This window comes from Paenibacillus sp. JSM ZJ436, from assembly GCF_044383795.1.
GTDB classification, from domain to species: Bacteria; Bacillota; Bacilli; order Paenibacillales; family Paenibacillaceae; genus Paenibacillus_AQ; species Paenibacillus_AQ algicola.
On sequence record NZ_JBISEO010000003.1, the window covers coordinates 345607 to 403277 of the forward strand.

The 57671-nt window shown below is 52.3% G+C and carries 58 protein-coding genes (2 of these 58 only partly in view); 40 read left to right on the forward strand and 18 right to left on the reverse strand.

The genetic code is table 11. The annotated features are described in order from the left end of the window. A protein-coding gene (mtnA, locus tag ACH6EH_RS05725) for an S-methyl-5-thioribose-1-phosphate isomerase (protein WP_397331490.1) crosses the window boundary here: on the reverse strand, positions 1 to 215 show its 5' portion. 874 nt of this gene lie to the left of the window's left edge; 215 of the gene's 1089 nt are visible here — the first part of the coding sequence; the start codon lies at positions 213 to 215; the stop codon falls past the left edge of the window. Continuing rightward, a complete protein-coding gene (mtnK, locus tag ACH6EH_RS05730) occupies positions 212 to 1432 on the reverse strand; it encodes an S-methyl-5-thioribose kinase (protein WP_138226460.1) in 1221 nt (406 codons plus the stop codon). The genes mtnA and mtnK overlap by 4 nt, the downstream gene beginning before the upstream one ends. Before the next feature lie 291 nt (positions 1433 to 1723). Here mtnK and ACH6EH_RS05735 point away from each other — a divergent pair, with 291 nt between their 5' ends. From ACH6EH_RS05735 to ACH6EH_RS05765, 7 genes are all read left to right on the forward strand, one after another. Then, positions 1724 to 2200, forward strand: coding sequence for a Dps family protein (locus tag ACH6EH_RS05735; RefSeq protein WP_138226459.1), 477 nt, complete (start codon positions 1724 to 1726; stop codon positions 2198 to 2200). A gap of 363 nt (positions 2201 to 2563) precedes the next feature. Further along, a complete protein-coding gene (sufC, locus tag ACH6EH_RS05740) occupies positions 2564 to 3346 on the forward strand; it encodes a Fe-S cluster assembly ATPase SufC (RefSeq protein ID WP_138226458.1) in 783 nt (260 codons plus the stop codon). 23 nt (positions 3347 to 3369) lie between these two features. Next, positions 3370 to 4674 carry a Fe-S cluster assembly protein SufD gene (gene sufD, locus ACH6EH_RS05745; protein ID WP_397331491.1) on the forward strand — a complete coding sequence of 435 codons (1305 nt, stop codon included), beginning with the start codon at positions 3370 to 3372 and terminating at the stop codon, positions 4672 to 4674. Next, positions 4671 to 5891, forward strand: coding sequence for a cysteine desulfurase (locus ACH6EH_RS05750; RefSeq protein WP_138226456.1), 1221 nt, complete (start codon positions 4671 to 4673; stop codon positions 5889 to 5891). The genes sufD and ACH6EH_RS05750 overlap by 4 nt, the downstream gene beginning before the upstream one ends. Beyond that, the gene (sufU, locus tag ACH6EH_RS05755; RefSeq protein WP_397331492.1) at positions 5881 to 6312 is read left to right on the forward strand and encodes a Fe-S cluster assembly sulfur transfer protein SufU; all 432 of its coding nucleotides are present in this window, start codon (positions 5881 to 5883) and stop codon (positions 6310 to 6312) included. Before ACH6EH_RS05750 ends, sufU begins: the two co-directional genes overlap by 11 nt. Positions 6313 to 6334: 22 nt before the next feature. After that, positions 6335 to 7732 carry a Fe-S cluster assembly protein SufB gene (sufB, locus tag ACH6EH_RS05760; RefSeq protein WP_138226454.1) on the forward strand — a complete coding sequence of 466 codons (1398 nt, stop codon included), beginning with the start codon at positions 6335 to 6337 and terminating at the stop codon, positions 7730 to 7732. Between the two features lie 276 nt (positions 7733 to 8008). Then, entirely contained in the window at positions 8009 to 8647 is a 639-nt protein-coding gene (locus tag ACH6EH_RS05765; protein ID WP_397331493.1) for an SMI1/KNR4 family protein, read from the forward strand. Positions 8648 to 9045: 398 nt separating this feature from the next. Here the strand turns inward: ACH6EH_RS05765 and ACH6EH_RS05770 are convergent, their stop codons facing one another. Both ACH6EH_RS05770 and ACH6EH_RS05775 read right to left on the reverse strand, forming a co-directional pair. After that, positions 9046 to 10092 (reverse strand): HD-GYP domain-containing protein, encoded by a 1047-nt coding sequence (locus tag ACH6EH_RS05770; RefSeq protein WP_397331494.1) that lies wholly within the window; start codon positions 10090 to 10092, stop codon positions 9046 to 9048. Positions 10093 to 10182: 90 nt separating this feature from the next. Then, on the reverse strand, positions 10183 to 10929 hold the full coding sequence (locus ACH6EH_RS05775) for a molybdenum cofactor biosynthesis protein MoaE (RefSeq protein ID WP_397331495.1): 747 nt from the start codon (positions 10927 to 10929) through the stop codon (positions 10183 to 10185). Between the two features lie 109 nt (positions 10930 to 11038). Here ACH6EH_RS05775 and ACH6EH_RS05780 point away from each other — a divergent pair, with 109 nt between their 5' ends. From ACH6EH_RS05780 to ACH6EH_RS05815, 8 genes are all read left to right on the forward strand, one after another. Next, positions 11039 to 12472 (forward strand): bifunctional metallophosphatase/5'-nucleotidase, encoded by a 1434-nt coding sequence (locus tag ACH6EH_RS05780; RefSeq protein ID WP_397331496.1) that lies wholly within the window; start codon positions 11039 to 11041, stop codon positions 12470 to 12472. A gap of 69 nt (positions 12473 to 12541) precedes the next feature. Beyond that, the gene (locus tag ACH6EH_RS05785; protein ID WP_397331497.1) at positions 12542 to 13369 is read left to right on the forward strand and encodes an undecaprenyl-diphosphate phosphatase; all 828 of its coding nucleotides are present in this window, start codon (positions 12542 to 12544) and stop codon (positions 13367 to 13369) included. Positions 13370 to 13419: 50 nt separating this feature from the next. Next, a complete protein-coding gene (locus ACH6EH_RS05790) occupies positions 13420 to 14511 on the forward strand; it encodes an HD-GYP domain-containing protein (RefSeq protein WP_397331498.1) in 1092 nt (363 codons plus the stop codon). A gap of 28 nt (positions 14512 to 14539) precedes the next feature. Beyond that, positions 14540 to 16768: an MMPL family transporter gene (locus ACH6EH_RS05795; protein WP_397331500.1), complete on the forward strand. Its 2229-nt coding sequence runs from the start codon at positions 14540 to 14542 to the stop codon at positions 16766 to 16768. 61 nt (positions 16769 to 16829) lie between these two features. Continuing rightward, entirely contained in the window at positions 16830 to 17969 is a 1140-nt protein-coding gene (yfkAB, locus tag ACH6EH_RS05800) for a radical SAM/CxCxxxxC motif protein YfkAB (RefSeq protein ID WP_397331501.1), read from the forward strand. Between the two features lie 169 nt (positions 17970 to 18138). Beyond that, positions 18139 to 18360, forward strand: a complete 222-nt coding sequence (locus tag ACH6EH_RS05805) for a spore coat associated protein CotJA (RefSeq protein ID WP_397331503.1) — start codon at positions 18139 to 18141, stop codon at positions 18358 to 18360. Positions 18361 to 18363: 3 nt separating this feature from the next. Continuing rightward, positions 18364 to 18690, forward strand: coding sequence for a spore coat protein CotJB (locus ACH6EH_RS05810; RefSeq protein WP_138226445.1), 327 nt, complete (start codon positions 18364 to 18366; stop codon positions 18688 to 18690). A gap of 53 nt (positions 18691 to 18743) precedes the next feature. Next, positions 18744 to 19313: a manganese catalase family protein gene (locus tag ACH6EH_RS05815; RefSeq protein ID WP_138226444.1), complete on the forward strand. Its 570-nt coding sequence runs from the start codon at positions 18744 to 18746 to the stop codon at positions 19311 to 19313. A 74-nt stretch (positions 19314 to 19387) separates the two neighbouring features. Here ACH6EH_RS05815 and ACH6EH_RS05820 read toward each other — a convergent pair whose 3' ends face one another. The 5 genes from ACH6EH_RS05820 to ACH6EH_RS05840 are packed head-to-tail and all read right to left on the reverse strand — an operon-like array spanning position 19388 to position 23509. Continuing rightward, positions 19388 to 19912 (reverse strand): DUF421 domain-containing protein, encoded by a 525-nt coding sequence (locus ACH6EH_RS05820; protein ID WP_397331504.1) that lies wholly within the window; start codon positions 19910 to 19912, stop codon positions 19388 to 19390. 59 nt (positions 19913 to 19971) lie between these two features. Then, on the reverse strand, positions 19972 to 21258 hold the full coding sequence (locus tag ACH6EH_RS05825) for a hypothetical protein (protein WP_397331505.1): 1287 nt from the start codon (positions 21256 to 21258) through the stop codon (positions 19972 to 19974). 49 nt (positions 21259 to 21307) lie between these two features. Further along, on the reverse strand, positions 21308 to 21589 hold the full coding sequence (locus tag ACH6EH_RS05830) for an EamA family transporter (RefSeq protein ID WP_483875079.1): 282 nt from the start codon (positions 21587 to 21589) through the stop codon (positions 21308 to 21310). Between the two features lie 34 nt (positions 21590 to 21623). Beyond that, complete coding sequence (locus ACH6EH_RS05835) at positions 21624 to 22580, reverse strand: HAD-IB family hydrolase (protein WP_397331506.1); 957 nt, start codon at positions 22578 to 22580, stop codon at positions 21624 to 21626. Continuing rightward, the gene (locus ACH6EH_RS05840) at positions 22577 to 23509 is read right to left on the reverse strand and encodes a decaprenyl-phosphate phosphoribosyltransferase (protein WP_397331507.1); all 933 of its coding nucleotides are present in this window, start codon (positions 23507 to 23509) and stop codon (positions 22577 to 22579) included. The genes ACH6EH_RS05835 and ACH6EH_RS05840 overlap by 4 nt, the downstream gene beginning before the upstream one ends. A 242-nt stretch (positions 23510 to 23751) precedes the next feature. Here ACH6EH_RS05840 and ACH6EH_RS05845 point away from each other — a divergent pair, with 242 nt between their 5' ends. Then, positions 23752 to 24468 carry an HAD family hydrolase gene (locus ACH6EH_RS05845; RefSeq protein WP_397331553.1) on the forward strand — a complete coding sequence of 239 codons (717 nt, stop codon included), beginning with the start codon at positions 23752 to 23754 and terminating at the stop codon, positions 24466 to 24468. A 69-nt stretch (positions 24469 to 24537) separates the two neighbouring features. On the opposite strand, the gene ACH6EH_RS05850 is transcribed toward ACH6EH_RS05845, so the two are convergent. Genes ACH6EH_RS05850 through ACH6EH_RS05875 form a run of 6 tightly spaced genes read right to left on the reverse strand, consistent with a single transcriptional unit; the run spans position 24538 to position 31188 of the window. After that, positions 24538 to 25653, reverse strand: a complete 1116-nt coding sequence (locus ACH6EH_RS05850; protein ID WP_397331508.1) for a YheC/YheD family endospore coat-associated protein — start codon at positions 25651 to 25653, stop codon at positions 24538 to 24540. Beyond that, complete coding sequence (locus ACH6EH_RS05855) at positions 25635 to 26165, reverse strand: GNAT family N-acetyltransferase (protein ID WP_397331509.1); 531 nt, start codon at positions 26163 to 26165, stop codon at positions 25635 to 25637. The genes ACH6EH_RS05850 and ACH6EH_RS05855 overlap by 19 nt, the downstream gene beginning before the upstream one ends. A 29-nt stretch (positions 26166 to 26194) precedes the next feature. Continuing rightward, positions 26195 to 27304, reverse strand: coding sequence for a YheC/YheD family endospore coat-associated protein (locus ACH6EH_RS05860; protein ID WP_397331510.1), 1110 nt, complete (start codon positions 27302 to 27304; stop codon positions 26195 to 26197). Continuing rightward, the gene (locus tag ACH6EH_RS05865; protein ID WP_138226437.1) at positions 27301 to 28674 is read right to left on the reverse strand and encodes a YheC/YheD family endospore coat-associated protein; all 1374 of its coding nucleotides are present in this window, start codon (positions 28672 to 28674) and stop codon (positions 27301 to 27303) included. Before ACH6EH_RS05865 ends, ACH6EH_RS05860 begins: the two co-directional genes overlap by 4 nt. Then, the gene (locus ACH6EH_RS05870; protein WP_397331511.1) at positions 28671 to 29801 is read right to left on the reverse strand and encodes a YheC/YheD family endospore coat-associated protein; all 1131 of its coding nucleotides are present in this window, start codon (positions 29799 to 29801) and stop codon (positions 28671 to 28673) included. The genes ACH6EH_RS05865 and ACH6EH_RS05870 overlap by 4 nt, the downstream gene beginning before the upstream one ends. A 13-nt stretch (positions 29802 to 29814) precedes the next feature. Next, positions 29815 to 31188, reverse strand: a complete 1374-nt coding sequence (locus tag ACH6EH_RS05875; RefSeq protein ID WP_208202630.1) for a YheC/YheD family endospore coat-associated protein — start codon at positions 31186 to 31188, stop codon at positions 29815 to 29817. 142 nt (positions 31189 to 31330) lie between these two features. Here ACH6EH_RS05875 and ACH6EH_RS05880 point away from each other — a divergent pair, with 142 nt between their 5' ends. The 4 genes from ACH6EH_RS05880 to ACH6EH_RS05895 all read left to right on the forward strand — a co-directional run bounded on the left by ACH6EH_RS05880 (position 31331) and on the right by ACH6EH_RS05895 (position 34922). After that, positions 31331 to 32500 (forward strand): DUF445 domain-containing protein, encoded by a 1170-nt coding sequence (locus ACH6EH_RS05880; RefSeq protein WP_397331512.1) that lies wholly within the window; start codon positions 31331 to 31333, stop codon positions 32498 to 32500. Between the two features lie 54 nt (positions 32501 to 32554). Then, positions 32555 to 32905, forward strand: a complete 351-nt coding sequence (locus ACH6EH_RS05885; RefSeq protein WP_138226435.1) for a YlbF/YmcA family competence regulator — start codon at positions 32555 to 32557, stop codon at positions 32903 to 32905. A gap of 187 nt (positions 32906 to 33092) precedes the next feature. Then, the gene (locus tag ACH6EH_RS05890; protein ID WP_138226434.1) at positions 33093 to 33389 is read left to right on the forward strand and encodes a hypothetical protein; all 297 of its coding nucleotides are present in this window, start codon (positions 33093 to 33095) and stop codon (positions 33387 to 33389) included. Positions 33390 to 33587: 198 nt separating this feature from the next. Next, positions 33588 to 34922: a DRTGG domain-containing protein gene (locus ACH6EH_RS05895; protein WP_397331513.1), complete on the forward strand. Its 1335-nt coding sequence runs from the start codon at positions 33588 to 33590 to the stop codon at positions 34920 to 34922. Between the two features lie 23 nt (positions 34923 to 34945). Here ACH6EH_RS05895 and ACH6EH_RS05900 read toward each other — a convergent pair whose 3' ends face one another. The 3 genes from ACH6EH_RS05900 to ACH6EH_RS05910 form a co-directional block, all read right to left on the reverse strand. Next, positions 34946 to 35251: a YtpI family protein gene (locus tag ACH6EH_RS05900; protein ID WP_138226432.1), complete on the reverse strand. Its 306-nt coding sequence runs from the start codon at positions 35249 to 35251 to the stop codon at positions 34946 to 34948. 76 nt (positions 35252 to 35327) lie between these two features. Next, positions 35328 to 35828 (reverse strand): sporulation membrane protein YtrI, encoded by a 501-nt coding sequence (locus ACH6EH_RS05905; protein ID WP_138226431.1) that lies wholly within the window; start codon positions 35826 to 35828, stop codon positions 35328 to 35330. Positions 35829 to 35838: 10 nt separating this feature from the next. Continuing rightward, positions 35839 to 36165, reverse strand: coding sequence for a YtrH family sporulation protein (locus ACH6EH_RS05910; protein WP_397331514.1), 327 nt, complete (start codon positions 36163 to 36165; stop codon positions 35839 to 35841). A 188-nt stretch (positions 36166 to 36353) separates the two neighbouring features. Here ACH6EH_RS05910 and ACH6EH_RS05915 point away from each other — a divergent pair, with 188 nt between their 5' ends. The 20 genes from ACH6EH_RS05915 to pnpS form a co-directional block, all read left to right on the forward strand. Next, on the forward strand, positions 36354 to 39965 hold the full coding sequence (locus ACH6EH_RS05915; RefSeq protein WP_397331515.1) for a DNA polymerase III subunit alpha: 3612 nt from the start codon (positions 36354 to 36356) through the stop codon (positions 39963 to 39965). 150 nt (positions 39966 to 40115) lie between these two features. Next, positions 40116 to 40610 (forward strand): phosphatidylglycerophosphatase A family protein, encoded by a 495-nt coding sequence (locus ACH6EH_RS05920; RefSeq protein WP_397331516.1) that lies wholly within the window; start codon positions 40116 to 40118, stop codon positions 40608 to 40610. A gap of 162 nt (positions 40611 to 40772) precedes the next feature. After that, entirely contained in the window at positions 40773 to 40961 is a 189-nt protein-coding gene (locus ACH6EH_RS05925) for a glutamate decarboxylase (RefSeq protein WP_138226427.1), read from the forward strand. Positions 40962 to 41053: 92 nt separating this feature from the next. Beyond that, positions 41054 to 41947 carry an acetyl-CoA carboxylase, carboxyltransferase subunit beta gene (accD, locus tag ACH6EH_RS05930; RefSeq protein WP_397331517.1) on the forward strand — a complete coding sequence of 298 codons (894 nt, stop codon included), beginning with the start codon at positions 41054 to 41056 and terminating at the stop codon, positions 41945 to 41947. Continuing rightward, positions 41947 to 42942, forward strand: a complete 996-nt coding sequence (locus tag ACH6EH_RS05935; protein WP_397331518.1) for an acetyl-CoA carboxylase carboxyltransferase subunit alpha — start codon at positions 41947 to 41949, stop codon at positions 42940 to 42942. The genes accD and ACH6EH_RS05935 overlap by 1 nt, the downstream gene beginning before the upstream one ends. A 107-nt stretch (positions 42943 to 43049) precedes the next feature. Continuing rightward, positions 43050 to 44477: a pyruvate kinase gene (pyk, locus tag ACH6EH_RS05940; RefSeq protein WP_138226424.1), complete on the forward strand. Its 1428-nt coding sequence runs from the start codon at positions 43050 to 43052 to the stop codon at positions 44475 to 44477. A 95-nt stretch (positions 44478 to 44572) separates the two neighbouring features. Then, positions 44573 to 45070, forward strand: a complete 498-nt coding sequence (locus tag ACH6EH_RS05945) for an acyl-CoA thioesterase (protein WP_397331519.1) — start codon at positions 44573 to 44575, stop codon at positions 45068 to 45070. A gap of 17 nt (positions 45071 to 45087) precedes the next feature. Continuing rightward, positions 45088 to 45480: an FxsA family protein gene (locus ACH6EH_RS05950; RefSeq protein ID WP_397331520.1), complete on the forward strand. Its 393-nt coding sequence runs from the start codon at positions 45088 to 45090 to the stop codon at positions 45478 to 45480. A gap of 146 nt (positions 45481 to 45626) precedes the next feature. Continuing rightward, on the forward strand, positions 45627 to 46556 hold the full coding sequence (locus ACH6EH_RS05955; RefSeq protein WP_397331521.1) for a phosphate ABC transporter substrate-binding protein: 930 nt from the start codon (positions 45627 to 45629) through the stop codon (positions 46554 to 46556). Positions 46557 to 46636: 80 nt separating this feature from the next. Then, entirely contained in the window at positions 46637 to 47560 is a 924-nt protein-coding gene (pstC, locus tag ACH6EH_RS05960) for a phosphate ABC transporter permease subunit PstC (protein WP_397331522.1), read from the forward strand. Beyond that, positions 47557 to 48459 carry a phosphate ABC transporter permease PstA gene (gene pstA, locus ACH6EH_RS05965; RefSeq protein WP_397331523.1) on the forward strand — a complete coding sequence of 301 codons (903 nt, stop codon included), beginning with the start codon at positions 47557 to 47559 and terminating at the stop codon, positions 48457 to 48459. The genes pstC and pstA overlap by 4 nt, the downstream gene beginning before the upstream one ends. Before the next feature lie 15 nt (positions 48460 to 48474). Then, positions 48475 to 49230, forward strand: a complete 756-nt coding sequence (gene pstB / locus ACH6EH_RS05970; protein WP_397331524.1) for a phosphate ABC transporter ATP-binding protein PstB — start codon at positions 48475 to 48477, stop codon at positions 49228 to 49230. Between the two features lie 277 nt (positions 49231 to 49507). Further along, on the forward strand, positions 49508 to 50620 hold the full coding sequence (gene citZ / locus ACH6EH_RS05975; RefSeq protein ID WP_397331525.1) for a citrate synthase: 1113 nt from the start codon (positions 49508 to 49510) through the stop codon (positions 50618 to 50620). 142 nt (positions 50621 to 50762) lie between these two features. Further along, positions 50763 to 52055: an NADP-dependent isocitrate dehydrogenase gene (icd, locus tag ACH6EH_RS05980; RefSeq protein ID WP_397331526.1), complete on the forward strand. Its 1293-nt coding sequence runs from the start codon at positions 50763 to 50765 to the stop codon at positions 52053 to 52055. A gap of 40 nt (positions 52056 to 52095) precedes the next feature. Next, positions 52096 to 53040, forward strand: coding sequence for a malate dehydrogenase (gene mdh / locus ACH6EH_RS05985; protein WP_397331527.1), 945 nt, complete (start codon positions 52096 to 52098; stop codon positions 53038 to 53040). Positions 53041 to 53197: 157 nt separating this feature from the next. Next, the gene (locus ACH6EH_RS05990; protein WP_397331528.1) at positions 53198 to 53623 is read left to right on the forward strand and encodes a hypothetical protein; all 426 of its coding nucleotides are present in this window, start codon (positions 53198 to 53200) and stop codon (positions 53621 to 53623) included. A gap of 226 nt (positions 53624 to 53849) precedes the next feature. Continuing rightward, positions 53850 to 54719, forward strand: coding sequence for an SDR family oxidoreductase (locus ACH6EH_RS05995; RefSeq protein WP_397331529.1), 870 nt, complete (start codon positions 53850 to 53852; stop codon positions 54717 to 54719). A 208-nt stretch (positions 54720 to 54927) separates the two neighbouring features. Then, positions 54928 to 56472 (forward strand): fumarate hydratase, encoded by a 1545-nt coding sequence (locus ACH6EH_RS06000; RefSeq protein WP_397331530.1) that lies wholly within the window; start codon positions 54928 to 54930, stop codon positions 56470 to 56472. A gap of 145 nt (positions 56473 to 56617) precedes the next feature. Beyond that, positions 56618 to 57604 (forward strand): bile acid:sodium symporter family protein, encoded by a 987-nt coding sequence (locus ACH6EH_RS06005; RefSeq protein ID WP_208202410.1) that lies wholly within the window; start codon positions 56618 to 56620, stop codon positions 57602 to 57604. After that, on the forward strand, positions 57588 to 57671 hold the start of the coding sequence (gene pnpS, locus ACH6EH_RS06010) for a two-component system histidine kinase PnpS (protein ID WP_397331531.1). Its footprint extends 1701 nt past the window's final position; the window shows 84 of its 1785 coding nt (coding positions 1-84); its start codon is at positions 57588 to 57590; its stop codon lies off the right edge, out of view. Before ACH6EH_RS06005 ends, pnpS begins: the two co-directional genes overlap by 17 nt.

Here is a 57671-nt window from a genome sequence, read left to right on the forward strand (position 1 = left end):
ACAACACCATACGCGGCCGCGATGCCAATCGCCGGAGCGCCGCGTACCTTCATGGAGTGAATGCCTTCCCAGACCTCCTCCGCTGTATATAATTTCAGAAATACAATTTCCTCAGGCAAAAGGCGCTGGTCCAGCATCAGCAGGTGATCGCCGCCCCATGACAGGGAGCTTAGCGGTGATGATGCATTGAAGTCTTGATCTGTGCCTGTACTCATATGGACACCTCAATCTCGTTAATGGCTTGGGTAATGACTTCCATAAAATGCTCTATGCTTGATACGCTGCGGTTGTGGCGGACCAAAGCCTTGCCTATAGCCAGGGCCTTACGCTGTGCAGCTTCGCGCAATGCATCATCTGGGATACCGTCAATGTCGGCAACATGAGACAAGCCAACAATGCGGCGAATCATCTTGCAGCCCGCAAAGCCGGCCGTGTCTTTAAGAATTTGTGAAATATAATGATCCTGATAGCCCGGCGTACGTGCCATCTCATCCTGCAGGTCTCTGTTCCACAATGCCCGGAATCGGGATTCGAACTCGTTCCAGACGGCAGGGACCATGTCCAAGAGACGCTGCTCACGCTGGGCCAGCTCCTCCGTCTTGCTCCAGCCCGGCTGGGCAGCATAATTGAGCAGCAGGTTGGCCAGCACAGCACCGATATCAAACCCCATAGGTCCGTAGTAAGCGAATTCCGGATCAATGACCATCGTAGATTCAGGGGTTACGAAAATACTTCCCGTATGCAAATCGCCATGCAGCAGCGCCTGTGAACGGGTCAGGAACTTGTCCCGCAGCAGCGCAACCTCAAAATGAAGCGGAAGGTCGCTGCGAAGCGCAGCGGCTTCATCAGCGATAGCCTCAGCATAATTGTTGTTTGGAGAATCCCGGTACGGGTCCTCGAAGATCAGGTCCTCGGTAATTTTGCACAGATCCGGGTTCACAAATTGGCCGGCAAGCACCTTCTTCTCCTGCTGATTCATTCCAAGATCGGAGGTGTAGAACAGTGTGTTCGCAATAAATTCTCCGATGTGTTCCGCGAAGTTGGGATAGACCCCGCCTTCAATCAGGCCTTTTCTCATAATCGTGTAGCTGCTTAGATCCTCCATGACGGTATAGGCCATTTCGTCACAGTAAGCATATACCTCCGGAACGAGGCTTGGGCAATATTGATGCTGAATCTGCAGTGCCTGACGCTCAATGCGGGCACGGTCGAGAGACAGCGGCCATGATTCCCCGACAACCTTTGCATAAGGAACCGCTTGTTTGATAATGATACTTTTGTCAGATGAAGTATCTGTAACGTGGAACACAAGATTTAAATTTCCGTCTCCGATTTCACGGCAGGACAGGTCGGCACCTTCTGAGAAATGCCCCGGGATGGTTCGGGCCAGCTCGATGGCCTCTTGGACAGAAAGCGGATGATATGTGGACATGATGCCACCTCCATATATATTGAAAGGATTAAACCAACCATCTTAGTAGGTAAAGCAAGTATACCTTTAAATGATCACTTTTTGTACCCTTTTTTGTCACCGGGCAAAAAGGTCTGCAGTCGTGATTCGCACAGCGGCACGTAGGGTAAACTAGGACTAGACCCCGGAAGCGGGGGAGCCGTGAGGTAAAGTTATGTCAGGCCAGAGTGCAGCCAGGCTTGAGCCATAACTGCTGCATTAAGGTATGCAATCATGTGAGATACTATATTTTTGTAAAGGAAGGGATTAACCATGGGTAAAGCACAATCCAGTAAATCAACTCCAAAAACACAAAATAAAGGCGTAGAGCAAATGCTCAACCAGCAGGTAGCAAACCTGAATGTTCTGTATGTGAAGATTCACAACTATCACTGGTATGTGACAGGGGAGCAATTCTTCTCCCTCCACGTAAAATTTGAGGAGCTATATAATGAAGTAACCTTAAAAATGGACGAGATTGCGGAGCGCCTGCTCGCGATCAAGGGCCGTCCGCTGGCGACCATGAGAGAATATCTGGATGCCGCCACCGTGCAGGAAGCATCCGGTAATGAGGATACACGCGGTATGGTACAGCAGCTGGTTGAAGATATGGCTACGCTGTGTGAAGAATTCCAGGAAGGAATTGAAATGGCCGAAGAGGCAGAGGATGCGCCGACCGCAGATATGCTGACCGGATTCAAGGCCGACTTCGAGAAGCATATGTGGATGCTCCGCTCTTTCTTGGGCTAAGTCCACTCAGGCTGAAAGGATCTGATAGGAAATGCCGTTCTGTACCGCTTTCGGTGAAGCCGACGATGCAGGATGCTGCAGCAGAACCAACAGCCAATAAATGCAAATTTATGATCAACAGGCTTGGCCGGAAATCTACGGCCAAGCCTGTTTTGCTAAAGCCTGAGAGGGCGGGATCGGTCTTCTTTCCCAGGAGGCTTGGTTGAAAAGAGTGACGATTTATTATAAAATGGCTTGAGAATCAGTGAGAATCAGTTTAGAATAATTATAAACAAGTAAAGATTCTTAGTTTTCCGATGGTATCAGGAGAATGCTCCTGTGATCATAGGTTTCACTATAACATATAGTCGGAGGGAATATCTTATGTCCACGAAGTTCGTCATCGAAGGCTTGAAAGCTACAATTGAAGGTAAGGAAATTCTGAAAGGAATTAATCTTGAAATGAACGGCGGCGAGGTACACGCCATTATGGGTCCGAACGGAACAGGTAAAAGTACACTGGCATCCGCATTGATGGGTCACCCGAAATATGAAGTAACCGACGGAAGCGTAACTCTCAATGGTGAGGATCTGCTGGATATGGAAGTGGATGAGCGCGCTTTGGCAGGCTTGTTCCTGGCTATGCAGTACCCGAGTGAGATTGCGGGCGTTACGAATTCGGACTTTCTGCGCAGTGCCATTAATGCACGCCGCGGTGAAGGCAACGAGATTTCATTGATCAAGTTCATTCGTCAAATGGAAGGCAAGATGAAGGAGCTTGAAATGAATCCTGAATTCGCCCACCGTTACCTGAACGAAGGCTTCTCCGGCGGTGAGAAGAAGCGGAACGAAATTTTGCAAATGATGCTGCTGGATCCGAAGATTGTTGTTCTGGACGAAATTGACTCCGGTCTTGACATTGACGCTCTGCGGATCGTAGCGAACGGTGTGAACGCGATGAAATCAGAAGAGCGCGGCTTCCTTATTATTACCCACTATCAGCGCCTGTTGAATTACATCACTCCGGATTATGTGCACGTGATGATGCAGGGCCGTATTGTGAAGTCCGGCGGACCTGAGCTTGCACAGCGTCTGGAAGCAGAAGGCTATGACTGGATCAAGGAAGAACTGGGTATTACCGATGAAACTGTAGGTCAAGAAGCGTAATTGACGAGAGGAGAGAAGATCATATGACTACACAAACAACTCTTCCGGTCAACGTTGAGGCCTTAAAGGCTGTGTCTCAAAGCAAGCAGGAGCCGGCATGGGTAACAGAAGGCCGCCTGTCCGCGCTGGAGCTGGCCGGCAGCCTGCCGTTGCCAAAGCTGGAGAAGCAGCGCATTGACCGTTGGAATATTCAAGCGTATGGAGAGTATAAGCCTGCTCAGGAGCTGACATCCTTGGATGAGCTTCCGGAGCATGCTGCCAAGCTGGTGGAGGGCTCCCGGGAGGGAGGACTTATTATCCAGCGCAACAGCGGCACCGTGTACACCAAGCTGTCGGATGAGCTGAGGTCGCAAGGCGTAATTTTTACGGATTTGGAAACCGCGTGCTCCGAGCATGAGGAACTGGTGAAGCCTTACCTGCACCAGGCCATCAAGGCTGATGAGCATGCGATGGCTGCACTTCATGCGGCAACCTGGAACGGCGGAGTGTTCCTTTACGTTCCGAAGAATGTAGAGGTTGAGCTTCCATTGCAGGCCGTACTGCTGACCGATGACGCGGGTGCCCTGTTTGCTCCTCACATTCTGATTGTTGCTGAAGCCAACAGCCGGGTGACTTACGTCGATAACTATGTAGACAGCGGACTTGAAGGCCATGTGACGCACAATGGCGCTGTAGAAATCTTCGTGAAGAACGGCGCTAAGGTTCGTTTTGCATCCGTGCATCAGCTGTCGACAGACATCACAGACGTTACTTATCGCCGTGCAGTGGTAGATAATGACGCATCTATGGAGTGGATTGTCGGCGAAATGAATGACGGCGATACCGCCAGCGACACGATGAGCATTCTTAAGGGCTCGGGATCACTGTCTGATGCGAAGGTCATCGCGGTGGGCTCCGGCTCGCAGAAGATCAACTACACCACACAAGCCCGTCACTTTGGCAAAAGCTCGGCGAGCCAGATGATTACCCGTGCTGTGATGCGTGAAGAAGCACAGGCCATTATCAACGGCATTACCAAGATCGAGAAGGGTGCGACGAAGGCGGACGGCCAGCAGACAGAGCGCGTACTGATGCTGAGCCCGAAATCCCGCGGGGATGCGAACCCGATTCTGCTGATCGATGAGGACGATGTAACTGCAGGCCATGCGGCTTCCGTAGGACAGGTGAATGCAGAGCAGATTTACTACCTGATGTCCCGCGGTATTTCCAGAACCATGGCGGAGTCCCTTATCATCTACGGGTTCCTGGCACCGGTAGTCAGCGAGATTCCTCTGGAAGGTCTGCGTGATCAGCTTCAGAGTCTCGTTGAAAGGAAGCTGGGACAATGAACGCGTCCATCCGCGAGCAGTTCCCCATTTTGAATCAGGAGATCAACGGACATCCGCTGGTTTATCTGGACAGTGCGGCGACTTCGCAGAAGCCCCGCGCTGTGATTGATGCGGTCAAGCATTACTATGAATGGGAAAACGCCAACGTGCACCGCGGCGTACACACGCTCGGAAGCCGTGCTACGGACGCCTATGAAGGCGCCCGGGAGAAGCTCGCCCGTTTCATTAATGCGAAGAGCACCGAGGAGATTATTTTTACAAGAGGGACGACGACAGCGATCAATCTGGTTGCTTCATCATATGCCCGCTCGGTGTGCGGTCCGGGGGACGAAATTGTTCTGACGGAAATGGAACATCACAGTAATCTGATTCCGTGGCAGCAGGCAGCGATTGCTGTGGGTGCCACGCTGAAATATATCCCGCTGCAGCCGGATGGCACCATTACACTGGAAGATGTGGAGAAGACGGTGACCCCTAACACAAAGGTAGTCGCTATCGGCTACGTCTCCAATGTGATGGGTGTGGTGCATCCGGTGAAGGAAATTGCAGAAATTGCTCACCGCAACGGAGCTGTGATCTCGGTTGACGGAGCGCAGAGCACCCCTCATATGAAGATTGACGTTCAGGATCTGGACTGTGACTTCTATGCCCTGTCAGGCCACAAGATGTGTGCGCCTACAGGCATTGGTGCCCTGTATGGCAAGAAGGCGCTGCTGGAGCAAATGGAGCCGATTGAGTTCGGCGGGGAAATGATCAACGATGTCGGTCTGTATGAGTCCAACTGGAAGGACCTCCCTTGGAAATTTGAAGGGGGAACCCCGATCATTGCCGGCGCTGTCGGTCTAGGGGCCGCCATTGATTTTCTGCAGGACGTTGGCATGGATGAGATTGAACGCCATGAGAGCAGGCTTGCGGCTTATGCGATGAACCGGCTGGCAGAGCTTGACGGCTTTAAGCTGTACGGCCCTGCCGTCCGCGAGGTGGGACTCATCACCTTCAATCTGGGGGATGTCCATCCGCATGATGTGGCTACGGTGCTGGACGCTCAGGGCGTTGCAATCCGCGCAGGCCATCATTGCTGTCAGCCGCTGATGCGCTGGCTTAAGGTATCTTCTACTGCACGAGCGAGCTTTTATCTGTATAATACAGAAGAGGACGTCGACCGGTTGATCAGCGCCTTAATCCAGACAAAGGAGTATTTTGGCGATGCAACTTGATGATTTGTATAGACGTGTCATAATGGACCACTATAAGAATCCCCGTAACCAAGGAATGTTTGAAGACGGCCATGTTACGATTAGTCTGAACAATCCGACCTGCGGCGACCGAATCTCTCTTCAGCTGAAGGTGGAGGACGGTGTAGTCCAGGATGCGAAGTACACGGGAGAGGGCTGCTCCATCAGCATCTCCTCGGCATCCATGATGACTGAAGCTGTCAAGGGAAAGAGTGTTCAGGAGGCTGAGGAGCTGGCTGGCAGATTTTCGTCCCTCATGAAGGGGGAAACGGTGGAATTCGACGAGTATGAGGATATCGAGGCCCTATCCGGTGTCAATAAGTTCCCTGCCCGCATCAAATGTGCAACCCTGGCCTGGAACGCACTTCGTAAAGGTATTGAAGGCAAGGAAGAAAAGTCCTAAACATGATAGGGAGGTAACACAAATGGCAAAAAAAGCTCCTGAAATGGAAGAATATAAATATGGTTTCCGCGACGAGCATAAAGCTATTTTTCAAACCGGTAAAGGCTTGACGCGTGAAATTGTTACTGAAATTTCCAAGATCAAGAATGAACCTCAGTGGATGCTGGATTTCCGCTTGAAATCTCTGGAGCAGTTCGAGAAGATGGACACTCCGAAATGGGGCGGAGATCTAGAGGATCTGGATTTCAATGATATTCAGTACTATGTAAGACCTTCAGAGAAGCAAGGCAAGACCTGGGAAGAGGTTCCTGCTGAAATCAAGGAAACCTTTGATAAGCTTGGAATTCCGGAAGCAGAGCAGAAGTTCCTTGCGGGCGTATCTGCACAGTATGAATCCGAGGTTGTGTATCATAACATGCAGAAGGACCTGGAAGACCAAGGCGTTATCTTCACAGATACCGACACGGCGCTGAGAGAGCATCCTGAAATTTTCAAGGAATACTTCTCTACAGTGGTTCCTCCTTCGGACAACAAGTTTGCGGCACTGAACAGTGCTGTATGGTCCGGCGGAAGCTTCATCTACGTTCCTAAAGGCGTGAAGTGTGAAATTCCGCTGCAGGCATATTTCCGCATTAACTCCGAGAACATGGGGCAGTTCGAACGGACGCTCATCATTGCAGATGAAGACAGCTTCGTGCACTATGTCGAGGGCTGTACGGCTCCAATCTACAGCACGAATTCCCTGCACAGCGCAGTCGTTGAAATTATTTGTAAAAAGAACGCTCGCGTTCGCTACACTACCATCCAGAACTGGGCACCGAACATTTATAATCTGGTGACCAAGCGCGCGGTGGCAGAAGAAAATGCAACCATGGAATGGGTGGATGGCAACATCGGCTCCAAGCTGACGATGAAATACCCTGCCGTTGTTCTGAAGGGCCGCGGCGCTAAAGGGATGGTTCTGTCCATCGCTGTAGCGGGTAAAGGCCAGCACCAGGATGCCGGCGCGAAGATGATCCATCTGGCTCCGGATACGACGTCCACAATTGTATCCAAGTCCATCAGTAAGCATGGCGGTAAAGTAACCTACCGCGGTCTCGCTTCCTTCGGACGTAATGCTGAAGGCGCCAAGGCGAACATCAAATGCGATACTCTTATTCTGGATAACGAATCCACATCGGATACAATTCCTTATAATGAGATCAAGAACGATAACGTGACGCTGGAGCATGAAGCGACCGTTTCCAAGGTATCTGAGGATCAGCTGTTTTATCTGATGAGCCGCGGCTTGAGTGAAGCGGAAGCGACACAGATGATCGTTATGGGCTTCATCGAGCCGTTCACGAAAGAGCTGCCGATGGAGTATGCGGTGGAGATGAACCGACTGATCAAGTTCGAAATGGAAGGTTCAATCGGTTAAGCCTTATTCACTAAGGATTCCATACTCCTAAATGTAGGTTTGTCCGTTATTTGTCCGTTTACTTTACGTATTGTTCATATAGAGTGAGCGCATGATCTTCAATTTTATCTGTAACATGTAAATACGTGTCCGCTGTGACTTTCACGCTTGCGTGCCCAAGTCGCTCGGACACGTATTTTATATTTGCACCATCTTTAAGCAAATGAACCACATTCGTTCTGAGTCATCTGCCGTCATGTTGGTGAAACACTATATTATTTTCGGCAGCCTTGTAGTTTGCATAACGCAGAATTACTTCTTTTTGATTCAAACGATGTTTTTGGTGGATTAATTATTGATTGGGGTGTAAAGGGATTGGAGAATGCAAACATTGAAAAACTAATCGCATCATTAAAAAAAGAGCAAGCAAATTCTAAAAAGGGTACCCTAAAGCTTTTAATTCCAGGTGATAACGAACCATGGGCTGTTTGTGTTTGGAATCAGGGTACAAACGAAAGTTATCTTTTGGGCATTCAAGAAGAACATGGTTGGTATTTTCCTGATGACTATCAAAGTTTTCTGCGCGTATCAGATGGATGTTTAATGTTTACACATCCTCATTATGGCGGAGGGATTGATTTACTTAATCTACAGAGAATTATAAATATCCATGATGAAATGGAACAAATCCCTTCTCACTGGTACCCTATAGCTTGGACTGATTATATAGCAGGTGCGATATGTATTGATTCTGAGAGGTGTAGAAACAATATCTTCCCCTATATTTTTTTTCTTGATGCGATGAAAGAAATCAGCGAAGCTATTCCAATTCATTGTGATTTTAAAACTTGGTTCGGAAGATTAATTCTATGTCAGGGATCTGAGTTTTGGTTGTGGGAATATCACGACAAAATTAATTTTAGAAATGAAAATTAAAATAATAATGATTCATCAATAGTCGCCCAATAAATGGGAGACTTTTTGTCGTACACCTGCCACCTACATATGAGAGGTGAATTTCATGACGCTAAAATAATCAAGTTCGAAATGGAAGGTTCCATCGGTTAAAGCTTATTCACATGTTAATACGTGTCTGATGCGACTGATCACGCTTGCGTGTCCCAGTTGCATCAGACACGTTTTTTTTATCTCATACCACACAGACATCGCTATATTCATACATCCCATTGATTTTAGCCTCTCCTAATCTGTCTTTAAGGGTTCTTTAAGATTTCGGCGTTATAATAAAGCTACCTCTAACATATAAGGAACCCCCTTTGATCCAGGATCAAAGGGGGTTCGTGCGTATAGGGGAGGCTTCGCCCCTACACGAGTCATAGTTTAATATCTTTAATGGCATCCTCGGAGCTCTTGGACAGATCGATAAATCCAGCCGAGGTTTGGACCAGTGGTCGGAAATAATCAGACGGATTGGTCATGACAATCGTGCCCGATTGGCCTGATGCCAAGGTGACCTTCTTGCCGATGAAATTCGGCAGCATATGCTTGATGAATGCGTGAACCGGCTTGCCGTTCAGCTGTCCAAAGCTCATCCGATACAGCTCCTGCAGCACGTGCAGCAGTTGGCGCTTGGATTGATACACACGGGTACTGGACATGGCGCTGTATACGTCTGCTACAGCCGCGATGTGAGAATACGGATGGATCTGATGAGACTGGAGCGCCTGCGGATAGCCCCGGCCATCATCTCGTTCATGATGCTGCAGGGCAACCAGGGCTGTCAGCTCATCATCCATGGATTCACGGATAATTTCGTAGCCGTATGTAGTATGACGTTTGACCTCATCGAATTCCTCAGCAGTGAGCTTTCCAGGCTTGTTCAGAATCTCCTTAGGAATGCGGCACTTCCCGACATCGTGCAGGTAACCGGCTTTGCCAATCTCGTACGCTTCGTCTTTGGAATAGCCCATCCAGGTTGATAAATAGTAGGAGAGCACGCCCACCTGCATCGAATGCCGGGTCGTATAATCATCCTCTTGATTCAGCATCAGCAGCAGAGAGACCACGTCCTTCTGCTTCATCAAGGAATCAACCACCGGCTGAAATGCATCATCGACGACATCTTCGTCAAATTTACCGTGCTTCAGGGCATTCATAAAAATAGAAGAAATGGCTTCGATTGCTTGATCGAATTGAGGCTTGATCCGGTATAGGCTATCCGGCATCTCTTCCGGAGTGCTGGCGTGCAAATGAAGCTCCCGAGCTTGAATTTCAATGTAATCAATACTATGCTGCAGCAGTTTGGAAATTTCCTCAAGCTGAAGGACCGTACCCTGTTGCATAACATGAACGCCATGTGGATTGAACGCATCCTTTGTTATTGTATCACCGGGCTGCAGGTCGGTAACATGTATTCTCAAAGCGCCGCACCTTCTTACTGTTAAGATATGGATATGTAAAACCTAAGTAATATCTTAGCAAGAAAATATTGGATTATCAATGCCGAAACGCTAGTTTTTGTCGAATGTTGCAGCCCATGGACCGGTTTGAACGCCTTTCCACTCCGAGCCGTCCTCCCAGATCTCTTTCTTCCAGATGGGAACGGTCCGTTTCAGCTCTTCAATGGCATAGCGGCTGGCATCATAGCAAGAATCCCGGTGGGGGGCTGAAACGGCGATGACCACACTGATCTCCCCGACATCAACCGTGCCAATTCGGTGGGAGATGGCGCAGCGGGCTCCCGGCCACTGTTCTTGAATCTGTTGGACAATCTTCTGCATTTCGGCAAGTGCCATCGGCACATAGGCTTCATACTCCAGCGTCACGGTCTTCATCTCTCCGGTCATTTCGCGGGTGGTCCCGACAAAAGACAGGGAGGCACCATGATTCCTGTGCTGTACTTTAGCCAAGGTCTCATCAGGCTGAAGAGTCTGGCCGCTGATCATGCAAAGTCCATCTGCAGACACTGTCGGTGTAGCTTGAGCCCCAGAATCGCCGCCCAGCCCGTCACCTCCGGAAACCGGAGGAATAAGTGCAACCTCATCGCCCGGCAGAATCAGGTGCTCATCGCCTGCATACTCCTGGTTTACCGCGGTCAGGGAAACGGAGATCAAGGAAGCCGCTTTCGGATAGCTTTTCATAAGCTGTTCTTTCAGTGCCTTGGTGGCGAGAGGCAGCTGGTCTTGCGGGAAGTGGACCGAGGATTGGCCAATGGATTCGGCCAGCCCGGCAAATAGCAATATTTGAATGGTATCCATAGAATTTCACCTCGAATTGTTATGGGCTTCAATATACCATAATCCCGCCTAAAATGTTATGCTTAAAAGACCGGAAAGTGTAACGAAACAGACAAGGGAGGGCCGCGGATTGGGTGAGATGTCAGCTGAGAAATTGATCATATTGCATACGAATGATATTCACAGCCATTTTGAGAGAATGAGCGGGAACGCGGCCGTTATTTCCCGGGAAAGAAAAGCTGCCGGATCCCGGTCAGCGGTACTGGTGCTTGATATCGGTGATCATATGGACCGGGCTGCCATAGAGACGGAAGGCACGATGGGCCAGGCCAATGTAGATGTTCTGAATCTGACCGGCTATGATGCCATTACGATCGGGAACAATGAAGGCCTGACGGTCCCCCTTGAAGCGCTGGAGGCGGCCTATGCAGGACTGCATTGTCCGGTCGTATGCTGCAACATTAAGGAGGCTGTCACCGGCCGGCCGCCAGCGTGGATGAGGGAGCAGGTTATATTGGAACGTGCCGGAATCTCCATCGGGATTACAGCGGCAACAGCGGCTTATGACAGCTTTTACAAGCTGCTGGGCTGGATTGCGGAGGATCCGGAGGAAGCGTTGAAGCATCAGGTACAGCTGCTGCGCAGCCAGGTGGATGTGGTGATCGTCATGTCGCATTTAGGCATTACAGCCGATTCCTTGCTGGCCGAGAAGATTTCTGGCATTGATCTCATCCTGGGAGGACATACCCATCATTTGCTGGAGCAGCCGCTTGTCATTGCGGATACCGTCGTTTGCGGCGCAGGAAAGTTCGGAGATTATGTCGGCAAGGTTGTATTCAGCCGAGGTCAGGACAGTTGCCTTCAATTTGACCATGGAGAAGTCATTGCCGTTCCGGACCGGGAGCTGCATGCGGAGGTCGAGGGCGCCATCCTGCAGCATCGGGACTCCGCCGCCGTGAAATTGAGCGAGGCTGCGGCAGTTACCGATCAAGCTCTTCCATTGGATTATGGGGCGGAGTCTCCCTTTGCCAATCTCCTGGCTCAGGCTGTAGCTCATTACACCAACACGGAGCTGGCTATTGTAAATGCCGGGCAGCTGCTGGGCCCTCTGCCAGAGGGAGAAATTACGACCGGGATGCTTCATGCCCTTTGTCCTTCGCCGATCAACCCATGCGTGGTCACGTTGAAGGGACAGCATATTCTGGAGGCGCTGGAGCAGAGTCTGCTGCCAGAGTTTCAGGAGCGGGGGATTAAGGGCTACGGCTTCCGAGGCAATGTACTCGGCGTGCTTGCACTGTCAGGCATGGTGGTCACCTGTGATATGAGGCGTCCGGCCGGATCGCGTATTACGGAGGCTTCTGTACAAGGAGAGCCGCTGGAGCGGGAGAAGGAGTACCGGGTAGGCACGCTCGATATGTTCACCTTCAAGGTGGGCTATGAGTCGCTATCCCACGGTAAGCAGATTGAATACCTGTTGCCCGAATTTCTAAGAGACCTGCTGCGCCTGGAGCTATCCCGTCCCGGTGCCCTTGAAGAAAGCTTCTATTCCCGCTGGATCACATGACATTCGACTAACCTGCTTGGGCCAAGCATACATATGTATGGACAACGCCACTAAGCAGGAGGGATAATCATGGATATACTGGCAGCAATCATTCTGGGCATTGTGGAAGGACTCACGGAGTTCATCCCGGTGTCGTCTACAGGACATATGATTTTAACCGCGAAAATGATGGGCTACGATGACCAGACCCCGCTCATGAAAACGTTCGAGGTCGTGATTCAGCTGGGAGCGATCCTGGCTATGGCAATTGTATATTGGCAGCGAATACTGAGCCTGCTCGGATTTATCGACAGCAAGCCGTTGGGCAAGCAGGATACAAAGGCCTCACGGCTGACGCTTATGCATGTGCTGCTCGGAATCGCCCCGGCACTGCTGGTCGCTTATGTGGCCAAGGATCATATCAAGAGTCTGTTCAGCGCAGATATTGTACTGTTCTCCTTGGTAGCCGGGGGCATATTCATGATCCTCGCGGAGCGGTTTAACCGCAGCAAAGCGGTGATTACGGCCCAGGAGCTGGACGAAATTACGCTGAAGCAGGCCTTTCTGATCGGTCTGTATCAGGTAATTTCCGTGATGTGGCCCGGCTTCTCAAGATCCGGAGCCACCATTTCAGGAGGGATGCTTAGCGGAGTCAGCTACAAGGCGTCAGCGGATTTCTCCTTTCTGATCGCCATCCCGATCATGTGCGCGGCAGCCGGCTATGAGCTGCTGGATTCCTACCGCTATTTTACAGCAGATGTTATGGGCGTATTTGCGGCTGGCTTCATCGTATCTTTTGTCGTGGCCTATTTGGTCATCCTGGCATTTATGAAATATATTCAACGAGTCAGACTTACTCATTTCGCCATCTATCGGTTCATTCTGGCCGCACTGTTCTGGATGTTTATCATGCAGTGAGAGGCCGCATTATATTGACATTCAACATACATAGCAGAGGAAGTGGCCTGTTGCGTCTGGTACCTGTACATTTGCTGCAGCCGGGTATGGTGCTCGGCAAAAAAATATATAACGCAGACGGCTTGATTCTGCTCTCGGATGGCGTGAAGCTGACCAGCAGCCTGATTAACCGGCTGACGGATCTGAAGCTTGGCTACGTCTACATTGAAGACGCTGTGACGGAGGATATTGTCATTCCCCAGCTGATTAGCGAGGAATCACGCCTTTCGGCGGTCCGCTCAATCCAGGCCAGCTTTAAGAATTTGGAGAACCAAAGCTCTTTGAAAGGAAGCTTCCTGCATCTGGGTAAAACCTTTTCAGGCGTCGTTGATTCTGTCCTGGACGAGGTGTCCTCCATGGAGGTGTCCATGGTGCTGCTGACGGATATCAATGCATCGGATTACAATCTGTACCAGCATTCCCTGAACGTCTGTCTGTACACGATGGTGCTGGGCTTATCCTATGGATATAGCCGGAATCAGCTGTACATGCTGAGCCTGGGCGCGCTGCTCCATGATATCGGGAAAACAAGGGTGCCAGCATCCATTGTTCAGAAGCCGGGCAGACTGACCGATGCTGAATTTGCCGAGATGCGAAAGCATACCGAGATCGGTTACGACATTTTGAAAAATGAGCCTAACATTCCGCTGCTATCCGCACACTGCGCTTTTCAGCATCATGAACGCCTGGATGGATCGGGATATCCGCGAGGTATTCAGGGCCAGGATATTCACGAATTTGCAAAATGGATTGCCATTACCGATTCCTATGATGCCATGACCACCCAGCGGGTGTATCAGCCAGCCAAGCTCCCGCACGAGGCCGTAGAGCTGATGTACACCGGAAGTGGGACGCTGTATGAGCAGAGCTTTCTCGCGATTTTCCGCGACCGGGTCGCAATCTATCCGCCAGGCATCACCGTTATGCTGTCTACCGGAGAGAGCGGCGTTGTATCCAGGATTCATGCGCGGATTCCGCATCGTCCGGTCGTGAGAGTGCTGAACAATCCCAAGGGAGAGCCGCTGCGCACCCCCTATGAGATGGATCTGTCACAGTGTCTGTCTGTAATGATCTGCGGCATTGGAGAGGCAGTGTACGCTTAATATTCCAACAAGATGAGGAGGAACTGTAGTGGAACGGAATGGCCCGCAGTCACGAATGCACAGGTGGGGGCGGGGGATGTACCGCTTTCGCCGGGCCGTTGCTGCTGCCTGGTTCATATTGTTTCTTCTGATGCTTCCCTTTGCGTTTCGGCTGCCTTCCCTGCTGCAGCAGAACGGCTTTACCCCGCATAACAGCCCGGCTCTGCAAAGTGCGGAGATCCTGGAGAAACAGCTTGGCATCTCTTCAACCACCCTGGACATCGTCATTGCCGGCAAACCGGGAGATAATTTAACGACCACTGCGGCAAAAAACGCCATGATGTCAGCGCTGGACCCCATGCTCTCCAAGCCATATGTACAAGCTGCCTCTTTTCAGATAGCTACGCGCAAGCCGGGACAGGAGCATATCCAGTCTGTCACGGTCCAGCTGAGGGACAAGCCTGAGGATGTGCTGCGGTACTTTGATGAAATCCGCGGGGCTCTGCCGGCGATACCTGGATATGAGCTGTATATTTCGGGCAATACCGCTGTGCTGGCTGATATGAATGAAGCTGTCAAAAAGGACATCGTGACAGCCGAGCTGATCGGTATTCCGCTGGCGCTGCTTATTCTGAGGCTCGCTTTCGGCTCGTTCGCTGCAGCGGCGCTTCCGGTCATTGTCGGAGTCTGTAGTGTCGCTGTGACGATGGGCCTGTTATACGGTGCAGCATTATGGAATCACAGCCTCAGCAACTTCCTGCCCAATGCCGTCACGATGCTGGGCCTAGCGGTCGGCATGGATTACGCGCTGTTTCTCGTAAGCCGGTTCCGGGAGGAGCTGGATCGAGGTGATCCCGAAGCAGCTGTAGCCGCGGCTTGTCATTCATCAGGGAGAGCGGTGATCTATTCCGGGGCGGCGGTGTGCATCGGCTTTGTGGCTATGGCCTTCATCGACCTGCCAATCTTCACTTCGTTCAGCCTGGGCGGAATTGCAGTCGTCATCATCTCGGTGGCGGCGGCCAATACGCTGCTGCCTTCCCTGCTCGGCATGACGGGCACCCGGCTTCGCCGTCGCCCGGCTATTTCGCCTGCTCCGCAGCAGACGGTATGGCACCGTCTGTCTGCCTTTGTCATGTCCAGGCCTGGTACGGTTGCCGTCCTTGCGACATTGCTGCTCCTGCTCGCCATGCTGCCGCTGTCGCGCATGCAGGCAGGTATACCTTCGGCTGAAGTGCTGCCGCCCAGCTACGAATCCAGGACCGGCGATGACCTGCTGAAGCAGGCTTTTGATGAGCGGGAGCTGTATCCGATCGTTGCAGCCGTGAAGCTTCCGGCATCGTATCAGGAGATAGAGAGCATTGAAGCCTTGAAATCCTATAGTGATGAAATTCGGGCCCTGCCTGATGTGCAGAGGGTGGAAACCTATCTCAGCCTTGCACCCCGGGGCCGTGCGGAAGAGATCGCTGTCTTTTTGCAGAGTGAAGACTTCAATCAAGAGCTTCAGGGCTACCGGGTAGCGTCCGGGCAATGGGCTGCTGTAGCGATCGTGCCCCGGTATGGAGATGTACAGGAGCAGACGGTGGAGCTGATCGAAAGGCTCCGGAGCTTGACGCCGGAGGCATTAACCGTGTATATTACCGGGATTCCTCCGTATAAGCTGGATATTATGCAGGCCATTCAAGATGGAATTCCCTATGTCCTGCTCTTTGTGTTTGCTGCCACGTATGCCGTGCTGATGATTGCCTTTCGATCCCTGCTGCTGCCGCTGAAGGCGGTCCTGATGAACGTGCTCAGCCTGGGCGCCGGTCTTGGCATCGTGGTCCAGGTTGTTCAGGAAGGCACGGGGGCGAGCCTGCTCGGGATCAGCTCCACGGGCTCGGTGTTTATCCTGCTGCCGATCCTCATTTTCTGTGTCGTGTTCGGCATTTCGATGGATTACGAAGTCATTCTGCTGTCCAGAATCAAGGAAAGATACGAGGCAACAGGAGACAATGAGAGGAGCACGATGGAAGGACTATTCTCAACCGGAGGCCTGATTACGAGTGCGGCGCTCATTCTGGCAGCAGTGGCAGGTGCTTTTGTGTTTACTGATAATGAGATGATGAAGGCGATCGGTCTTGGCTTGACCGTGTGCATTCTGCTAGATGCAAGCATTATCCGGATGCTGCTCGTCCCAGCTTTTATGAAGCTCATGGGCCGGGCGAACTGGTGGGCACCCCGGTGGCTGCTCCCCAAGGCTTCGCGGAAACGCGGAAATCCCGCCAGAACCTCTGATTGAGGGAAGCTTGTGTTATAATGGAGCGTCTGATTAGAAATAAAAGATATAAAGGTGGAAAATCATGAATAACCGTTTGATAGAAGGGCCGTCCGTACGGACACCGCTATCCCCGGATTTTGATCCCTGGGACCCGATTGTTTCTTTGCGGAAACACGGACGGCACGTCCTCACCAGTGTGGAGATGACCGTAACCCATTTATGTAATATGCGCTGCGAGCATTGTGCGGTAGGTGATATGCTCGTGATGAAGGAAGCCCCGATGCTTCCCTTGGATATGATGCTGAAGCGCCTGGACGAGGTGGAGCATTTGGAGACGATCAGCCTGACGGGCGGTGAGCCTGCTTTTTCCGGAAAAACGGTGGATGATGTTCTCCTCCCCTTGCTTCGATATGCGCACGAGCGCGGCATTCGTACTCAGATCAACTCGAACCTGACTCTCGACATTAGCCGATATGAGAAAATGCTCCCATACCTTGATGTTATGCATATCTCCTTCAATTATTTGAATGGTGATGATTTCTATGAGGTGGGATTTGCGAACAGTGCCCATCCGGTACCGCGGGAAGCGGCCTACCGAATGTATGAAACGATGATTTCCAATGCACAGGAGCTTAGTAAGGCCGGGATGATGATCTCGGCAGAGTCCATGATCAACTACCGGACGCATCAGAAGCTGGATCAGATCCACCGTCAGATTGCGGAGATGGGATGTGTCCGCCATGAGGTGCATCCGATGTACGCCTCCAATTTCGCAGCTTCACTGCCCGTATTGTCGCTCGACGATATGAAATCAGCCATTCACCGGCTGCTGGATGCAAGAGATCACAACATCTGGATGCTCTTTGGTACGCTGCCGTTCTTCTCTTGCAGTCAGGACGAGAGTGACTGGAAGCTGATCCGCCGCCTGGCGGCCGAGGACAATGTCACGGTGCGTAACGATCCTGACGGGCGCAACCGGGTTAATGTGAACCTGTTTACCGGCGATGTGTATGTGACGGATTTTTCAGACATCCCGGCCTTCGGAAATATGAAGCAGGATCGACTGGACGATATATTCACAGCCTGGAGCACCGGGCATCCGCTGAACCAGAGTGTTAACTGCCATTGTGATGCAGTCAGCTGCTGCGGTCCAAACCTGCTGGTGGCGGATATGTATTACAAGGGTGTAGACTTTAAATCCCGAACAGCGGTAATGCTCTAGTCTGGCTTAGCCGGCAATACATCGATCATTTGTACCCAGTGCCTCGCTGCTGCATGGATGTGCCATGCTGCGGCGGGGTTATTTTATTTAGTTTTAGTTTACGGGCCTTCCTCATATGTTAAGTATCAATGATGACTCCCCTTAACATTAGCTCAAGGAGGAATGAGCCGTGCACAAGAATCGAGAAGAGCGGCAATATATCACCTACCGCAGCCCGTTTGATCCTTGCCCTCCGCTGCCGTGCCGCACTTATGTCGTACCGGTTAATCAGTACGTGGTGTTTCAGCCCGCAGATCTGCCTCAGTTTAGTCCAGCCGAAGCGCTGAAGCATGGCACACTATGGCCCTCGTTATACAGTCCCTACGAATCCCGCCAGCGGAAAGGAGAATAGGACATGACGGACGCAAGCTCGCGCGGGGATGTTCCCCTAAAGCAAGCCCAGACACAAGCAGGGCCCCAGACGCAGCCGGGTGACGCTTGTTATTACGAGATGCTGGAGCAGCTTCAGGCAGTCGATTTCGTGCTGCTGGAGCTTAATCTGTATCTGGATACCCACCCTGGAGATCTAAAAAGCATTGAGCAGTACAATAAAATGGCGCAGGAGCGCATGATTTTGGCTCGAAGGTTTGAGGAGCTGTACGGTCCGCTCACCCATTACGGGCACTCTTTTTCCAGATATCCGTTTCAATGGCCACAAGCGCCCTGGCCCTGGCAGGTTTAGGCGGTACCGCTGTGTGTGAACCAGGTCCCTCATGACAAGGAGGTATTCATTCCATGTGGATTTATGAGAAGAAGCTTCAGTATCCGGTCAGAGTCAGCAAGTGTGACCCCATGATGGCCAAATTTCTGATTGAACAGTATGGAGGGGCAGATGGGGAACTGGCGGCAGCCCTGCGCTATTTGAATCAACGGTATACGATTCCTGATCGCGTCATAGGTGTGCTCAATGATATTGGTACAGAGGAGTTTGCTCATCTTGAGATGATTGCCACTATGGTTTACAAGCTGACCAAGGACGCCACGGTAGAGCAGATGAAGGCTGCCGGACTCGGCGCACATTATGCGGGCCACGACAAGGCGCTTTATTATGAAAATGCAGCAGGTGTACCCTGGACGGCAAGCTATATCAATGCAAAAGGAGATCCCATCGCGGATTTGTATGAGGATATTGCAGCCGAGGAGAAGGCTCGCGCCACTTACCAATGGCTCATTGACATGACCGACGATGTGGATCTTCAGGATGGACTGAAATTTTTGAGAGAACGAGAGGTGATTCACGCCATCCGCTTTCGGGAAGCCGTGGAGATCATCAAGGAGGACCGGGCAACGCGCAAAATTTTTTGAGTCCATATATCCACAGCCCCGCCCAGCTCCGGCATGACTGCACCGGAGCTGGGCTTATGGCTGTATCAAGCACTTTATTCAGAGAAGGAATGGCCCGGCTTGGCCTCCTCCAGGATAGAATTATCCTCGGCTTCGGCGTTTTGGAGCACCGAGAGCTTTCCGTTCGGCTCCAGCACGACCGCATACACCTCATTCATGTTGGTTACGCCCTCCGAGCGTACAGACTGATAGATGTCGTGCTCGTCGATACGGTTTTTTTTCATGATTCGGTTGACATACTGTCCCTGGTAATACACCAGCTCCGGGGAGGATTGCAGCACCCTGCGAAACCTGCGGCTTCTTGAAGCGCACCAGGCGAGCAAATACTGCATCCCGATCAACACGAGAAAAGCGGTAAGCCCTTCTGCGAGCGTAATGTCCTTATTCAGGATGACCGTCGAGAAGCTGGAGCCGACAGCGACAGATACAGTAAAATCAAAGGCGTTCATTTTGGAAAGCGTACGCTTGCCGGATATCCGAACCATGAGGATCAGCGAGAGATAAGACAGCACCCCGATGATTACAATTCGCAGCAGATCATTCCACGAGCTAAAAAACATAGAATCCTCCTTCCGTTAGAGTCTGACATTGGCGGTTGAGGATTATTACCCTTCTCGTGCTACTTCATTTCATGAACATAAATTTCTTCAATATTTCTTAAAGTTTCACGGTGATGGATGAGGTTATGCAGAGTGCTCACCAGCAGCATGATCACTAAGAAACCTACGATACCCTTGCGAATCCAGGGCTGGCGGACGGATTGAATGCCCATGGACAGCAGCAGGAAACATGCGAACCAGTAATGGCCTGCATACAGGTATAAGTCATATTCAAAGGTGGCTAATCCGTATCCTACAACAAGATGAAGAAATATGGAAAAACCTATAAATAGAACAGGTACGATGGCCCAGGCTCTCTTTTCTCGGAAGCCTCGAATCCACCCGAACAAAGTCAAGATTAGAAAGCTGAATCCGAAGATAGATACGTATATTGGATAGGGCTGTGATAAGTCAGTAGCAATCGCAGCAGATTTGGCATTAATCAATGCGATCTCCGGGGTCAGGAGAGGGTTCACGCCTAGCAGATAGATTGCTTTCCAATGTTCGGTAACAGAGAAAAAGGCAATATAATTGAATCCGCCGTTGACTAAGCCGCCCCAGAACGAGGAGACCCACGTAACACCTCTTGGCATCAGAAGCTGAACCAGTGCGAGAGCCAGGCAAATAATCATAAAAGCACCAAGAATAAGAGACAGAGTTTTGATAGCGGTTCGAGATTTGCGTTCGATTTGCTCCAGGATGACTGCGCCAGCATAAGGAATTACATTAGTAGCTGTGATCCCGAAGTTTAAAGCTCCCAGTGCGGCTAATGGCCATATCGGATAAAGCTTGCGTTCTTGGTAGTATTGCAGGAAAAATACAGAAATTAGAAGTCCAAACTGAGCATACGCATACGAATCCGGAATGAATGAGGAAAACAAGGAATAGGAGCTGATCCCGAACAGACATGCAATGAGAAATGAAATCCGCCGTGTGCCGCCACTGCGACGCAGGATGTAGAATAAAAGAGCTGTGCTTGCTGCATTTAATATAGATTGAAGGATCAGAAAAAAACGATTTCCTAAGCCGCTGTTTGCCAGTTCACTAAGTGGACCCGCAATGATATTGATGTAAGGATGGATGACAGAAATATTATCATACCCGAAATACATGGCAGGATCAAAGTTAAACAGGTTCAGTCCGAATTTTGCACCATAGAATGGATTGGAAGCAGATACTAACTCCGCATAACGATCCATAAACAGCAAGTAAGGAACATTTATGGTGATGTATGCAGTTGCAAAGAGAAGGAAAAGAGCAAAAGCCGTTTTGTTGTCCGTTTTGTCCTGAAACCAATAAGACATCATGCTATAAATCAACCTCATTCTTTAGAAAATGGTAGTGTTAGATCTTGTGTCACTGTACCAAGAACCAGATCCCGGCACCAATGCAGATAACGCCTGCTACGTTCACAACTGCAATGCGTTCTCCAAACACATATTTAGCAATAATCAGTGTCCATAAAAAAGTCAGGGCGTTGGCAGGCACAACAATCGTATAAGGTAAAATCTGCAGCAAATAAATATTGATCCATGCTCCAAATCCGTAAACCAGGATGCCGAACAGTAAAAACCTACTTTTTTTATGGATGGAGAAGACCTTAAACAAAGCCGCACCGGAGGAGCCCAGCAAAGTCATAAGACATAGCATGAGGAGCATAGTTATGTTCAGATTAACGCTCATGTGAGAGTAGAAACACCCCGCTAACGATTAATATTAACGCGATCAGCTTGTTCAACGTTATAGGTTCATGTAAAATCCAGTATCCGTAGCCGATGGCAAATACGTAACTAAGACACATCATTGGATAAGCTACGGAAAGCTTTTCTAACGATAGGCCTCTAATCATAAAAATCGCTCCCCCTCCATAACAAAGAAAGCCTAATCCTAAGTAAAAAATACTCTCTGCTCCCCACGTCCAGAATAACTGGCCTGTGGCTGTCATTAACGCTGAAGTCACCATCCATATTTTGCCTATATGAGGATGTAATCGACTTTCCTTCTTCCACTTCACAGGCTCCAATTCAGGGTGCTGTCCCCGCACCAAATATCGGTGATGCACTAGTGTGAACATAGGCATATCGGATATAGAATCGGAATAGGCGCATGAATGCTCATAATCAATGGTTTGTCCGCGGCGTTCAAGAAAGCGATGAATCTGGGCGACCTTCTCCTCACCGTAACAGTTTCTGCCTTCGATGCATGGTATATAGGAGTTCTCCGTAAGCGTTAGCTTTGTAGCAAGGACCTCATCAATTTCAGGGAGCTTCTTAAAGTATTTCAGATAGACATGCGGTGAAGCAGAGACAAGCACAACGATGTAATCTTCTGATTTCAAACGGCGAATTTCCTGATAGGCGTCCTGACAAATCCGCGGATACAGTTTTGTGTCAAAGAAGTGCTCTAAGTCTTCCTCAGACAACGCGGACATGGCATAGAAAAAGGACGGCTTGGCCTCCTCCGCGGTAATAAACCCTAATTTGAACTGAAGGGCTTTCCAGAATATAGGCAACATGCGATAAAAAGTCCAAGGCCTCTTCCAGAGTCCATACTGTAAAAAAAGCAGCATTGAGTCACCACGTAAAAAAGTATGATCCACATCCCAGAAGGCAAACTTAGTCTTAGTCATTGTATGTACCCTGAATCTTTCAGCAATAGAATGATGACGACACACAGTGAATACATAACGACGGTAATTAAAATCGGCTTGTCCTCTAAAAGGATGTGCTCAGGAGATCCTCCCAGATTCCTTATTTGAATCAGATACAAATATCGAAACATGCCGTAGATGACAAAAGGAATCGTTAGCATCAAGTAAACGGTATGGCTAGAGGTAAACGTAAATAAGGAGTAACTAAGGACAGTTGCAGCCGTAACAATGTTAGAAAATTGATCCAGCAAGGATACCGAATAGCTTTCTAGTACCTTTCGGTGAGCACTGACCCCATCTTGAAGTAAAATGAGCTCATGTCTTCTTTTGCCAATAGCCAGAAAGAGAGATAGCAAAAGCGTGCAGAGAAGAAACCAAGGGGTTAACGATACTGAGATAATGACACCTCCAGCTATGGCTCTCAGCACAAATCCGGATGCGATAAGCATCAAATCTAAAATGACAATATGCTTCAAATAGAGCGAGTACGAAACATTAATAACAAAGTATGTTATCGCAATGACCATAAATAAGGGGTTCAGCAGAAATGAAATGAGCAAGGACAATAAAAACAGGACCGTCCCTACCGACAAAGCGACCACCGGATTCAGTCTGCCAGAAGCCATAGGACGATGTCGCTTGACTGGATGAGCGCGATCGGCATCGCGATCTACGAAATCATTAATGATATACACTGTACTGGAAATTACACAGAAAATTAAAAATCCTATAATAGAGTAGGCGATCTGCATAAAATCTACTTTATTAATTGAAAAGATTAAGGCCGCAAATAGGAGCAGGTTTTTACTCCATTGCTTTGGCCGAAGCTGGTTCCAGACTAAAGCAAGGCTAGAAGGAGAGGACTTATAAATAGAGTCTTCGTCGAAACGAATAGAAGTAAACAACAAACGGACCTCCTTGTAATGGATTAATTTTACAACCTTATTATTATAGTGTTAACTGGAAGAAAGAATCAACTAAAATGTTAACGTAAACAAAATTAAATAAATAATGTTTATCATTGGTTTCATTCCAATTTAAAGAAGATTAAAGGACTTCAATAGCAAGCCTTTTCTGTTTGCTACCTTTCCATCCTTCCTTTATGATGGGAAGCAGAGGAATTCAGGGAGCAGCTGCTGGTAGAGCGGTGATGACGAAGGGATGGATGAATGTGAGTACTACGGAGAGGCTTGTTAAGCCGGAAGCTATGATTTTTGATATGGATGGCACGTTATTTCAGACGGAGACCTTGCTGCGGCCGGCGTATCACAAGCTGTTTGATACACTGAGAGCAGAAGGGCATCACCAGGGAGAGACGCCGGATGAGCAGCTAATGCTGGGCAGCCTGGGCATGCTGCTGGAGGATATTTGGAAACGGGTGATCCCGAATGGAACACCGGAGGCTCACCGCCGGGCGGACGAGCTGCTGCTTCAGCTGGAGCTGGAAGGCCTGCAGAACGAAGAGGCGGCCCTGTATCCGGGGGTCACGGAGACGTTAGCAGAGCTCAAGCAGCGCGGAGTCCGGCTGTTCGTGGCAAGCAATGGCCTGGAGGACTACGTCAAGGGTATTGTCAAAGCACGCCAGCTGGCTCCGTTATTCGAGGGCCTGTACAGCGCCGGGGAGCATGAAACGTCCAGCAAGGTGGATCTGGTTGCGCTGCTGCTGAGCAATCACGGCATTGAGCGTGCCTGGATGGTGGGAGACCGCTCGTCGGACGTAGAAGCAGGCAAGGAGAATGGACAAACGGTAATCGGCTGTCAATATGCCGGCTTTGGTGGGGAGCAGGAGCTGAAAGGCTCCGATGCGATGATTACAGCTTTCCCGGATCTGATCAGGCTGTATGACCAGGCAGAAGATCCATCCTAAGCTGCAATAAGCAAGGCCGTCCGGCAGGATCAGAGAAGATCCTGCCGGGCGGCCTTGCTGGTTTCTCAGCTAGATCAGGCCTGCTGACTTGGCTTTTCGCCGATCGTGCAGCCAGAGCGCATATTCCAGCGGCCGGGTGAGAGCCGTTCGGTAGGCCTCCTTATCACCGATCTGGGAGAACACCTCTCTGGCTGGCTTCGGATTGACCTCCAGCAGGAGGATTCGGCCTTCGCGGTCGATTGCAAGGTCCAGAGCCAGCTCACACAGCGCTCCGTAGCGCTCCTCCAGAAAGCGTGACACATCGATGCCGAGGCGGCTGGCCTCCGCATGAATATGGTTCCGCTTGGAAGGGTCTGCAATCCATTCGTCCAGCAGCTCATTCATGGGCATTGCACGTCCGCCGCCATGCAGATTGGAGGTAATGCTGTTTAAGGCGCCGACCCGGCCAACACAGCCGGTGACCTGCCACTCCCCGTAGCCGTTCTTCTGCACAAGCATGCGGTAATCATGGACTCTGCCGTTAGGCAGCTCCAGTGCAATAGCCTCCTGCACCAAATAATGACCGGAAACGCCCCATCCGGAGAGAAACGAGCCCAGTGTGGCAGCAGGCACCTTGCGCGGAGAGATAATGGCCCGTTTCGTGTTACGTCCCCGGACGTCATAGGCTGTGCTGGCTGTGCTGGCGCGGGCTATGCGCAAAATCCCTCGTCCTCCTGTGCCGTTAATCGGCTTGAGGTAGACGGCAGGGTGGCGCTGCAGCATCCGCTTTACATCCCCGAGCCCCTTGACCAGACGAGTGTCCGGCAGATGCGGCCGGAATCGCTTCAGCGTATAAAGGTCCTGGTGTACCGTCCATTTGTTCCGCAGCGGACGATTGAGGTACAGCAGATGCCCGTATTTGGAGCGGAAGCGGAGCAGCTGCTGAAATCGCGCACTTTTTTGAATCCGGGACCGGTCATAGATCATTGCTGGGAGAGGGCGGCGCTGCCGAGTCCACCGGCCATGTGAAGGGAGATATACCAGCGCGTTTACCATGCCTCCCTGCACATCCGCAGGCGTAAAGACGAACACATCCAGCCCCAGCTCCCGGCCTTCGACAATCATCTTCTCATAGACTGCAGCTTCTTCCAGCTTCTTTCGCTCATTTAAATATAAGGTAAGAATACCTAAGACGGGCTTAGACACAGCCAATCACCTACTTGCGTGGATTGTGGTTCTTTCCCCGGAGCCAGAGGTACCTCGGGCCAGCGGAACAATAGGCAGGAACGCGACGTCTCGGCATCCCGGGTCATCCCGATGGCGGTCATGCCGGCCTGAAAGCACAGCCTCAGGGCGGCAGCATGCAGGAGCGGCACTTGGCAAGTGATCCTGCCATGGAGCTTCTGCTGGGCTTGGAGGAGGGCAGTGCCCAGCCTGCGCCTGCGATATAACGGATGGACGGCCAGGAGAACCGCCTGCTCCCCGCAGCGGGCGGTGAACAGCACACCGACCACGGTGAGGCCTTCCTCCCCTCTCACTGTGACCCCCAGCAGAGAGGTCCCGGGCTCTTGCAGTTCCTCATATTTCAATTGCTCCAGAACCCGGATTTCCTTGGTCCAGGTTCTTTGGCCTGCATAGCGGAGCATAAACTGACAGCAGTGACGACGGATAGAAGGCCAATCAGCCTTCCGGTGCGGTACAAGAGAGATTAATTCCACAGATGAAGGCTCCTTCCAGGTGCAAAAAATCAGGAACGATGTCCTATCAGATAATGACAATATTTAAAAATACGTTCCAGCGACCGCTTCCGAATGTTAGGCTCATCGAATTTCATCGGCCTGGCGTTCGCTTCAAAAAACCATAAGCTCCCGGAGGTATCAATCCCGAGATCCATCGACATTTCGCCAAGCTGATACTCCGAGCCCTTCTCGATCTGCTTCGCGATCTGCACAGCGGCATTGCGCACTCGGCCCAGAATGTCCTGGCTTCGCTCCGGTCCGAACACCGCAGTCAGCAGCTTCTCGGGATCCTCAATCGAGCCGCCGCGCGGCACGTGGGTTGTGATGCTATCTGCGCCGGCCATTCTGGCGCCGATGCCGGTGACGCTGAAGGAGCCGTGCTCCGCCTTCTGGACCAAGAGCCGCAGGTCAAAGGGCCGGCCGTGAAGTGCAGCTAGCTCGATGCCCTGCTGGATCAGGTACGGCTCTCCGGTTGTCTCCTTATAGACTCTTTGCCAGAGTCGTTCCAGTGTAGCGGCTTTATACGTGGTGCTGCCCCGGTTGTTCTGGATTTGCAGACGATACGGCAGCGCCTTGCTGCTTTGATGCTTCAATCTCATGATGCCGTGTCCCGCCTTCCCCTCTTCCGGCTTTAAGTACAGGTAGGGGTGGCTCTTGATCATGTCGCAGAGAGAGGAGAACCCCTTCAGCTTCTTGGTGGCAGGTGCCCATTGGCGAGTCTGGCGGGAATGATTGAGCCAGTCAAACAGCTCTCTTTTGTTGAAAAAATAAGGGTTATACAGCTCCAGCCGGGGGTGGCGGAGACAGGCCTTGATCTTGCGGGTCACCTTCGGCTTCGCCTCATCCTCCCGCGCCGGAATCCGGTTGTAGATCACCCGGGGGAAAGGGAACAGCTTCTGTTCCCAGGTCTGGTCCCCGGCAGGGATAAAGCCCCGCAGGACCGGCGAATCAAGATCAAGATCCTTGACGGTTAGCACATAAACCTCAAATCCCATGTCTCTTCCGGTCCTGATAATGTCCTGAAAATTATGGCGGTTGCCTCGAAACATCCGGTAAGGATCGGACATGGTCAGAATGGCAACGACAGGCTTGGCGGCTTCCGGACTGCGGCTGATCATGAGTCATTCCCCCGCAGGAAGCCGCTGAGATACAGACTGTGCTCAAAAATATGCTCCACCGATGCCTTACCCTCCGATTTCAGCAGCGGATGCGCAAAGATCGAACGGCCCGGCTTGGAGTTCGCCTCGAACATCCAGATCTTCTCATCCTCGTCGATGCCGATATCAAAGCCGATCTCCCCGAGCACATGGGCATGATGATTCTCGATCGCCTCGGCGAGCGCGATGGCGGCCTGCTTGGCGCGCTCCAGCACGTCCCGGGAACGGGAGCCGAATACACGGGAGAGAGCCTGCTCCGGCGTCATGAGGGAGCCTCCGTTCTTGATGTGGGTAGTTACGCTGCCGCGGCCGGCCTTTTTCGCCCCGATGCCGACGACGCTCCAGCGGTTCTTGGCATTCTTGTGCATGTGAAAGCGAAAGTCGATCGGACAGTCGTCAATCTCGATCAGCCGGATGCCCTGCTGAATGACATAGTGCTTGAGCGCCGGACCATGCTTGCTTTGGAGCATCTTCATCAGGCTGGAGAAGCTCGGGAATTTCAGCAGGGTGTTTCCTCCAGAGCTGCTGTACCGTGCAAAATACCCCTTCTTCGGCTGATGCGTAAGCCGGTAAATACCGTTGCCCAGACTTCCGGCCGAAGGCTTGTAGTACACAAAGCGGTGACGGTCCATCATATCCCGGATCCGTTCTGTGCCCGGGCTGTTGTACGTTTCGGGCACATATCTCCCGGCCTGGGGATCGTTCTCCAGCAGGTTGTAAATATCGGATTTATTGAAGAACGCCCAGTTAAAAAAGACGATATTTCTCTTCAAGAAGCGCTCCCGAAGCTGATTGGTCGCATTGGAGAAGTCCGTTTTCCGGCTGGGCAGCCGGTTGTACACTACGTCTGGCAGCGGCACCGTCTTGCGCACGAATTGACCTCCGGCGCTGAGCACATAGGCATACACGGTTTCCTTTTGCCAGTTAATGTCCTTGGGAGAGAAGGCATACACATACATTTTCTTGCCGCCTTCGCGCAGCAGCTGCTTGATATAGCCGGTTCTGGAGCCAAAAGGGCTGCCGGGCGCCGAAGAGCCGTCAGAGAGCACGCCTACCACCGGACCCAGATGAAGCTGGCCTTCGCGCGGTGTGTGAACATAGGCTCCCCCGGAGCGGGGCACGCGGACCTGGCTCCGCAGGCCGGAGCTTAAATACAGATGCTTCCCGGATCGTTCGATGGATTTCAGCGGAACGGAGATATAGTCCGTGCCGACATGAAGCTGTATCTGTTTTTTTCCTGTAAGTCCCATGCTTCTCAGGAGCGAGCCGGACATGAATACTGCTTTCTCGGGCTGCTGTGAGAAATGAACGTTACTGAAAGTCAAACTCATGGATTAACCCTCCTAAGTTGTCGAAGCAGTAAATAACGGGCATACCGGAGAGGGTTCATGACAGACTGCTCCGCTGCCCCGGTATCACCTGTCTGGGTAAACACGCGCCGTCCCGGCTTGGAGTTAACCTCCAGCAGCCAGACTGTGCCCTTAGCGTCTACGCCGAAATCGATCCCGAGCTCGCCCAGGCGTCCAAATCCCTCTTCCAGATCGGGAGGGATCAGCTCGCTGAGGTGATGGATGGTGTCCATGATCCCGGCTGAAGCCGCCGAGCCGAATCGAGATATCAGGCCAGGCAGCACCTGTGCTGCTCTGCCTCCTCCGTGGAGATTGGAGGTGAGGCCTTCAGAGCTGCCTTCCCGCAGTGCAGAGCCGGTCAGGCACCAGCGGCCCTGGCCGTTCTTTTGTACGAGCACGCGAATATCGAACGGTCTTCCATCGGCACTGGTCAGCTGCAGAAACGGCTGCATCACAAAGCTCCGGTGCCCGGTAAATTGGAAGACCCAGCCAGGCAGCGAGGCAGCATGAGTGCGGTGTCTGAACGGCACATTATCTCGGGTGCGCCCCTTTAGTACGGCGTGTGCGCCTTCTTGATGGATATAGAGCGTATGGCTGCCGTGAGATCCGGCGCTGGGCTTCATAAATACGTCTCCCTGAAAGCGGTGCAAGGCATTCCGGAGCGAGGCGGGCCCCGTATATCTCAGCGTCAGCGGGAGAGCCGCGGAGAGGTGAGGGCATTGCTTCAGCCGTTCGTATATCCTCCATTTGCCAGGCAGCCTGCGCGACCACAGTATACGCTGGGTCTGCTCCGCCTCCTGTACGACGGCCGCTGCGTGCTGTGCTTCCCGGGCATTGCCGGACAGACAGCGGTCAAAGATCAGCTCCGGCACTGGAAAAAAGCCTTCTATCCATTCATGGTCCTGCACAGCATACCCCTTGATGGATTTGAAGCGATCGCGCTTTAGAGAGTCTGACAATTCATAGCTGTCTGCGCAGAAGACGTACGCTTGAAGCTCTAAGCGGCGGGCAGACAGGCAAAGCTGCTTCAGAAATTCCCGATCCGAGAAGGGGGGAGAGCCCTTCTTTCGGCTAACCATAATACCGAGCGTTCCGATGCTTGTTGTCAATCCCGCCACCTCCTTATTGAAAGCCGCTTAAATACTGGGAGTACTGCAGAAGTCTCATAGCGGAAGGCCGCACCTTGTCTTCATTGTTCAGCGGCGCATCATCGCTCTTGGACGGCTTGGAGTTCACCTCCAGCAGCCAGATCCGGCCGGACGTATCGACAGCGAGATCAATGCCAAGCTCCCCGAAATGATAGGGAATATACGTCTCGACGCCCTTGGCGATCTCCAGCGCGGCTTGCTCCATTTTGGCAGGCAGCTGGTTCTTGAAGGCTGCTGACAGGCTGCTGCCGGCCAAAGCCTCCTTGACTGTGGACAGTGTTCCGCCGCGGGCCAGATTGGACACGAAATGATTTCCGCCTGCAATCCGCCCGACGATGGAGGTTACGCTCCATTTGCCCTTCATATTTTTGTGAACGAGGGCCCGGAAATCGACGTTTTTCTTCTGATTACGAATCAGATTTAATCCCTGCTGGATCTGATACCGCTCTTTCGCCAGCTTCCCTGACAACCCGCTGTACAGCTTCTTCAAAGAGCTGTATTGACGGCGTATGGTGCCTTCAAGGGAGGTGGTCAGCGTGTGGCAGCTGCCGTCTGGCTCCAGCGTGATGCGGATGATGCCCTTGCCCAAGCTGCCGCGAACCGGCTTCAGGAACACGACCGGATAGGAGCTGCACATTTTTTTCAGCGTGGGATAGCTCTTCAGCAAATAGGACTCAGGCAAATACCTTTTCAAGCGTTCATCGGCGGCCAGCGCCTCAAACACCTCGGACTTATCCAGGAATTTTTCATTGAATACCGGAGTGCGATAGCGTGATTTTACTTCTTTCATGAAATGCTGTACGCTAGGACTATTCTCCAGTTTCCGCGTAGCGAGCCGGTTGTTGATGACGTCAGGCAGCGGAACGGGACCCTTTTTCCAGCCCCGGTCATACCAGATGCCTTGAAGCGACTGGGAGCCGGTGCCGATCATGTCCGGTGTGAAAAAGTAAACGAATGCGCCCAGCTTGCGGCTGGCATGTATCATTTCCATGCAAAAGGATGAAATGGACCCGAACGGCTTCTCCCGGTCCTTGGGGTCATAGCGGCCGATCATCACGCCAAGGACAGGTCCAAGCTTTAACACATGATCGGCGGCGCGATACGCTGCGCTCACTACCGTTCCAGGCAGCAGACCGGCGGCTTGGGACAAGGAGGGGCTGATGCGAATGGCGTATAGTTTTTTGCCGGGTACAATACGGATCTCCTGTCTGAAGGAGCCGAACTCAAGCGTGAGGGACTGATCTGTGGGAATTCGAAGTGACTTGATCAGCCTCTCGCCAAGCCGGATATGGTTCTCCGGCAGGGTGCTGGTGGTAATGAGCTGTACCGGCAGCTTGGTTTTGGACATCATGGATCTCCTTCCGACAACAACTTGATGTCTGATGCGCAGACGACAGGCTCTGTCTGAACATTTGCATGTGATTTATCATATGGAGACATATATCCCTTGGTGATTGTACAGGTCTGGAAAAAGGAGGGCTTTCGAAGCCATGCAGAGCGGGCTGTTTATTCTAATCAATATGTGTGTTGCCGCATTTGTCGGCGGAATTACGAATCATTTTGCGATCAAGATGCTGTTTCACCCCCGAAATGAGGTCAAAATATTCGGGCGCCGCCTTCCCTTTACACCCGGACTGATTCCAAAGCGCAAGCAGGATATTGCGAAATCGCTGGGCGAGGTCGTCTCGCAATATCTTGTTACCAGCGAAGGGCTGCAGGAGATGCTGCAGAAGCCGGCTTTCCGCCAGAAGGCGGTGGATACATTGTCCGCCAAGCTGAACAGCCTGGCAGAAAGTGAAGACTCCGTTAAGGATGTGCTGCTGGGGATCTGGAGTGAGGAGGAGTGGGAGGCTTTGAAGGGCAAGGCCCTGCAGTCGGCCCGCTCTGCGGTAAGTCGGTCTGCTGTATCTATGTGGGCGGCTTATGGCCTTGAGGAGAAGCCGCTGAAGGAGCTTGTTCCGGGCTGGTCGGAGGACAAGCGCCGCCAATGGAGCGAGCAGGCGGCCGAAATGATGCTGAAGGAGCTTGGCGATACGCTGCTGTCGGCAGAGGGACAGCGGATGCTCCGGGAAATGACCCACTCCATGGTGGACAAGGCAGGGGGGTTTTTGGGCACGATGGCGGCTCTGTTCGTAGATGAGGACAAGCTCGTCCAGAAGCTCACGCCGACTCTGATCGGCCAGCTGGAAGGGGGACGTGTCCACCGCACGGTGGCAGACATCATTGCAGCCAAGCTGGAGCAGTATGGAGAGATGCCGCTGGGCGCGCTAGTGCAGTCCCTGGCGGGAGAGCCTGCGCTGGAGCTGCTGCTTCAGAAGCTGGAGCAGGTCCTGCCGTGGGAAGAATGGATGGCGCGGGGCGAGCAGGTCACCATCGCGGAGATCGTTCGGCCCCGTCTCGCTGCCTTGCAGGAGGCTCTGCCGCAGTGGGTGGACAAAGGGCTCGGTATGGCGAGCTCGGCGGTCCCGGCACTGGTAAAGTCGATCCGGCTACCGGAGCTGGTGCAGGAGCAGGTGGAAAGATTTCCGGTAGAGCGTCTGGAGCAGGTTATTTTAAGCGTGTCGGGCAAGGAATTTCGGGCGATTACCTGGCTGGGAGTGGCGCTTGGAGCCCTCATTGGCCTGGTTCAGTCTTCTATTACCATTTTGTGGCTGAAGTAATTATGGTTTTCATTTCATACGGCAGCGCCGTTTACTACCAAGGAGGCACCAACGATGAGCAATATTTATGATAAGGCGAATGATCTGGCAAAAGCGATGAGAGAAAGCGAGGAAGTGCAGGAAATTACGTCGGCGATGAAGCTGATTGAAGGCGACGCCGAAAGCAAGCAGATGCTGAACAGCTTCCGTGAGCGGCAGATGGAAATTCAGCAGCGCATCATGACTGGGGATATGCCGTCCCAGGAAGAAATGGAGCAGGTGGAGAAGCTGTTCGAGGTGCTTAGCATGAACCTCAGCATCCGTCGTTTGTTCGATGCCGAGCGCCGTCTGAGCGTCATCATTGAGGATGTAAACAAGATTATTTCAGATAGCCTGCAGGATCTGTACGGACCGGCGCAGCCATAATGGAGCTGTATTTTGTGCTCACTTGAGAGGTGAGTCTGCCTATAGAGAAGCATTACTTTGCCAGGGCACTGCCCTTGGGCAGGGTAATGCTCTTTTTTTGCCGGGATTCCCTAACTTGTCTCATAATTTCGCTCCGTCTCTCATAGAGTAGAACTATAGAGATTGAATCATAGAGGAGCTGGATATCATGAATCGGAAAAAAAGCAAAGTCAAGCATCTGATCTACCTGGTCATCGCCCTGGCGATGCTGCTGTACGCCTTGCCAAGCATCTCGTTCGCTGGAGGCTTCTCGTGGGCGGCGCTGTTCGGAGCTGTATGGGCCGGCTTTGCGCTGCTCGTCATTGGCTCGCATCTGCACATTCTCATCGGCGTGGACGAGGCGAAGCAGAAGGCACTGGATGAAATCCGCCGCGAGAAGCTGAAGCAATGGCAGCTGAAATGGCCGGAGGAGCGGGAAGCCCGCAGCATGTCTGCCGGCGAATAATACAACGACACTCATGAGGGTATAGAGGTGAAATGCCAGGGAAGGCGCTGTCAGAGATGTGCTGCTGACGGCGTCTTTGTCATGCTGTGTGCTGGAATTACAGACGACCTGAGATTTCACGAGCTAACATGGATAAGCTGGGCTGGCATGATATAATAGTAACAGAGTAGTACAGATGTAACCCAGGGGGTGTAACAGTTGGACATCAAGGACGAGACGGTAACCAAGCATGAACAGCTGGTGCAATATATTGAAGGCTTGAAGATTGGAGAGAAAATATCGGTCCGAAGGCTGGCGAAGGAGCTGGCGGTCAGCGAGGGGACGGCATACCGGGCAGTAAAAGAGGCAGAATCCTTAGGCATTGTCATGACCAAGGAAAGAATCGGTACCGTGCGCATCGAGCGTAAGCCAAGAAATATATCAGAGCAGCTCACCTTTTCTGATGTCGTTAACATCGTGGAGGGCCATGTGCTTGGCGGGTCAGAGGGCCTCGATAAAAGCCTCTATAAATATGTAATCGGTGCGATGAAGGTGGAGGCGATGGTCCGTTATATTGATGCTGGCAGCCTTATGATCGTAGGGAACCGGGAGGATGCTCATATTCTGGCGCTGGAGCAAGGAGCAGGCGTGCTGATTACCGGCGGGTTCGGGACTAGCCGGGAAGTGAAGCAGCTGGCGGATCGGCTGGGGCTGCCGGTGATGTCCTCGCGTCATGACACATTTACCGTGGCGTCGATGATTAACCGGGCGATTTTTGACAGGCTGATCAAGAAGAAAATTATGCTGGTGGAGGATATTGCAGGTGAACGTCCCAAGATCCCGCCGCTCAAAAACTCAGTCACTGCGCTGGAATTCCGGGAGATGGTCCTGCGCAGCGGCGAGGAGCGCTTCCCGGTAACCGATGAGTGGAACCGTGTCATCGGGATCGTAGGAGCGAAGGATACGGCGGTGCTGGCGGATCATCAGGCGATCGACAAGGCGATTACGCGCAATCCTATTACCGCTACGCTGAAGACTTCTCTGGCGTCCGCGGCCCAGATTATGATGTGGGAAGGCATTGACTTCCTGCCGATTGTGGACCGGAACCGGAAGCTGGTGGCGACTGTGACCCGCAAAGAGGTGCTGGAGGCGCTCCGCAATGCGCGGAATCAGCCCCAGATGGGAGAAACCTTTGATCAGTTAATCTGGAACGGAATGGCGGAGGATCGGGACGAGCAGGGGAAGCTGTTCTTTCACGGATTAATTACACCACAGATGGCGACTGACCTCGGGACCATTTCTCAAGGCATTCTGACCACGGTCATGAGTCAGGCTGCATTTCGCGCGGCCAAGGACTGGACGGGCGGGGATTATGTATTGGACCAGCTTTCCACCTTCTTCATCCGTCCGGTGCAGATTGAGGATCCCATTGTGATTCATCCAAGCCTGCTGGAGCTGAGCCGCCGGACCTGCAGGCTGGAAGTCGAGATTATGCATGATTCCAGCCTGGTTGCAAAGTCGGTCATGACGCTGCAGTCGATTGACCAGGGATAGCGGTGACAGCGGAATAAGCAAGCTTAGCTGTTCGCCTTCTGCTGGCGGCTGTAATAGGAGCGGCTGCGCAGCCCAGCGAATATATTAAACGCGCCAAGCACCATAAATATGGCTTCGACAATGACAGCCACCGTGGAGCCGCTGAACATGAGCATGGCCAGCACAGACAGCACGATGAGCATCACGCCCATCCACACGTTGGTCAGCGCCTGATGTCTGCCCCGTTCCAGAGGATCTCGCTTGCGGCGGGCGCGGACACTGTTCAGGGCAGCCAGCACACAGGCTGCAGCCAGTACAAAAATAAGTGCATATTTCAGCATATCCATCATTAGAGGCGCACTCCTTCTACATCATAAAATATTCATGAACCCATAGATTACTCCGTCCATAGCCTTTCGTATTGTATCATGAATCCCCTCCCGTTTGAATCTTCATATCAATCTCCACCCAGATTTGCAGCACGCCCTCCATCACGAGCATGGTCCGAATCTTGACCGTAAAGCTCTTATCTCTAATCTTGTATAATTTATCCTCCAGCAGCGAACGGGCCAGCTTGCTGTCTGTATCAATATCAAAGACGCTTCTCCCTCGGAGAGCAGCGAGATCTTTGCCGAGCAACTGCAAAATTTCCTTGATCACAAGGCTGTCCAGCTCATTGTTCTTCTGCTCCGCGCGCAGCTTGATTTCCCGGATGACGGTGGGCTGCTTGTTGTATTTCTTCAGGTTCTGAATATCCTCCTCATACTGGGAAATCTGAATCTGCATGTCACGATTGTTCATCCATAGCTTGTTGTAGCTGGCATGATACAGCGAGTTATACACAATGCTTCCGATGACCATGCCCAGGACCAGCAGGGAGGCTCCATGATAAAGGTGGCGGTATCGACGAAACTGCGGCACTCTCATAATGTATCCTTCAGCCCCGGTCCTGGCAGACCCATTTCACCAGCTCGCTGCCCATATGGGCGCCAAGAAAGGCAAAGACGAGATACAGCACCTGCTTGATGGCGGGAGAAAGATTGCCTCCCAGCATATTGCTTTCAATGACGCGCATGGGATCAATCGTACCGCCAACCGCTGCAGCGAGAGCCCAGATTTTAATCCGGTCGGCGACGTCCAGCATCGTCTGCGTCGGCGGCTGCATGGAGAACACGGCACCGATCCCGCCCACCATGGCACCCCCAAGCACAATCCCGAACGCAATGAAGAAATCCAGTATGGCCTTGGATAGAAATACATTCATCTCATTTGCAGCCCCTTTCTGCGGGCAGGACCGTGACCGCCTGTCCATAAGTCTCCTGTTCCATTGTATGGGCGTCTGAAGGCACATTATGATAAAATAGAAGAGAAAATTCATACTGACATCCTTGATTTCCGCACCTTGCAGAGGGAGCGGCAAGGCATAGAAGGTTATTCCTAAGGAGGCGTGCCATGAGCTCTTTCGTGCATCTACACGTGCACAGTGAATACAGTCTGCTCGACGGGGCTGCAAAGCTGACAGAGCTCGTTCAGCAGGCAGCTGAGCTGGGCATGAAATCACTCGCCCTTACCGATCATGGCGTGATGTATGGCGCTGTGCCGTTTTATAAATTATGCAAGCAGCACGGAATCAAGCCGATTATCGGCTGTGAGGCTTATATTACGGAAGGCTCCCGGAAGGACCGGGGAAGCCGCAAGGATCAGCCGATCTACCATTTAATACTGCTGGCGAAGAACGAGACCGGCTATCGCAATCTGATGAAGCTGTGCTCCATCGGCCATTTAGAGGGGTTTCATTATAAGCCCCGGATTGATATGGAGGCTCTGGCGGAATTTCATGAAGGCATTATATGCCTGAGTGCGTGCCTGGGCGGCGAAGTGCCGCAGCAGCTGCTGCATGGCCGTACCGATGCCGCGCGGGAGGCGGCTTTACGGTATAAGGGAATTTTTGGACCTGACTATTATCTGGAGCTGCAGGACCATGGCCTGCCGGAGCAGAAGCGTGTCAATTCTCAGCTGATTCAGTTATCGCAGGAGCTGGACATCCCGCTCGTGTTAACGAATGATGTTCACTATTTGGCGCCGGAGGATGCCGAGGTCCAGGATGTATTGATTTGCATCGGCACAGGCACGAACGTGGAGGATGACAGCCGGCTGAGAATTCCGACCCGGCAGCTGTACTTGAAGAGTGCTGAGGAGATGGGTCGTCTGTTTCCCCATGCCATGGAAGCGGCGGCTAATACCGTCGCCATTGCGGAGCAGTGCTCTCTGGAAATGACCTTCGGGCAGTCCATTCTGCCGGAGTACCGGCCGCTCCCGGAAGGCATGGACGCTGCCGCTTATCTAGGCCAGCTGTGCCTTGAAGGGCTTGAGCTGCGTTATCGCGGCAGTGAACGGTGGCAGGATGAGGCCATGCGGGAGGAGCTTCATCGTCGGCTTCATTATGAGCTGGGCGTCATTGAGAACATGGGCTTTAGCCATTATTTCTTGATTGTGTGGGATTTCATTGCATATGCCCATCGGCAGGGCATTGCTGTTGGACCGGGCAGGGGCTCTTCTGCAGGAAGCCTGGTAGCGTACACCTTGCAGATTACGAATGTGGACCCGATGAAATATCATTTGCTCTTCGAGCGCTTTCTGAATCCGGAGCGGGTGAGTATGCCGGATATCGACATTGACTTTAGTGACGAGCGGCGCGATGAAGTCATCGACTATGTGGTTGATAAATACGGACGTCAGCACGTGGCTCAGATTATTACCTTCGGTACGCTTGCAGCCAAGGCCGCCGTGCGCGATGTCGGCCGCGCATTGAACGTGCCCTTTGGAGATGTAGACCGCACGGCCAAGCTGATTCCGAATCAGCTTGGCATCCGCATTGCCCGGGCTGTCGAGGACAGTCCCGGCCTGAAGGAGCAGTACGACAGCAAGCCGAAGGTGAAGCAGCTGCTGGATATGGCAATGAAGGTGGAGGGCATGCCCCGGCACGCGTCGACGCATGCCGCAGGCGTGGTCATTTCCAAGGAACCGCTGACCGAGACGGTCCCCCTTCAGGAAGGCAGCGAGAAGACGGCTTTGACGCAATATTCGATGGAGAATCTGGAAAGCATTGGCTTGCTGAAGATGGACTTTCTGGGTCTTCGAACCCTGTCCATTATCGAGCGGAGTATGAGATGGATTCAGGAAACGGGGCTGACGCCGCCGGACTGGAGCAGGATTGCTGATGACGATCCCGCTACCTATGCCATGCTGGGCCGAGGCGATACGACGGGAGTATTCCAGCTGGAGTCGGCAGGGATGCGAAGAGTGCTGAAGGATCTGAAGCCGAGTGGATTTGAAGATATTATTTCCGTGCTGGCGCTGTACCGTCCGGGGCCGATGGATTTTATTCCGAAGTACATTCAGGCCAAGCACGGCGTCATCGAGCCGGAGTACCCGCATCCGGACCTGGCCGAAATATTAGGCGACACCTACGGCATTATTGTCTATCAGGAGCAGATCATGCAGATCGCGTCCCGGATGGCAGGGTTCTCGCTGGGAGAAGCAGATCTGCTGAGACGAGCGGTCTCCAAGAAGAAGCGTGAGGTGCTGGATCTGGAACGGGATCATTTCGTGACCGGCAGCTTGAACCAGGGCTATTCCGGGGATGAAGCGAATCGGGTGTACGATATGATCGTTCGCTTTGCGGATTACGGCTTCCCGCGGGCCCATGCCGCGGCATATGGTGTCCTTGCCTTCCAGACGGCGTATCTAAAGGCCCACTATCCTGTTCATTTTATGGCATCCATGCTCACCGCGGTCATGGGCAGCCACCGGAAGGTGGCGGAATATGTGCTGGAATGCCAGCGCATGGGCATCAAGGTGCTTCCCCCTGACGTGAATGAAAGCGGGAGCCTGTTCACCCCGGTAGCGGAGGCTGGTGATGCAGAGAATGGCGGGTCTCCCGGATTTATTCGCTTCGGGCTTGCCGCAATCAAGAATGTCGGGACCCAGGCTGTGGACAGCATGGTCCGTCTTCGTGAAGACAAGCCCTTTGAAAGCCTGCTGGATTTCTGCCGCCGGATCGACCTGCGGGTCTGCAATAAGCGGGTGATTGAATCGCTTATTCAGGCCGGTGCCTTTGACTCTCTGCCAGGGCATCGCTCGCAGCAGACCGCCATGGTGGATGAAACCGTGGAGGCCGCGCTGAAATGGCGGAAGGAGCGAGAGGATCTGCAAATTCAGCTCTTCGACTTCGATGTGATTGAAACGGCGAATTGGGATATTGAATATCCGGATATTCCGCCGTATTCCGCCAGCCAGCAGCTGGATCTGGAGCGGGATCTGCTCGGCATGTATCTCTCCGGCCATCCTCTGGATGATTATGACGAGCTGCTGCAAGAGGCCGGAACCGAGCGGCTGATGGACTTGGACGAGGCTGCCGATGAGTCCCAGGTTACGGTGGCGGGTATGGTGGTCGCGGTCAAGACGATAACCACCAAGCAGGGCAAGGCGATGGCCTTTGTAGAATTTGAGGACCAGATTGACCGCTGCGAGGTGGTGCTCTTTCCGGAGGTCTGGAGGAAGAGCAGCCCCTTCATTGAGAAAGGTGCGCTGCTGGCCCTGCGAGCCAAGGTCCAGAAGCAGGACGAGGGCTACAAGCTGCTTGCCGAGGAGGCATCACCGCTTGAACGGGATCGGCTGCAGCAGCTTGTAAGGCGATCCCGAATCGGGCGCAAGGAGCGGTCCGCTGTGAGACCGGCTGTTAGGCCGCCGGAATCCACTCGGAAGCAGCAGGGCATGCCGCCTGGGGAAGAAGTGAAGCAATCACCCGAGGACGGCTTCAAGGAGCAGAGCGCAGGCCAGCGGGTATTTATCAAAATATCTCCGGACTGCGAGGATCCTCAAATTCTGTCGAGGCTCAAAAAGCTGCTGCAGCAGCACAGGGGGCCAGCGGCGACGGTGCTATTCTATGAAAGCAATCAGAAGGCGCTGGCCCTCAGCGAGGCCTACCGGATTGATCCCACGGACGTATTGGTAGCCTCGATCGAGGAAATGCTGGGTAAAGGCAGCGTAAAAATCAAATAGCGGATCATTTATAATGAACATTTCATATCCCTCCTGCATACACTTAAGGACACCACGGAATGGATACATTTCGTGGCTGCTGCCCAGCGCGCCGGTGACGTCGCAAGCGAGCACCAGCGTGCTAACGGTATTGTGCGGGAGGGATTTTGTATGTCAATGGAACTGGCAGAAAGCATGCTTCTAGAACGGGGCGTCAGCGTGTCTGCAATTGCAGACATTGTGTTTCAGCTGCAGCAGAAATATCATCCGGATCTGACATTAGCAGCGTGTGAGAACAGCGTGAGGGCTGTGCTGGGCAAACGGGAGGTACAGTATACTCTCTTTACAGGCATTGCATTAGACAAGCTGGCTGAGTCGCGGCTGCTGCCCGAGCCGCTGCAATCGATTATGGATCAAGATGAGCCATTGTACGGAGTAGATGAGACACTGGCGCTTGGCGTGACGAGCATTTACGGTATGATTGGGCTGACCAGCTTCGGATATTTAGATAAGGAAAAGATCGGGGTTATTCACACTTTAAATGAAGACAGGAAGTCCGTTCATGTGTTTCTGGATGATCTTGTTGCAGGCATCGCCGCAGCGGCATCCTCGAGAATTGCGCACAATGATCCTGGAGCGGCTTCCTACACGTCCTCCATCGACTGACCGCAAACGACAAAATCAGTGATTTTTTAGGACCATTGCCGGAATCATGCCTGCTCAGCCCCTCTTCTCTTTTGTTGAGGTAAAAATAGAAGTGTGTTATCATTATCCATTATATCGGCTCAGGATATGCCTATAGCATGAAATTAGGGGGATCTGAAAGGCATGTGGACGGTAATATATATCGCTCCCACCTCCAAGGTGGCAGAAATGATTACAACCAGGCTGACAGAAGAAGGGTTTTTGGTTCAAAGCCGTCCTGTGAATCTTTCAAAGCAACAATACGAGATACGGGTACCTTCGGGGGAGCTGGACGAGGTACAGGAAGTGTTGAATTCGATATTGCACCCCTAGCACAAGGGTTACATAGCGAAGCTTGCCAGATACAAATGATGAATATCGCTTAGTTTGCGGCCATTCAAATATACGGCTGGAGAGGTGTAGTTGTGTTTAAAGATCTGTTTCAGAAGAAGAGAAGATACGCCACCATTCCCTCTGATCAAGCGGTGAGGTCCGGGCAGAGAGAAGAGGGAGAACGCCCGAAGCGCGAAATCCCGGAAGGGCTCATGAACAAATGCGTCAAATGCGGCGTGATTCAGTACAGCAAGGAGCTTGAGAAGAACCTTAAGGTATGTCTGGAGTGCGGGCACCATATGAGGCTGAATGCCTTGGAACGTATTGGGATCACGCTCGATGAGACAAGCTTTGAGGAATTTGATGCGGATATGATTTCAGTAGATCCGCTGCAGTTTCCGGGATATGCCGGCAAGCTGGAGCAGCAGAAGATGAAATCAGGTCTCCATGATGCCGTCGTTACAGGCAAAGGCTTTATTTGCGGACAGCCAGTGGTGGTGGCCGTAATGAGCTTTGACTTTTTCACCGGCAGTATGGGCTCCGTTGTAGGCGAGAAGATTACCCGGGCGATTGAGCATGCCGGAAAGCATGGGCTGCCGCTTATTATTTTCTCCACCTCCGGCGGCGCACGGATGCAGGAGAGCATTCTCAGCTTGATGCAGATGGCGAAGACGAGCGCAGCACTCTCCCGCTTTGGCGAACAGGGCGGCTTGTATATTTCAGTGATTACAGATCCGACGACGGGCGGAGTATCCGCCAGCTTTGCAACACTTGGCGATATTAACATCGCTGAGCCGGGAGCCGTATTCGGCTTCGCCGGCAGAATCGTCATTGAGCAGACCATCCGCCAGAAGCTTCCGGAGGATTTCCAGACCGCGGAATTCAACCTGAATCACGGACAGCTCGACATGGTTGTCCACCGCAAGGATTTGCGCTCCATGCTGGGCAAGCTGCTCGAAATGCATGCTGTGAAAGGGGAATTTTAATGTCAGGCGAATTACCTTTCGAAAAGCCTCTTGCGGAGATGCGCAAGAAGATTGAGGAATTGAGACAGTTTGGACAGGAGAAGGGCATCGATTTCACGGATGAGATTGCCCGTCTGGAAGAACGATATAAACAGCTGGAGGAGGAGATTTACTCCTCCATTTCTCCTTCCCAGAAAATGCATCTGGCCAGGCACCAGCAGCGTCCGACATCGCTGGATTTAATCCAGCTTATTTTTACGGATTTTATCGAGCTGCATGGGGACAGGCTATATGGAGATGATCTTGCTGTCGTCGGAGGTCTGGCGAAGCTGAATGGCGTTCCGGTGACGGTTATTGGCCAGCAGCGGGGTAAGGATACGAAGGATAACATCGCCCGTTTCTTCGGAAGCGCCCACCCGGAAGGCTTCCGCAAGGCGCTGCGTCTTATGCAGCAGGCGGAGAAATTCAAGCGTCCGATCATCACCTTTATTGATACGAAGGGTGCATACCCGGGGAATACTGCGGAAGAAAGAGGCCAGTCCGAGGCGATTGCCCGCAATCTGCGGGAAATGTCTTCACTAGGGGTTCCGGTAGTATGTGTAGTCATCGGCGAGGGAGGAAGCGGCGGTGCTCTTGCGATGGCTGTGGGCAACCGGATCCTGATGCTGGAGAATGCCATCTACTCGGTCATTTCCCCGAACGGAGCTGCTTCCATTCTGTGGAAGGATGCCTCTAAGGCGGACCAGGCGGCGGAAGCGATGAAGATTACCGCACAAGACCTTCTGGAGATGGAGGTTATCGAAGAGATCGTTCCAGAGCCGATGGGCGGAGCCCATAAGGGCTATGAGGAAAGCGCAGATTACATTAAGTCAGCGCTGCTGCGGCATCTGAAGGAGCTTTCCGCAATGGATGCGTGCGAGCTTGTGGAGGACCGTTACCAGAAGTTCAGAAAGATCGGAAGCTTTGATTTTGCACCGTCACCAAGTCCGGAGCCGGAGGCGAATCCGACAGCGTGACAGGATGTGACAAAATTTCTATACAAACGTCATAAACTGTAGTAAATTTAATTGTTGGAAGAGATATAGAGAATATAGAGAACCCTTGAAAAACGGAGGAAACCTAAATGCGCAAAACAAAAATTGTATGTACGATCGGTCCTTCCAGCGAATCGCTCGAAAACACCAAGAAGCTGATTATGGCTGGAATGAATGTAGCCCGCCTGAACTTCTCTCATGGTGATTTCGACGAGCATGGCGGCAGAATCAAGAACATCCGCCAAGCCTGCGAGGAGCTGAACAAGACCGTAGCGATCCTGCTCGACACGAAAGGCCCTGAGATCCGTACCGGCAAGCTGGAAGTAGAGCCGATTGAATTGGTTCAGGACGAGTATGTTACCTTGACTACCGATGAAATTCTCGGCGACAAGAACCGTTTGACAGTAACCTACAAGAACCTTCCGGAGGACGTACAGCCGGGGTCAACCATTTTAATCGATGATGGATTGATCGGCTTGACAGTGGTTGAGGTGCAGGGCACTGAAATCAGATGCCGCATCGTCAACGGCGGAACGATCAAGAGCAAGAAGGGCGTGAATGTACCGGGCGTTTCGATTTCCCTGCCGGGCATTACCGAGAAGGACGCCAGTGACATCGTATTCGGAATCGAGCAGGGCATCGATTTTATTGCCGCATCCTTCGTTCGTAAAGCTAGTGATGTTCTCGAGATCCGTGAACTGCTGAAGCGTCATAACGCTGAGCATATCCAGATTATTTCCAAGATTGAGAACCAGCAGGGTGTGGACAACCTGGATGAAATTCTTGAGGTTTCCGACGGCTTGATGGTTGCGCGTGGTGACCTCGGCGTCGAAATCCCTGCTGAAGAGGTTCCTCTTGTACAGAAGCGTATGATCGAGAAGTGTAATATTGCCGGCAAGCCGGTCATTACAGCAACACAAATGCTCGATTCCATGCAGCGTAACCCGCGTCCAACCCGCGCTGAAGCGAGTGACGTGGCGAATGCTATTTTTGACGGAACAGATGCTATCATGCTCTCCGGCGAAACGGCTGCCGGCAAGTATCCGGTCGAATCTGTGCTGACCATGTCCCGCATTGCTGAAAAGGCAGAATCTGCACTGAACCACCGGGATCTGTTCCTGAAGCAGCGCATCGCGCAGGAAACAACAGTAACGGAAGCGATCAGCCAATCCGTCGCAATCTCTGCACTGGATCTGAACGCGAAAGCGATTATTTCTTCGACTCAATCGGGAACAACAGCTCGTATGGTATCCAAGTACCGTCCGAAGTCCCCAATCATTGCGGTTACTCCAGAGGAGCGGACACTGAGACGCCTGGCATTGACATGGGGCGTATTCCCGGTGAAGGGCGAAACTGCGACCTCGACAGACGAAATGTTTGATTACGCGCTGCAAGGCGGCGTCAAATCCGGTCTGGTCAAAGAAGATGATCTCGTTGTGATCACAGCGGGTATTCCGCTCGGTAAATCCGGCTCCACGAACCTGGTGAAGGTGAGTCAGATTCCGGCACAGCAATAAGACGATCCAGGCTATAACGATATATCCATGACGAAGAAGCAATGGGCGAGCTAATCGACCATTGCTTCTTCCTTCATAGAGGGAGGCTTTTTTGAATGGCAAAGGTGAATGAGGAAGGGCCCATACGCTGGTTCACGGCAGCCCTGCGGGTGCGGTATCAGGAGACGGATCAGATGGGGGTGGTCTACCACTCTAATTACTTGCAATGGATGGAGATTGGCCGTACCGAGATGATCCGGGCGATGGGCTATTCTTATTCCGAAATCGAAGCGGCCGGACTGCTTCTGCCCGTGGTGGATCTGGACATCCAGTATAAGCAGCCCGCGAGGTATGATGATGAAATTGTAGTGTTCACCTCAATAACCGCCTTCTCTCCGCTTCGTATTCAATACCGCTATGAGGTCCGAAGAATGAGCAAATTGGACCCGGCACCGTCAATAGAGGTACAATGGAAAGACGGAGGGGATCTTCCCGGGGAACTGCTCGTAACCGGCTCGACCCGGCACGTCTGGGTGAACCGGGAATGGAAGCCAGCCCGATTGGATAAATCTCTGCCGGAGCTGTATGCTGCACTAAGGAACTCTCTGGATTGAGGGAAAGGAGCTTGGCTATGTGGAAATGGATACTGGCAGCGATTATCTTTATGCCTGCTATTGAAATATTCGGCTTTTCATACGTTGCGGATCAGGTAGGAGGCATGAATACCTTCCTGCTGACACTGCTGACCTCGGCCATCGGGGTAGCCATGATGCGTTTTGAGGGGCGAAAGGCGATGGAAGATGCCAAGCTGAAGGCGAATGCCGGCATGATGCCGGGAGAATCGATGGCAGTGGGACTGTGCATTTTTATCGGCGGCATTCTTTTGATCCTCCCGGGCTTTGTGACGGATCTCATTGGCTTTACCATGCTCTTCCCGCTGACAAGGCCATTATATCGCTTCTTGCTGATCAAGTGGATGAAACGAAATATCAAGAACGGTAAAATTACAATTTTCAAGCGTTAGATTTGCTTGTGACAGCCGGTCCGTCAGGACCGGCTTTTTTGTGTTTTTCAGGTTTTTGAAAAGAAAGCTGCAGATTGGTATGAAGAAATGTGGATAGTTAACACTATAGTCAGATCATGACTCCACAACAGGAAGGATACATTCACATGAAAAAGAAACTGCCTTGGACCCTGATGCTAGGATCTCTTCTGCTCAGTCTCGCCGCATGCGGAGGCAGCGATGAGGCTGCCAACGATCCGGGAGGAGCGGGAAGTGAAGCGGGAGAGCGTAAGCTGAACGGCTCTATTCTCGCTGTTGGCTCTACCGCTATGCAGCCGCTGGTGGATCAAGCAGGGCAGACATTTATGACGCAGGCTCCATATCAAGAGCTTACGGTTCAGGTTCAAGGCGGAGGCAGCGGAACAGGGCTTACTCAAGTGTCTGAGGGTCAAGCAGACATCGGAAACTCCGACGTCTTCGGTGAAGAGAAGCTGGAGGCTGCTCAAGCGGCAGAGCTTGTTGACCATCAGGTGGCCGTCGTGGCGATCACGGCCGTCGTGAACCCGGCTGTCACGATAGACGATCTGTCAAAGGAGCAGATGGTTGATATTTTTACGGGTGCGGTGAAGAACTGGAAGGAGCTTGGCGGCGAGGATCAGGAAATTGTCATTGTAAACCGTCCGGCAAGCTCCGGTACCCGTGCTACGTTCGAGACCTTCGCCTTGGGACAATCCAAGCTGCCTGATCTGCAAGGCTCAATTCAAGAAGATTCAAGCGGTACGGTCAAGAAGCTTGTTGCTGAAACACCGGGCGCGATTGGTTACCTTGCACTGTCTTACCTTGGAGATGACAGCATCAAGCCGGTGAACTATGACGGTGTTCAAGCGACTGTGGAAAATGTGCAGAACGGCAGCTATCCGGTATGGGCGTATCAGCACATGTATACCAAGGGAGAGCCGAGCGAGGCTGTCCAAGCATTTCTGGACTATATGGTGTCTCCTGAGGTTCAGGAAGGGGATGTCGTGGAGTTAGGCTACATTCCGGTTTCCGGTATGCAGGTAACCCGGGATGCCGCAGGCAACGTGTCCAAGAATTAGAGTTGCGATAGAAAAGAGAATGATCATGGAATAGAGGCGAATCCCCCGTCTCTATTTTCCAGCTAGAAAGAAGGTCAGCCATGGGACAGATGGGTAAGGATGCAGCCTTGAATCAAGACGTCAAGAACAGAAAACGCAGAGAAAAGCACTACTGGGAGGACTGGATCGGACGTATCTATACCTCTATCTGTGTTGTTGTGCTGCTTGTCGTTATCGTTTCGAACGTGTTTTTTGTATCGTCAAAAGGCTTGGCTACATTCTTGGAGAATGATGTCAGCCTGAGAGAATTTTTTACCGGCACCAGATGGAGCCCGGATGAGTCCTTCGGTGCGCTGCCCTTTATTACAGGTTCCTTTGCTGTGACACTGCTGGCTGCACTCATTGCCGGACCGCTCAGCCTGTGCGCGGCTTTGTTTATGACAGAAATACTGCCTGGACGCGGCAAAAGAATCTTACAGCCGGCGGTGGAGCTTCTCTCGGGTATTCCTTCCGTCGTGTACGGGTTCATCGGTCTGACAGTAATCGTACCTTTCATTCGGGACTATATCGGCGGACAAGGCTTTGGCATTCTTGCAGGCTGTCTGGTGCTCTCGGTCATGATTCTGCCGACGATTACGAGCATTATGGCGGATGCGCTGGCATCCCTGCGGGGCGGGCTTCGCGAGTCCTCCTTGGCGCTGGGGGCAACCCGGTGGCAAACGATTTACCGCGTGGTGATTCCTACAGTTCTTCCGGCCCTGCTGACAGGCATTGTGCTGGGGATGGCCCGTGCGTTCGGAGAGGCGCTGGCTGTCCAGATGGTCATTGGTAATGCTCCGCATATTCCGAGCTCTCTGACTGAATCGGCGGCCACCCTCACCAGTACCATTACCTTGAGCATGGGGAACACAGCTATGGGGTCGGTGCACAATAACGCCTTATGGAGTATGGCACTGGTTCTTCTCGCGATGACGTTTGTGTTTGTCATTCTGGTGAGACTGCTGGAAAGGAGAAACCGGATATGATTAAAAGAGCCAAAAGAGCGGACAGGATTGCGACCGTCGTAATCTGCTTCTTCGCGATGCTGATTGTAGCCCTGCTGGTCGGCCTGCTGGGATATATCCTTGTTCGAGGGCTTGGCCAAATCAACTGGCATTTCCTGACGAGCACACCACAGATGATACGGGGCGGCGGGGGAATCGGGCCGCAGCTGTTTAATTCGGTCTTTCTCCTGATCCTGACGCTGATTATTACAGTGCCGCTGGGATGGGGTGGGGGTATTTATATGGCTGAATACGCGAAAGGGGGAAGGCTGACTCATCTCATTCGTCTCGTTGTGGAGGTGCTGTCCTCCTTCCCGTCGATCGTCATCGGGTTATTCGGTCTGCTGGTGCTTGTCAATACGTTAGGTCTGGGCTTCTCCCTGCTGGCAGGCTCGATGGCGCTTGCGGTATTCAACCTGCCGTTGATGGTACGGACCACGGAGCAGGCGTTCCGCGCCGTACCCAAGGAACAGAAGGAGGCGGGATATGCCCTCGGTTTATCCAAATGGAAAATCATTACGTCTATTCTACTTCCTGTGGCGCTGCCAAGCTTGATTACAGGCACCATTCTCGCCTCCGGGCGCATCTTCGGTGAAGCCGCTGCCCTCATGTTCACGGCAGGCATGAGCAGTCCGCCGCTGGACTTCACGGACTGGAATCCGCTGAGCGCCAGATCGCCGATCAATCCGCTGCGGCCAGCCGAGACGCTGGCTGTCCATATCTGGAAGGTCAATAGCGAAGGGCTCGCGCCTGACGCGAAGGAAATTGCTGCAGGTGCATCGGCGGTGCTTGTCATTCTGATCCTGGGCTTTAATCTGGCAGCGCGGTGGCTGGGCAGGGCCGCTTACCGTAAATTCACAGCAGCCAAGCGCATGGACTAGAAAGGGTGAGTGGACATGTCACTAGCATTTGGAACCGAAGGCTTAAGTGTGTTCTATGGGTCGTTTCAAGCGGTGAAAGAAATCAGCCTGCAGTTTCCCGAGAAGAGCGTCACCGCACTGATTGGACCCTCCGGCTGCGGGAAATCGACCTTTCTGCGCTCCCTGAACCGGATGAACGATGCCATAGCCCAGGCACGGACAACGGGGCATATCTGGATGAATGGAAGTGACTTGAATCATCCGGACACAGATGTGATCAAGCTGCGGCAGCAGATCGGAATGGTGTGGCAGAAGCCGAATCCGTTCTATAAGTCGGTTTATAACAATATTGCCTTTGGTCCAAAGTACAGAGGCATCAGGAAGAAAAAGCAGCTGGATGAGATTGTTGAAGCCAGTCTGAGAAAGGCGGCGCTGTGGGACGAGGTAAAGGATCGGCTGCAGGAGTCCGCCCTGTCTCTCTCCGGAGGACAGCAGCAGCGTCTCTGCATTGCAAGAGCACTCTCCGTTCAGCCGCAAATTGTTCTTCTGGATGAGCCGGCCTCTGCGCTGGATCCGGTTTCTACCGGGAAGATTGAGGAGCTTATTGCTTCCCTCAAGCAAGAGCTCCGAATCGTAATTGTGACCCATAATATGCAGCAGGCGGCACGGGTGTCGGATTACACCGCCTATTTCTACCTGGGCAAGCTCATCGAGCGGGACAAGACCGACAAGATTTTCACAAATCCGCATCACAAGCTGACGCAGGATTACATATCCGGACGCTTTGGGTAAGCCTCCTCAGGACCTTGAGAGATCAAGGTCCTTCTTCTGTATTTAATGCGAAGAGAGCCAAGACCCCCAAAAAATTGTTATGGTCGTGATAAAACATTTTGATGCTATGATATGGCGCGGTGTGTTCACTTATTGGACGTTATCCGGTATGATAAAAGAGAGTTTGCAATATTTTACGTCACACAACCGTATGGTTGGTGTCTTCATCCAGGATCATGAAAGAGTTTTCACAGCAATCCAGTATCGGGACAGCCCGATTAAAAAGGAGAGATGACGCATGACAGCTACCAAAGGATTGGAAGGCATTGTAGCTACAACTTCTTCGATCAGCTCCATTGTCGACGGTGTATTAACGTACCGTGGATACAATATTGATGATCTTGCAGAGCATGCGAGTTTTGAGGAAGTAGCTTATTTACTCTGGTTTGGGAAGCTTCCTAACGAGCAGGAGCTGCAGAAGCTGCAGAAGGATCTCAGCGATTATGCGGCGATTCCGGATGCCCTGATTGAGCAGATCAAGCTTTATCCCAAAGATACGAATACGATGGCAGCTCTTCGCTCCGCAGTATCCTCGCTGGCATTATATGATGCAGATGCAGAGGACATGAGCCAGGAAGCGAACGAGAAGAAAGCGGTTAAGCTGCAGGCGCAGCTGCCGACGATTGTCGCAGCGATTGCTAGAATCCGCCAGGGCAAGGAGCCGGTTGCTCCGAAAGCCGGAGTTTCTGTTGCGGAGAATTTCCTGTATATGCTCAGAGGAGAGCAGCCGGAGGAAACCTCCATCAAGGCGCTTGACCAAGCGCTCGTGCTGCACGCAGACCATGAGCTTAACGCTTCGACCTTCGCTTCCCGCGTCACCGTAGCAACGCTTTCGGACATTTATTCCGGCGTAACTTCGGCGATTGGTGCCCTGAAGGGACCATTGCACGGCGGAGCTAATGAAGCTGTAATGAAGATGCTCAATGAGATCGGTACGATCGATCAGGCTGAGGGTTATATTCAGCAGAAGCTTCAGAATAAAGATAAAATTATGGGCTTTGGCCACCGTGTATACAAGAATGGCGATCCGCGCGCGAAGCATCTTCAGAAGATGTCCAAGGAGCTTGGCGATATGAAGGGCGATACATCCCTATATGATATTTCGGTATTGGTGGAAGAGACCGTTACTGGACAAAAGGGCCTGAAGCCAAACGTTGATTTCTACTCGGCATCGGTATACACCCAGCTGGGCATTGAGCATGAGCTGTTTACACCGATCTTCGCCATCAGCCGCGTATCCGGCTGGACAGCACATATTCTGGAGCAGTATGACGGCAACCGGATTATTCGTCCGCGGGCAGAATACACCGGCCTGACGGATCAGAAGTATGTTCCGCTCTCTCTTCGCTAATTTCAGCTGAATGCTGTACAATAAGGGCAGAGGAAACGCTTTGGCCGGGCTGCCGGTGCAATGCGGCATTCTTTGTGCCCTTTGCGGCGTTCTTGGTTCAAGCAATCAATCTGTAATTTAACTCAAGGAGGAAACCAATCTTATGAAACTCGAGAAATTTGCAATGCCAACAGAAGGCGAAAAAATCACGATTGATAACGGCAAGCTTCAGGTGCCAAATCAGCCTGTTATTCCTTTCATCGAAGGCGACGGCACGGGCCGTGACATCTGGAAAGCTTCCAAGCGCGTTCTGGATGCAGCTGTAGAGAAAGCCTATAACGGCTCCAAAAACATTGCGTGGTATGAAGTATTCGCCGGTGAGAAAGCATTCAATACATACGGCGAATGGCTTCCGAACGATACGCTCGAAGCAATCCGCGAATATATCGTAGCGATCAAGGGACCTTTGACGACGCCAATCGGCGGCGGCATTCGTTCCCTGAACGTTGCACTGCGCCAAGAGCTTGACCTGTACACTTGCCTGCGTCCTGTTCGTTACTTCGATGGCGTGCCTTCTCCGGTCAAGCGTCCTGAGCTGGTAGACATGGTAATCTTCCGCGAGAACACGGAAGATATTTATGCAGGGATCGAGTACAAGGAAGGCTCCGAGGAAGTGAAGAAGGTCATTAAATTCTTCCAGGAAGAAATGGGTGTTAACAAGATCCGTTTCCCTGAAACGTCCGGAATCGGAATCAAGCCGGTATCCTCCGAGGGCTCCAAGCGTCTCGTTCGTGCAGCGGTTGAATATGCGATCCAGCATGGCCGTAAGAGCGTAACTCTGGTTCACAAGGGCAACATCATGAAGTTCACCGAAGGCGCGTTCAAGAACTGGGGCTACGAGGTCGCTGAGGCGGAGTTTGGCGACAAGGTATTCACTTGGGCTCAATACGACGTCATCAAGGAGAAGGACGGCACTGACGCAGCGAACGCTGCCCAGAAAGCGGCTGAAGAAGCTGGCAAGATCATCGTGAAGGATGCCATCGCTGACATCGCGCTGCAGCAGGTTCTGACTCGTCCGACCGACTTTGACGTCATTGCAACCCTGAACCTGAACGGTGACTATCTGTCTGATGCTCTTGCAGCACAGGTAGGTGGTATTGGTATTGCTCCTGGTGCGAACATTAACTATGTAACAGGACATGCTATTTTCGAAGCAACACACGGTACTGCACCTAAATATGCTGACAAAGACGTTGTAAATCCGGGTTCTGTCATCCTGTCCGGCGTAATGCTCCTGGAGCACCTGGGCTGGAATGAAGCAGCAGACCTGATCTACAAAGGCATGGAAAGTGCCATCAACAATAAAACTGTAACCTATGACTTCGCTCGCCTGATGGATGGCGCTACCGAAGTGAAATGCTCCCAGTTTGCGGACGAAATCATCAATCACATGTAATTGATGTCTACCATCTTATCCTTGCAAGGGGGACCCGCTTGTGGCAATGACGCGTAAGAAAATCACGGTGATTGGCGCCGGCTTTACCGGTGCTACAACAGCTTTAATGCTGGGACAAAAAGAACTTGGTGATGTTGTTCTGCTCGATATTCCACAATTGGAGAACCCTACTAAGGGCAAGGCTCTGGATATTCTGGAAGCCAGCCCTGTACAGGGCTTTGACAGCCGGATGACAGGGACTTCCAGCTATGAGGATGCTGCGGGCTCCGACGTTGTCATCATTACAGCGGGCGTAGCCCGCAAGCCTGGGATGAGCCGGGACGATCTGGTGAACATCAATGCCGGTATTGTGAGTGCGGTGTGTGAGAATGTGAAGCAGTACGCTCCGGATTCTACGGTGATTATCCTAAGTAATCCCGTGGATGCTATGACTTATGTGGCTTATAACGCGCTCGGTTTTCCGAAGAATCGCGTCATTGGTCAGTCCGGTGTTCTGGATACAGCGCGCTACTGTACCTTTATTGCCCAGGAGCTAAACGTATCGGTAGAGGATGTGCGGGGCTTCGTGCTCGGCGGACACGGGGACGATATGGTGCCTCTGGTTCGTTATTCCAGCGTCGGCGGCATTCCGATTGATACGCTGATTTCTCCGGAGCGGATTGAAGCGATTGTTCAGCGCACCCGGGTGGGCGGCGGCGAGATCGTGAATCTGCTTGGAAACGGCAGTGCCTATTATGCGCCGGCCGCTTCACTGGTGCAGATGGCGGAAGCTATTCTTAAAGACAAGAAGCGGATTCTGCCGGTTATTGCGCTGCTGGAGGGAGAATACGGCTATGAGAATCTCTTTATGGGTGTTCCCGCCATTCTTGGCGGTAACGGCATTGAGCGGATTTTCGAGCTGGAACTGACGCCCGAAGAGAAGGCCGCACTGGATCAGTCCGCGGACTCTGTCCGCAGTGTAACCTCGATTCTGAAGCCGAACTGACAGGATTTCAGGAGCTCCGGAACGAACAAAGCAATCCCGCTTTCTATATAGAGAGCGGGATTGCTTTTCTTTCATGGCAATGTTAAGTATAATAGGTTCGGTACATATCTTACCCCAGTACACGTTTCAACACATTCTACATTTGGAGGTCAAAAGTATGTTCGATATTTTCTTTCTGCTGCATATGATTGGAACTGCAGCCCTCGGCTTCTATCTGATCCTGCCGTTCATCGTGGGAAGCACGCAGAAGCTGTCCGCCGGAGCGCAGGAGGGTGCCGTAAACACAATCCGCGTCGCTAACCGGCTGGCTCAGTATGGTCTGGTCATCCAGCTGATTACGGGCGGGTATATGATGTCTCAAGGCGAATATGCCGTCATCTGGATGATTATCGTCACCATCATTCTGCTGGCCATGTTTGCAATCGCAGGCATCATGAGCAAGCCGCTGAAGGGCGCGCTGGCTGGAATCCGTGAGAAGCGGGATGTGACCGCGGACATTGCCAAGCTCCGCACGTTCAGCCTGATTCTTGCTCTTCTGCTACTTGTTATGATTTATTTCATGGTTTACCCGATCTACAAGTAATGTACATGGAGACTGTTCCTGTCACCGCCGATTTGGTGACAGGAACAGTTTTTTTGTATTGAAGTATTCTCAGAAAATTCCGGCCAGCGGTTTGATTTCACCGGGAGCGTGGTAATGTATGACCGGGAGACGAGGAGAGTAAGATGCCCCGCTCCTAGACATCCTACAAGGGAACACAGCATGGTGACCATAAAATGCAAACCATTACCTGAGAGGAGAATGTACAATGTCACAGGATCAACAGCAAAAACAGACTCTACCCCCGCAGCATCAGGATCATCGCCCGGGTAAAGAGTCCGAAATGAACCCTCTTCCGGAATATGAAGCAAGTGATTATAAAGCCGCGGACAAGCTGAAGGGCAAGGTCGCTTTGATTACGGGCGGTGACAGCGGGATTGGCCGTGCGGTGGCCGTAGCTTATGCTAAAGAAGGCGCAGATGTGGCCATCGTCTATTTGAGTGAGCACAGTGACGCGGAAGAAACGAAGCGTCAGGTTGAGCAGGAAGGCCGCAAATGTCTGCTGATCGCCGGAGATGTAGGGGATGATGCATTTTGCCGTGATGCTGTAGGGCAGACGGTAAGCGAGCTGGGCGGGCTGGATGTTCTGGTCAACAATGCTGCCGAGCAGCACCCGCAGAAGAAGATCGAGGACATTTCCAAAGAGCAGCTGGAAAAAACGTTCCGTACGAACATATTCGGTATGTTCTACATGACTCAGGCGGCGATGCCGCACTTGGGCAAGGGCAGTGCGATTATTAATACCGCATCCATTACGGCTTACCGGGGCAGCCCGCAGCTATTGGATTATTCCTCGACCAAGGGGGCGATCGTAGCCTTTACCCGCTCACTCTCGATGAACCTGGCAGAGCAAGGCATCCGGGTCAACGGGGTAGCGCCGGGTCCAATCTGGACACCGCTCATTCCATCGACCTTCCCGGAAGATCAGGTGGCACAGTTTGGAGCGACTCAGCCGATGAAGCGTCCTGGTCAGCCAGAAGAGCTGGCACCGGCGTATGTATATCTGGCCTGCTCGGACTCTTCTTATGTCAGCGGTCAAATGATCCATATCAACGGCGGCGAAGTCATCAACGGGTAAGAGAAGCATGGGATGAATCTTAGCGCTTTGGAAGCAGCTTGCTGCGTCCAAAGCGCTTTTTTTGCTTGGTAAAAGCACCAGATGACCTCAAAATTAAGTAAACCCTTACAACCCTCTTTTTGCTATAATAGAAGCTATGTGCAGGTGCTAATAGAAATGGCGGCTTCAAGGATTGCTGCCACATTGTGATGAAGAGGAGAATGGGAGAATGAAGCAGTTTGAAGAAAGTGTTTACCGTTTAATTGTTGAAACCTCTACAAATTTACCGGCAGATGTGAGGCGGGCAGTCAACCGCGGCCGGGCTGCAGAGGATGCAGCGACGCGTGCAGGGCTGGCGCTGTCCACCATTGCACAGAATATCGAAATGGCGGAGCAGGAGGTATCGCCGATCTGCCAGGATACCGGCATGCCGACCTTCGTTGTACATACGCCAGTAGGCGCCAATCAGATTGAGATGAAGAAGAGCATCTATCAGGCCGTCATCCGCGCAACCCGGGATGGAAAGCTGCGTCCGAACTCTGTGGATTCGCTGACAGGCAGCAACAGCGGGGATAATCTGGGCCCGGGAACCCCGGTCATCCATTTTGAGCAATGGGAGGAGGACGATATTGACCTTCGCCTCATTCTGAAGGGCGGCGGCTGCGAGAACAAGAACATTCAGTACAGCCTGCCCGCAGAGCTGGAGGGACTTGGCAAAGCAGGACGGGATCTGGACGGAATCCGTAAATGCATACTGCATGCGGTATATCAGGCGCAGGGACAAGGCTGCAGCGCTGGATTTATCGGCGTTGGCATCGGCGGAGACCGCACGACGGGCTACGAGCTGGCGAAGCAGCAGCTGTTCCGTCATGCAGAGGATATCAATCCTCATCCGGACCTGCAGAAGCTGGAGGAGTATGTGATGGAAACGGCGAATCAGCTGGGCATCGGCACGATGGGCTTCGGCGGTGAGGTAACACTTCTTGGCTGCAAGATCGGGGCGATGAACCGTTTGCCGGCGAGCTTTTTCGTTTCGGTTGCCTACAACTGCTGGGCGTTCCGCCGCCAGGGCGCGCTGATTGATCCGGCCACCGGTGACATTCGCAGCTGGCTGTATGAGTCTGGCAGCCATGTGGCGATGAACGCAGAGACTGAGGCAGCTCCTGCAGCGCCGGCGGAAGCGCCGGAAAAAGGCCGGGAGGTTGTGCTCCAGACGCCGATCAGCGAGGAGCAGGTTCGCAGCCTGCGTGTGGGTGATGTCGTCGTCATCCGCGGTGAAATGCACACCGGACGAGACGCGCTTCATAAGCACTTGATGGATCATGATGCGCCGCTTGACCTGAACGGAGCGGTTATTTATCACTGTGGTCCCGTTATGCTGAAGGACGATGAGGGCTGGCATGTCAAGGCGGCAGGACCGACAACCAGCAGCCGGGAAGAGCCGTACCAGGGACATATTCTAAAAAAATTCGGTATTCGCGCTGTGATCGGCAAGGGCGGAATGGGCGCGAACACCTTGCAGGCGCTTCAGGAGCATGGCGCGGTCTATCTGAACGCCATCGGCGGTGCAGCGCAGTATTATGCGGAATGCATCCAGCGGGTGAATGGTGTTGATTTCATGGAATTCGGTATTCCGGAGGCTATGTGGCATTTGCAGGTTGACGGCTTTGCGGCAATTGTTACGATGGATTCTCACGGAAACAGTCTGCATGCGGATGTCAGCAGAGACTCTAAAGCCAAGCTGGAAATGTTCAAGGAGCCTGTATTTGCTTAAAGCAGCAGTTCATAACGAATTATGATATGGCCTTCGGCTCTGTGCCGAAGGCTTTTGCTTTCATAGCACGGTTGCGGACTTGGAAACAGAGGTTTATGATGGTACCAACATACAAGCAGCTTGCGACGAGGTTTGGAGGAGAAAAGTGAAACAGTTTGGGTTAGCTTTTGCAGCATGGTTTGAGAAATATACATTTATATTGATTCCCGGGGCATTGGTGGCCGGCTGGTTCCTTAGTGAACAGCTGTCCCCCTATGCGTATACCATACCTTATCTATTCGGATATATCACGCTCGTCATGGCCCTTGGCTGCGGGATCGGGCATTTGAAGGCAGTAATGAGACAGCCATTTCCCATCGTATTGACATTGCTGCTGGCTCATGCTGCTGCACCCCTTGTGGCTTATGCAATAGGGGCTTCCATCTTCGGGCCTCAGTCAGACTATACAACGGGACTGATGCTGTTCTCCGTGATCCCGCTTGGCATTTCAGCAGTGCTGTGGGTAGGAACCTCGGGAGGCAACGTACCGTTCATTCTGTCTGTTGTCGTGCTTGATACGATGCTCAGCCCGATTGTGGTTCCGTTTCTAATGGAATTGCTTGCCGGCTCTACCGGCCTGCAGTGGGATACGGGGCAGCTGGTGACGGATTTGTTCAGAATGGTCGTGCTGCCTACAGCGTTGGGCGTACTCATCTATGAGTTGTCCAAGGGCAAGGCGAAGGCGTGGTCGGCCCCGGTGGCACAGCCGCTCTCCAAGCTGTTCTTCGTCTGTGTCGTCATGATTAACGCCGCAGTCATTGCGCCGCAGGCCCAAAGCATTCGGCAGGACCTGTTAAGCGTCATTCCAGCCGTATTGCTCTTGATTGTCCTGTGCTACATGCTGGGCTATTTCGGATCCTATCTTGCACCGGGCAGAACGAGAGAGCTCGGGATCTCGCTGACCTATGCTTCCGGTATGCGAAATATATCGCTTGGCATGGTGCTGGCTACCGCTTATTTTCCGCCGGCCGTGTCCGTGCCTGTTGTACTATCCATTCTATTTCAGCAGCCTGTAGCGACCGTAGTTCATGCGGTCATTCAAAGAATCAAGACTTCATCCGTAAAGGAAGGGAATCATGAAACCTTTTCGTAACCGATTGACACTGATTATTATGACGCTGATTGGCATTTCCATGCTGGGTGCTGGCTTTGCTGTGGCA

Coding starts and splice junctions, on each gene's coding strand:
- sufU (WP_397331492.1), top strand. CDS start 5,881: ATGCAACTTGATGATTTGTATAGACGTGTCATAATGGACCACTATAAG.
- ACH6EH_RS05935 (WP_397331518.1), top strand. CDS start 41,947: ATGTCAGGCGAATTACCTTTCGAAAAGCCTCTTGCGGAGATGCGCAAG.
- pstC (WP_397331522.1), top strand. CDS start 46,637: ATGGGACAGATGGGTAAGGATGCAGCCTTGAATCAAGACGTCAAGAAC.
- ACH6EH_RS05775 (WP_397331495.1), bottom strand. CDS start 10,929: ATGGATACCATTCAAATATTGCTATTTGCCGGGCTGGCCGAATCCATT.
- sufD (WP_397331491.1), top strand. CDS start 3,370: ATGACTACACAAACAACTCTTCCGGTCAACGTTGAGGCCTTAAAGGCT.
- ACH6EH_RS05925 (WP_138226427.1), top strand. CDS start 40,773: ATGTGGACGGTAATATATATCGCTCCCACCTCCAAGGTGGCAGAAATG.
- icd (WP_397331526.1), top strand. CDS start 50,763: ATGAAACTCGAGAAATTTGCAATGCCAACAGAAGGCGAAAAAATCACG.
- ACH6EH_RS05900 (WP_138226432.1), bottom strand. CDS start 35,251: ATGATGGATATGCTGAAATATGCACTTATTTTTGTACTGGCTGCAGCC.
- ACH6EH_RS05950 (WP_397331520.1), top strand. CDS start 45,088: ATGTGGAAATGGATACTGGCAGCGATTATCTTTATGCCTGCTATTGAA.
- sufB (WP_138226454.1), top strand. CDS start 6,335: ATGGCAAAAAAAGCTCCTGAAATGGAAGAATATAAATATGGTTTCCGC.
- ACH6EH_RS05750 (WP_138226456.1), top strand. CDS start 4,671: ATGAACGCGTCCATCCGCGAGCAGTTCCCCATTTTGAATCAGGAGATC.
- ACH6EH_RS05735 (WP_138226459.1), top strand. CDS start 1,724: ATGGGTAAAGCACAATCCAGTAAATCAACTCCAAAAACACAAAATAAA.
- pstA (WP_397331523.1), top strand. CDS start 47,557: ATGATTAAAAGAGCCAAAAGAGCGGACAGGATTGCGACCGTCGTAATC.
- ACH6EH_RS05890 (WP_138226434.1), top strand. CDS start 33,093: ATGAATCGGAAAAAAAGCAAAGTCAAGCATCTGATCTACCTGGTCATC.
- pstB (WP_397331524.1), top strand. CDS start 48,475: ATGTCACTAGCATTTGGAACCGAAGGCTTAAGTGTGTTCTATGGGTCG.
- yfkAB (WP_397331501.1), top strand. CDS start 16,830: ATGAATAACCGTTTGATAGAAGGGCCGTCCGTACGGACACCGCTATCC.
- ACH6EH_RS05830 (WP_483875079.1), bottom strand. CDS start 21,589: ATGACTTTGCTGGGCTCCTCCGGTGCGGCTTTGTTTAAGGTCTTCTCC.
- ACH6EH_RS05990 (WP_397331528.1), top strand. CDS start 53,198: ATGTTCGATATTTTCTTTCTGCTGCATATGATTGGAACTGCAGCCCTC.
- ACH6EH_RS05945 (WP_397331519.1), top strand. CDS start 44,573: ATGGCAAAGGTGAATGAGGAAGGGCCCATACGCTGGTTCACGGCAGCC.
- ACH6EH_RS05920 (WP_397331516.1), top strand. CDS start 40,116: ATGTCAATGGAACTGGCAGAAAGCATGCTTCTAGAACGGGGCGTCAGC.
- sufC (WP_138226458.1), top strand. CDS start 2,564: ATGTCCACGAAGTTCGTCATCGAAGGCTTGAAAGCTACAATTGAAGGT.
- ACH6EH_RS05955 (WP_397331521.1), top strand. CDS start 45,627: ATGAAAAAGAAACTGCCTTGGACCCTGATGCTAGGATCTCTTCTGCTC.
- citZ (WP_397331525.1), top strand. CDS start 49,508: ATGACAGCTACCAAAGGATTGGAAGGCATTGTAGCTACAACTTCTTCG.
- ACH6EH_RS05885 (WP_138226435.1), top strand. CDS start 32,555: ATGAGCAATATTTATGATAAGGCGAATGATCTGGCAAAAGCGATGAGA.
- ACH6EH_RS05810 (WP_138226445.1), top strand. CDS start 18,364: ATGACGGACGCAAGCTCGCGCGGGGATGTTCCCCTAAAGCAAGCCCAG.
- ACH6EH_RS05860 (WP_397331510.1), bottom strand. CDS start 27,304: ATGATCAGCCGCAGTCCGGAAGCCGCCAAGCCTGTCGTTGCCATTCTG.
- ACH6EH_RS05995 (WP_397331529.1), top strand. CDS start 53,850: ATGTCACAGGATCAACAGCAAAAACAGACTCTACCCCCGCAGCATCAG.
- mtnK (WP_138226460.1), bottom strand. CDS start 1,432: ATGTCCACATATCATCCGCTTTCTGTCCAAGAGGCCATCGAGCTGGCC.
- ACH6EH_RS05845 (WP_397331553.1), top strand. CDS start 23,752: ATGACGAAGGGATGGATGAATGTGAGTACTACGGAGAGGCTTGTTAAG.
- ACH6EH_RS05865 (WP_138226437.1), bottom strand. CDS start 28,674: ATGAGTTTGACTTTCAGTAACGTTCATTTCTCACAGCAGCCCGAGAAA.
- ACH6EH_RS05825 (WP_397331505.1), bottom strand. CDS start 21,258: ATGATGTCTTATTGGTTTCAGGACAAAACGGACAACAAAACGGCTTTT.
- ACH6EH_RS05785 (WP_397331497.1), top strand. CDS start 12,542: ATGGATATACTGGCAGCAATCATTCTGGGCATTGTGGAAGGACTCACG.
- ACH6EH_RS05880 (WP_397331512.1), top strand. CDS start 31,331: ATGCAGAGCGGGCTGTTTATTCTAATCAATATGTGTGTTGCCGCATTT.
- ACH6EH_RS05815 (WP_138226444.1), top strand. CDS start 18,744: ATGTGGATTTATGAGAAGAAGCTTCAGTATCCGGTCAGAGTCAGCAAG.
- ACH6EH_RS05910 (WP_397331514.1), bottom strand. CDS start 36,165: ATGAATGTATTTCTATCCAAGGCCATACTGGATTTCTTCATTGCGTTC.
- ACH6EH_RS05915 (WP_397331515.1), top strand. CDS start 36,354: ATGAGCTCTTTCGTGCATCTACACGTGCACAGTGAATACAGTCTGCTC.
- pyk (WP_138226424.1), top strand. CDS start 43,050: ATGCGCAAAACAAAAATTGTATGTACGATCGGTCCTTCCAGCGAATCG.
- ACH6EH_RS06000 (WP_397331530.1), top strand. CDS start 54,928: ATGAAGCAGTTTGAAGAAAGTGTTTACCGTTTAATTGTTGAAACCTCT.
- ACH6EH_RS05835 (WP_397331506.1), bottom strand. CDS start 22,580: ATGACTAAGACTAAGTTTGCCTTCTGGGATGTGGATCATACTTTTTTA.
- ACH6EH_RS05875 (WP_208202630.1), bottom strand. CDS start 31,188: ATGTCCAAAACCAAGCTGCCGGTACAGCTCATTACCACCAGCACCCTG.
- ACH6EH_RS05820 (WP_397331504.1), bottom strand. CDS start 19,912: ATGTTTTTTAGCTCGTGGAATGATCTGCTGCGAATTGTAATCATCGGG.
- ACH6EH_RS05905 (WP_138226431.1), bottom strand. CDS start 35,828: ATGAGAGTGCCGCAGTTTCGTCGATACCGCCACCTTTATCATGGAGCC.